The organism is Anaerococcus lactolyticus S7-1-13 (assembly GCF_000758765.1).
Lineage (GTDB): Bacteria > Bacillota > Clostridia > Tissierellales > Peptoniphilaceae > Anaerococcus > Anaerococcus lactolyticus.
Map to the genome: position 1 here is coordinate 1 of NZ_JRMW01000038.1, position 57,671 is coordinate 57,671.

General features: G+C 31.2%; 41 protein-coding genes and 5 pseudogenes (1 of these 46 running past the window's edge). All 46 read right to left on the reverse strand.

Features of this window, described 5'->3' with window-relative positions; all coding sequences use genetic code 11:
* Positions 1 to 673: 673 nt before the first annotated feature.
* A complete protein-coding gene (locus HMPREF1630_RS06375; RefSeq protein ID WP_231549522.1) occupies positions 674 to 2,110 on the reverse strand; it encodes a single-stranded DNA-binding protein in 1,437 nt (478 codons plus the stop codon).
* Positions 2,111 to 7,690, reverse strand: a pseudogene (locus HMPREF1630_RS09785) (helicase-related protein); the annotation flags it as partial.
* A gap of 4,445 nt (positions 7,691 to 12,135) precedes the next feature.
* Entirely contained in the window at positions 12,136 to 12,594 is a 459-nt protein-coding gene (locus HMPREF1630_RS09765) for a TnpV protein (RefSeq protein ID WP_197049876.1), read from the reverse strand.
* A gap of 946 nt (positions 12,595 to 13,540) precedes the next feature.
* A pseudogene (locus HMPREF1630_RS09770) lies at positions 13,541 to 14,425 on the reverse strand (phage NrS-1 polymerase family protein); the annotation flags it as partial.
* Positions 14,425 to 15,192, reverse strand: a complete 768-nt coding sequence (locus HMPREF1630_RS06385; protein WP_037328201.1) for a hypothetical protein — start codon at positions 15,190 to 15,192, stop codon at positions 14,425 to 14,427. The gene HMPREF1630_RS06385 and the pseudogene HMPREF1630_RS09770, both read right to left, overlap by 1 nt.
* Before the next feature lie 95 nt (positions 15,193 to 15,287).
* A pseudogene (locus HMPREF1630_RS09335) lies at positions 15,288 to 15,473 on the reverse strand (DNA topoisomerase 3); the annotation flags it as partial.
* Positions 15,474 to 16,182: 709 nt separating this feature from the next.
* Positions 16,183 to 17,850, reverse strand: a complete 1,668-nt coding sequence (locus HMPREF1630_RS06390) for an ATP-binding cassette domain-containing protein (protein WP_037328203.1) — start codon at positions 17,848 to 17,850, stop codon at positions 16,183 to 16,185.
* Positions 17,851 to 18,139: 289 nt separating this feature from the next.
* Complete coding sequence (locus HMPREF1630_RS06400; protein WP_037328207.1) at positions 18,140 to 19,678, reverse strand: radical SAM protein; 1,539 nt, start codon at positions 19,676 to 19,678, stop codon at positions 18,140 to 18,142.
* A gap of 83 nt (positions 19,679 to 19,761) precedes the next feature.
* Positions 19,762 to 20,172 carry a VanZ family protein gene (locus tag HMPREF1630_RS06405; protein ID WP_052039395.1) on the reverse strand — a complete coding sequence of 137 codons (411 nt, stop codon included), beginning with the start codon at positions 20,170 to 20,172 and terminating at the stop codon, positions 19,762 to 19,764.
* A gap of 10 nt (positions 20,173 to 20,182) precedes the next feature.
* Complete coding sequence (locus HMPREF1630_RS09775; RefSeq protein WP_204367744.1) at positions 20,183 to 20,401, reverse strand: helix-turn-helix domain-containing protein; 219 nt, start codon at positions 20,399 to 20,401, stop codon at positions 20,183 to 20,185.
* Positions 20,402 to 20,638: 237 nt separating this feature from the next.
* Positions 20,639 to 22,354, reverse strand: coding sequence for a DNA topoisomerase 3 (locus HMPREF1630_RS06415; RefSeq protein ID WP_037328208.1), 1,716 nt, complete (start codon positions 22,352 to 22,354; stop codon positions 20,639 to 20,641).
* An 87-nt stretch (positions 22,355 to 22,441) separates the two neighbouring features.
* Complete coding sequence (locus HMPREF1630_RS06420; RefSeq protein ID WP_037328209.1) at positions 22,442 to 23,845, reverse strand: AlbA family DNA-binding domain-containing protein; 1,404 nt, start codon at positions 23,843 to 23,845, stop codon at positions 22,442 to 22,444.
* Between the two features lie 304 nt (positions 23,846 to 24,149).
* Positions 24,150 to 25,745, reverse strand: a complete 1,596-nt coding sequence (locus HMPREF1630_RS06425) for a CD1107 family mobile element protein (RefSeq protein ID WP_231549524.1) — start codon at positions 25,743 to 25,745, stop codon at positions 24,150 to 24,152.
* A 67-nt stretch (positions 25,746 to 25,812) separates the two neighbouring features.
* Positions 25,813 to 26,085, reverse strand: a complete 273-nt coding sequence (locus tag HMPREF1630_RS06430; protein WP_037328211.1) for a hypothetical protein — start codon at positions 26,083 to 26,085, stop codon at positions 25,813 to 25,815.
* Positions 26,086 to 26,096: 11 nt separating this feature from the next.
* Positions 26,097 to 28,442: a C40 family peptidase gene (locus HMPREF1630_RS06435; protein WP_197049874.1), complete on the reverse strand. Its 2,346-nt coding sequence runs from the start codon at positions 28,440 to 28,442 to the stop codon at positions 26,097 to 26,099.
* Positions 28,411 to 29,433: a DNA-methyltransferase gene (locus tag HMPREF1630_RS06440; protein WP_037328213.1), complete on the reverse strand. Its 1,023-nt coding sequence runs from the start codon at positions 29,431 to 29,433 to the stop codon at positions 28,411 to 28,413. The genes HMPREF1630_RS06435 and HMPREF1630_RS06440 overlap by 32 nt, the downstream gene beginning before the upstream one ends.
* Positions 29,434 to 29,435: 2 nt before the next feature.
* Positions 29,436 to 31,913: a VirB4-like conjugal transfer ATPase, CD1110 family gene (locus HMPREF1630_RS06445; RefSeq protein ID WP_037328214.1), complete on the reverse strand. Its 2,478-nt coding sequence runs from the start codon at positions 31,911 to 31,913 to the stop codon at positions 29,436 to 29,438.
* Complete coding sequence (locus HMPREF1630_RS06450; protein WP_037328216.1) at positions 31,864 to 32,280, reverse strand: PrgI family protein; 417 nt, start codon at positions 32,278 to 32,280, stop codon at positions 31,864 to 31,866. The genes HMPREF1630_RS06445 and HMPREF1630_RS06450 overlap by 50 nt, the downstream gene beginning before the upstream one ends.
* Positions 32,281 to 32,283: 3 nt before the next feature.
* Positions 32,284 to 32,781: a hypothetical protein gene (locus tag HMPREF1630_RS06455; protein ID WP_037328218.1), complete on the reverse strand. Its 498-nt coding sequence runs from the start codon at positions 32,779 to 32,781 to the stop codon at positions 32,284 to 32,286.
* A gap of 68 nt (positions 32,782 to 32,849) precedes the next feature.
* Positions 32,850 to 33,713: a VirB6/TrbL-like conjugal transfer protein, CD1112 family gene (locus HMPREF1630_RS06460; RefSeq protein WP_037328219.1), complete on the reverse strand. Its 864-nt coding sequence runs from the start codon at positions 33,711 to 33,713 to the stop codon at positions 32,850 to 32,852.
* Complete coding sequence (locus HMPREF1630_RS06465) at positions 33,713 to 33,928, reverse strand: Maff2 family mobile element protein (protein WP_035915748.1); 216 nt, start codon at positions 33,926 to 33,928, stop codon at positions 33,713 to 33,715. Before HMPREF1630_RS06465 ends, HMPREF1630_RS06460 begins: the two co-directional genes overlap by 1 nt.
* 3 nt (positions 33,929 to 33,931) lie before the next feature.
* On the reverse strand, positions 33,932 to 34,276 hold the full coding sequence (locus tag HMPREF1630_RS06470) for a single-stranded DNA-binding protein (RefSeq protein WP_037328222.1): 345 nt from the start codon (positions 34,274 to 34,276) through the stop codon (positions 33,932 to 33,934).
* A gap of 108 nt (positions 34,277 to 34,384) precedes the next feature.
* Positions 34,385 to 35,506 carry a DNA cytosine methyltransferase gene (locus HMPREF1630_RS06475; RefSeq protein WP_197049877.1) on the reverse strand — a complete coding sequence of 374 codons (1,122 nt, stop codon included), beginning with the start codon at positions 35,504 to 35,506 and terminating at the stop codon, positions 34,385 to 34,387.
* Positions 35,507 to 35,676: 170 nt separating this feature from the next.
* Positions 35,677 to 36,498: pseudogene (locus HMPREF1630_RS06480) on the reverse strand (VirD4-like conjugal transfer protein, CD1115 family); the annotation flags it as partial.
* 11 nt (positions 36,499 to 36,509) lie between these two features.
* Positions 36,510 to 36,695 carry a transposon-encoded TnpW family protein gene (locus HMPREF1630_RS06485; RefSeq protein WP_037328226.1) on the reverse strand — a complete coding sequence of 62 codons (186 nt, stop codon included), beginning with the start codon at positions 36,693 to 36,695 and terminating at the stop codon, positions 36,510 to 36,512.
* Between the two features lie 109 nt (positions 36,696 to 36,804).
* Positions 36,805 to 37,812, reverse strand: a complete 1,008-nt coding sequence (locus tag HMPREF1630_RS06490) for an ORF6N domain-containing protein (RefSeq protein ID WP_000797009.1) — start codon at positions 37,810 to 37,812, stop codon at positions 36,805 to 36,807.
* Between the two features lie 21 nt (positions 37,813 to 37,833).
* Positions 37,834 to 38,157, reverse strand: a complete 324-nt coding sequence (locus HMPREF1630_RS06495) for a hypothetical protein (protein WP_004830093.1) — start codon at positions 38,155 to 38,157, stop codon at positions 37,834 to 37,836.
* A 173-nt stretch (positions 38,158 to 38,330) separates the two neighbouring features.
* Positions 38,331 to 39,083 carry a phage replisome organizer N-terminal domain-containing protein gene (locus HMPREF1630_RS06500; protein WP_037328232.1) on the reverse strand — a complete coding sequence of 251 codons (753 nt, stop codon included), beginning with the start codon at positions 39,081 to 39,083 and terminating at the stop codon, positions 38,331 to 38,333.
* Between the two features lie 2 nt (positions 39,084 to 39,085).
* Complete coding sequence (mobQ, locus tag HMPREF1630_RS06505; RefSeq protein ID WP_000852176.1) at positions 39,086 to 40,738, reverse strand: MobQ family relaxase; 1,653 nt, start codon at positions 40,736 to 40,738, stop codon at positions 39,086 to 39,088.
* A 244-nt stretch (positions 40,739 to 40,982) separates the two neighbouring features.
* A complete protein-coding gene (locus tag HMPREF1630_RS06510; RefSeq protein WP_009346081.1) occupies positions 40,983 to 41,312 on the reverse strand; it encodes a DUF3847 domain-containing protein in 330 nt (109 codons plus the stop codon).
* Positions 41,313 to 41,395: 83 nt separating this feature from the next.
* On the reverse strand, positions 41,396 to 41,812 hold the full coding sequence (locus tag HMPREF1630_RS06515; RefSeq protein WP_001074477.1) for a sigma factor-like helix-turn-helix DNA-binding protein: 417 nt from the start codon (positions 41,810 to 41,812) through the stop codon (positions 41,396 to 41,398).
* A 265-nt stretch (positions 41,813 to 42,077) separates the two neighbouring features.
* On the reverse strand, positions 42,078 to 42,662 hold the full coding sequence (locus HMPREF1630_RS06520; protein ID WP_000791747.1) for an MptD family putative ECF transporter S component: 585 nt from the start codon (positions 42,660 to 42,662) through the stop codon (positions 42,078 to 42,080).
* Positions 42,663 to 42,672: 10 nt separating this feature from the next.
* Positions 42,673 to 43,377: an energy-coupling factor transporter transmembrane component T gene (locus HMPREF1630_RS06525; protein ID WP_025194627.1), complete on the reverse strand. Its 705-nt coding sequence runs from the start codon at positions 43,375 to 43,377 to the stop codon at positions 42,673 to 42,675.
* 1 nt (position 43,378) lies between these two features.
* Positions 43,379 to 44,884 carry an ABC transporter ATP-binding protein gene (locus tag HMPREF1630_RS06530; RefSeq protein ID WP_037328239.1) on the reverse strand — a complete coding sequence of 502 codons (1,506 nt, stop codon included), beginning with the start codon at positions 44,882 to 44,884 and terminating at the stop codon, positions 43,379 to 43,381.
* Between the two features lie 2 nt (positions 44,885 to 44,886).
* Positions 44,887 to 46,596, reverse strand: coding sequence for an ABC transporter ATP-binding protein (locus tag HMPREF1630_RS06535; protein ID WP_037328240.1), 1,710 nt, complete (start codon positions 46,594 to 46,596; stop codon positions 44,887 to 44,889).
* Positions 46,589 to 48,328 (reverse strand): ABC transporter ATP-binding protein, encoded by a 1,740-nt coding sequence (locus HMPREF1630_RS06540; protein WP_037328242.1) that lies wholly within the window; start codon positions 48,326 to 48,328, stop codon positions 46,589 to 46,591. The genes HMPREF1630_RS06535 and HMPREF1630_RS06540 overlap by 8 nt, the downstream gene beginning before the upstream one ends.
* A gap of 103 nt (positions 48,329 to 48,431) precedes the next feature.
* Positions 48,432 to 49,004: a TetR/AcrR family transcriptional regulator gene (locus HMPREF1630_RS06545; RefSeq protein WP_000079886.1), complete on the reverse strand. Its 573-nt coding sequence runs from the start codon at positions 49,002 to 49,004 to the stop codon at positions 48,432 to 48,434.
* Positions 49,005 to 49,079: 75 nt separating this feature from the next.
* Positions 49,080 to 50,918 carry a recombinase family protein gene (locus HMPREF1630_RS06550; RefSeq protein ID WP_037328244.1) on the reverse strand — a complete coding sequence of 613 codons (1,839 nt, stop codon included), beginning with the start codon at positions 50,916 to 50,918 and terminating at the stop codon, positions 49,080 to 49,082.
* A gap of 96 nt (positions 50,919 to 51,014) precedes the next feature.
* Positions 51,015 to 52,016, reverse strand: a pseudogene (locus tag HMPREF1630_RS06555) (type IV secretory system conjugative DNA transfer family protein); the annotation flags it as partial.
* A 481-nt stretch (positions 52,017 to 52,497) separates the two neighbouring features.
* Positions 52,498 to 53,586 carry an aminotransferase class I/II-fold pyridoxal phosphate-dependent enzyme gene (locus HMPREF1630_RS06560; protein WP_037328247.1) on the reverse strand — a complete coding sequence of 363 codons (1,089 nt, stop codon included), beginning with the start codon at positions 53,584 to 53,586 and terminating at the stop codon, positions 52,498 to 52,500.
* 2 nt (positions 53,587 to 53,588) lie between these two features.
* Complete coding sequence (locus tag HMPREF1630_RS06565; protein WP_037328250.1) at positions 53,589 to 54,737, reverse strand: MFS transporter; 1,149 nt, start codon at positions 54,735 to 54,737, stop codon at positions 53,589 to 53,591.
* Positions 54,728 to 55,426 carry an HAD family hydrolase gene (locus tag HMPREF1630_RS06570; RefSeq protein ID WP_081931884.1) on the reverse strand — a complete coding sequence of 233 codons (699 nt, stop codon included), beginning with the start codon at positions 55,424 to 55,426 and terminating at the stop codon, positions 54,728 to 54,730. The genes HMPREF1630_RS06565 and HMPREF1630_RS06570 overlap by 10 nt, the downstream gene beginning before the upstream one ends.
* On the reverse strand, positions 55,416 to 55,829 hold the full coding sequence (locus HMPREF1630_RS06575) for an NUDIX hydrolase (protein ID WP_002841637.1): 414 nt from the start codon (positions 55,827 to 55,829) through the stop codon (positions 55,416 to 55,418). Before HMPREF1630_RS06575 ends, HMPREF1630_RS06570 begins: the two co-directional genes overlap by 11 nt.
* A 1-nt stretch (position 55,830) precedes the next feature.
* Positions 55,831 to 56,499, reverse strand: a complete 669-nt coding sequence (locus tag HMPREF1630_RS06580; RefSeq protein WP_037328251.1) for an adenine nucleotide alpha hydrolase family protein — start codon at positions 56,497 to 56,499, stop codon at positions 55,831 to 55,833.
* A 249-nt stretch (positions 56,500 to 56,748) separates the two neighbouring features.
* Entirely contained in the window at positions 56,749 to 57,234 is a 486-nt protein-coding gene (locus HMPREF1630_RS06585) for a PcfB family protein (RefSeq protein WP_037328252.1), read from the reverse strand.
* Positions 57,235 to 57,238: 4 nt separating this feature from the next.
* Positions 57,239 to 57,671: the 3' portion of an ATP-binding protein gene (locus tag HMPREF1630_RS06590; RefSeq protein ID WP_037328253.1), read on the reverse strand. The gene runs 422 nt beyond the window's last position; 433 of the gene's 855 nt are visible here — the last part of the coding sequence; its start codon lies off the right edge, out of view — the gene reads right to left on this strand; its stop codon occupies positions 57,239 to 57,241.

Consider the following 57,671-nt stretch of genomic DNA (forward strand, 5'->3'; position numbering starts at 1 on the left):
CTATTTCTTTTACACTTATGCCATCTATTCCTGATGCTCCTTTGTTGGAGATGACTTTTAGTTTGGCTTGGTGCATGTTTTCTGGGTTTAGGATTTGACTTATTATTTTATCTTCCATGTGTGCACTTGCTCCTTTCCGCTTACATAACTTTTTTCTTAGGTGTGAGATTTTGAGTTCATTTACGTTTCTTCTACTTTCTCTGTCAGATTTGTTATGCTACATACATTTTGCTTGTGCTTTTAAATTGTTCAGTCCTTCGGTGTTTCCACCTACTATGACTTCTGCTGACTTCTCACTATTCGTTGTTACTACTGTCTTCGCTAGTGAGACCTCACGGGATAAGCTCTAATACTTTCATCGTTTACTTGCAGAATTTACGCTTTGGGTTTACGGTTACCTTTTGGGTCTTTGCTATCTTACTGCTAGCTTGCCCACCTGTTACGCCTTGTATTCTGTTCCTGTTCGTCAAGCCACGATTTCGCTATTGCTTCTTCTCTCCTAGATGTCGCCATCTAAAACTTGCAAGTCGCTATCAGATTCGTCGACAACTACGCTCTTTAGGGATTTTCACCCCAGCATTAAAACATGCCCGTCATACCCAAAAAATCGGAGAGCAGCTTTCACTACCCTCCGAAATATCACATTGATTAAGTTTTACATACTACATAATATCTATATTTCCATGCCCTTATCTTTCTTTACATTTTCTCTCTCCTGATTGCTTGCTTTAGCCTTATATTTTTTGAGTTTTCCCATAGCAGACTGTTTATTTTCCGCTATTTCTTTCCTCTTTGCCTTATTTTGCTCTTTAGCTTTGAGAAGTTTTACTGAATATACTTTTAGACTTGTGTATTCCTTATTATCCTTTCCTATGCTTTTCTTTTCTTTCCCAAATACATGAACAAAATCTCCTTTTTTCAAGTTTTCCACACTACTTACCCTGTCATTATAAGCCAGACAGTTGATATATTTTACATTCCCTTCTTTATCATTTTCAGCAATCGAAAAACTTGCAACGGTGAAATCTTTACCATCTTTTGATGTTAAATTTTTAATGTCTACATCTGAAGCAATATTGCCATTGATATTTATAGTATCTGCTTTTTCCTTATTTTCACTTGACTTATCATTTCTCATAGTATTTTTGTCCTCCTTCTCATTTTCTTTGCCAGATAAAGTGTTATTCCTATCTTCTATTGCACTTTCTAAATTAGGTGCTTCAATCTCATTTTCGTCTATATAATCATAAAATTTTTCATCAACTAAACCCATAATCTTATCATTCATATAGTTATCATAGGCAGTATCAAGGGTATCTTCGTTTTGTATTCCCGTTTCCAATGATATAAGCCCTTTTACAAAATCCCTATGATTATATTCCTCTAAAAAAGATAATGTTTCTTTCATCTTATCCAAGTTATTATTTCGCATACTGGCTATTGTATTTATGTCATTTGAATATCGTCCATTGTCCCACTCAAACTTGCCTGATTTATCATTAAAATCAATTCCGCTTACTATTACAAATTGATTCTCTGAAAATAACACTGCTTTCTTATCTTCTACATCCAAAACAACTGTATTATCTGAAAGTGATGTTTTTATAATATCGCCTTTTTCTAATCTCATATTCTTTTCCTCCAATTCTTTTTCCAATTTTGTTTCTTCTAATGATTTAGCAACGATTTTACTAATATTTTCTTTTATCTCTTCTAAATATCCCTGCCTCTTTAATTTCTCATAAATATTATTAAGGGTATCGAAATCATCGATACCCTTAGCAATGGATAGTATTAACTTTATATCCATATCTTCATAGTTTGGATATTTCTTTTGATTAAATTCGTGAATCTTATTTTTCATTTCAACAAATTCATCTTCTATATACATAGGATTAATATTATCTTTTGTTTCTAATATTTTTTTGATTGTTCTTACAGACAAGGTTTTAGATTTTGGAAGCTCTATGCTTTCCGGTGTACGAATTACCATTTTAAATAAACCTTCATTTATTTTTTCAAAATATCGTACAGAGTAGTTGTACTCTTTATTTTCAAAAAGTTGTTCCATTTCTTTTGCTGTCGCTTTAATATTTTTATGATATTCCAACTATCTAACCTCCTCCTTACATTCTATTTTCCTATCTGTATTCTCATCTTGTAATTCTCCTTTTCCTACTTTCTCTTTGAAATAATCAAGCCTATCCATTACAGATGATTTTTCTTTTTTATCAAAATCTCCTATACTTTGTACTTTGCTATCTCTAAAGTCTGCATCATACCTGTCTGCTACTCCGTCTAAATCCATATCCATTGATAGTGGATCATAAAAATTGCCCTCATCATCAATTTCAAGATTAAGAACTTCTTTTAGCTTTTCTTCATCAATAGATACAAGTTCATTAAAATCCCAAAATGCAATATCATTTTTTAGTTGTATCAATTCTTTTTGACTGGCTGCATCATCCTTATCATAAATATATGGATAGCTCTCTATCAAAGTATTATCAACATAGGTATTTAGCTTATAGTTTATTAAATCTAAATTCGTCTGAATTTCATGTTTTTCATCAGGTGTTGTCGTATATGCTATTCCAACATTTGAAAGATCCGGAAATAAAGTATCAAAATCTTCTACTCTATTTTCTTCATCATACTCATGATTGATAAAGTTTATAATTTCTTCTTTGACTTCCTTTAAGAGAACTTCATCTGTATTTTCTTTTCCATCGCTTTTTCCCATATCAAGAAGATTATTGACCTCAGCAAGCCTCAAGTTCTTTTCTTTTAATAAATCAGCTTGCGGAAATTTTTTCTCCACTTCAAGTTTTGCAATTTCAAATTGCTTTTTTGTATCTTCAAGTTTACCTAAGGTCTGTTCCAATCTCTCAGGAAGTTTATCAAGTACATTATCCATTCTTGTGATATTTCCTATCTCATCTGTACCAAACTCACCATAATGACTTTCCTGTCCCTGTAGCTTAAATTTATATTGGCTTGCAAAACTATCATAAAAAGCATAGAGATTAAAATTTCTATATTGACCTATCAAAGTGTCCTTATTTTTATCTCCTAGCTCACTTCTTTTAATAGACTTTATCCTGTTTATCAAAAATTCTCCAGCTAATTTTTTATCTGTATATTTTCTTCCATCTAAAGTTAATGAAGTAAATTTAGATAGTTTTTCTTTGCCCGTTTCCATATCCTTTCCATTTAGCTCTTCCATTCCTACAAAAGCTCCTTGAACCATATTTATGGTTTGTTCCTGATTTTCTGTATCTTTATATGGTTCTACATGCTCTATATCTTTTTTAAGGTTTTCTATTTTTATCTCCAGTCGTTCTATCTCTTTTGGATAAAATTTAACTACCTTATCCTCTAGCTTATACAAGTTTGATTTAAAGTTGGACTCAAGCATTTTTAGTTTTGATACCTCTACATCCAGATCCATTTTCTCACGAATAAGAGGATTTCCTGTGGCAAGTGCCTTTATCTCCGCATAGTTTAATGTTGCCTCGTCTACATCTTCTGCAACTCTTACAGGTGTCTTACTTGTCATGATTTGAGAGATGTATTTCTGTTTATTCTCTAAGGTTTGGAAAAGATAGGCATCAAAGGTATTTTCTGTAACATAACGAAAGATATGAACATCTGTATTTTCATTACCTTGACGAACTATACGACCTGCTCTTTGGGCTAAATCCGCAGGTCTCCAAGGCACATCTAAATCGTGGATAGCAATTAGCTTATCTTGGGCATTCGTACCTGCTCCCATCTTCTGTGTTGAGCCAAGTAATACCCTTATCTCTCCACTTCTTACCTTATCGAATATAGCATCTTTTTCTTTGTTATTTTTTGCATTATGGATAAATTCAATCTCATTTTCAGGTACTCCCATTTTAATCAGTTTTTCCTTCATATCATCATAGATATTAAACTCATTACTTGGCGTTGACATATCGCAAAAGATTAACTGAGCTGATTTTTTATCCCTGTACTTATCCCATATACTAAATACATTGCTTACACAAGCATTTACTTTTGAATTTTCATCATCAGGAAGTAGCGGATTGATAAGCCTTTGGTCAAGTGCCATTTTCTTACCGTCGTTCGTTATTTTTAACATATTATCAACAGATGGATCCACTTCTTTATTTCTAACCTTATCCGCTCTTTCAGAAAAACTTTCAAGGATCTCTTTTTGTTCTTCAGTAGGCTTTGTTTTAATGGTTTCATACTGTGCATTCGGTACGGGCAAGTTTAATACATCGGATGTTTTAATATCCATAAACTGTTTAACTGTATTCATTAACTCCGGAAGGTTATAAAATTTTGCAAATCTTGTTTTACTTCGATAACCATTACCTTCAGGATTTAATTCAATAGCTGTAACCGTTTCTCCAAAGGTGCTTGCCCAAGAATCAAAGTGCTGCAGGTGCATATTCTTTAACTCGTCATATTGTAGATAACGCTGCATAGTATATAACTCCGCCATAGAATTACTTACAGGGGTCCCTGTGGCAAATACAATCCCCTTATTATTTGTAATCTCATCCATATATCGGCATTTCATCAACATATCACTTGACTTTTGTGAATCCGTTGTAGTAATTCCTGCCACATTTCGCATTTTTGTAAATAAATACAAATTTTTAAAACTATGTGCTTCATCCACAAAGAGCTTATCTATGCCAAGTTCCTCAAAAGTTACCACATCATCTTTCTTATAATCATCATTGAGCTTTTTAAGTTTTGCTTCCAAACCTTTTTTTGTTTTCTCTAATTGCTTTACTGTAAATTTCTGATCTCTGTCCCTTTTGTATTCGTCTATAAAATCCAAGATTTCATCAATTTGGCTTTGCAGTTCATACTCTTGCCTTTCTTTACTAATTGGAATTTTCTCAAATTGACTATGTCCGATAATAACCGCATCATACTCTCCTGTGGCAATCCTAGAGCAAAATCTCTTTCTCTTACTTGGTGTAAAGTCCTTCTCCGTTGCACAAAGAATATTGGCTCCCGGATAGAGTTCATTAAACTCACGTCCGAATTGCTCTATGATGTGGTTTGGAACGACAAACATTGATTTGGTACTCATACCAAGCCTTTTGGATTCCATGGCAATTCCTATCATCTCAAAGGTTTTGCCTGCTCCGACCTCATGTGCAAGCAAAGTGTTTCCTCCAAAAAGTCCTCTTGCTATGGCATCTTTTTGATGCATTCTAAGCTCTATTTCCGGATTCATACCCTCAAATGTAAGATTACTTCCATCGTATTCTCTTAATTTAATAGAATTAAACATCCTATTATATTTTTCTACAAGGTCGCTTCTTCTGTCTATATCATCAAATATCCAGTTTTTAAATTCTTCTTTTATAATCTCCTGCTTACTTCTTGCAAGCATGGTTTCTTTGTCGTTTAATACAGAACGCTTTTTCCCATCAGCATCAACAAAAGTATCAAATACTTTTGTATCCCTTAAATTTAAACTATCCTCAATTAACTTATAAGCATTTACTCTCGAAGTACCATAAGTAAGATTTGAAAGATCATTATTTCTATCGACGCTCTTTCCTTCAACTCTATATTCACCTGTAAAATTAGAATACTTAATATCAATATTCCACCTGTTATAGTTTGAGGTTTCTAAAAGATGAAACATAAAATCTTTATAATACTTTTCATCTACCCAAGTTGCCCCCATTCTTACAGTAATATCGCTGGCTTCCAATTCTTTTGGCATTACTTCGAGTAATTTTTGCTTTTGAAAACCTAAATAAGATAGCTCTGTTTTCAATATCTCATTTTCTTTTCGGATTTCTTCCTGTGGCTTATTTTCTGTTTCATTCTCGTTTTCTAGGTTAGTGTCTTTAGCTAAATACTCTTCATTTTTACTAATTTCATAATCTATATTCTTTATATAGGAGTCTATTATATGAATTTTATCTCTAATATTACCGGATAAATATTCATCTGCTGTAACATAAGGTCTTGAAAAATCTCCATTATTTATTACCGACCTAAAGGGAGTAGTATCGCTTGGGTCAAAATTATCAAGATTTAAAAATATTTCTCCCCTTAATTCCTCTATTAAGGTTTCTCTTGTTTTATCTGTAAGATTTTGCATATAATCAAAATCTACCCTACCTTTTTGAGATATAGATAATATCAAGGCATCATTTGCTTTATCCGTATGTTCCACTGCTACTGCTTTTCTAATTGTCCTTTTTGTAAATATATCTGATTTACCTATAAAATTCCCTTTTTTATCTAATCTTTCCAAACTTGACATAAGAGAGTAATTGGCATCTTCTTTGAAAAGTAGGCTGTTCTTCTTTGCATTTATAAGACTATACTTTTTAGAAAAATCATCATAAATTGCATTTAATTCAACTTGTGCTGCCTTTATTTCTTCATCTGTATAATCTTCCTTCTGAAGTTTGATTACTTGTCTAAGTGATTTTTCTAAATCTATATATGCTTTTACTTTTTCTGTATCCGCCTTATTTAAAGATACTTTTTGCATGATTGAGTTTTCTCTGAAATAAATCTTATCTTCAATAAGTGCATAAGAAAAATTTTTAACACTATCATCTGCCGGTATGGTTTCTGTTTCTAATTCTTCATTTAATTCTGCTTTTTCATAAGTACCTGAGATATTTTTAATTACTGAAGATAATTTTTCTTCTAGGCTTATATTTCCATCCTCTATGCAAGCCAAAGCTGTTCCAAACCTACTTGATATTTCTTTCATACTACCTAAGACTTGACTTGGGTTATCTGCAAAATATTTGTTGTAAGTTAAGCCTTTTTCATCCGTTGCAAGTTTTATCCAATCCTCATCTATTTTTAATAGTTTATCTCTTTTTTTAAGGAAAATTATATCTGAGGTAACTTCTGTTCCTGCTTCCCCTTTAAATACATTATTAGGTAACCTGATAGCTCCTAAAAACTCTGCTCGCTCTGAGATATATCTTCTAATATCTTCACTTTTCTTATCCATTGTTCCACTTGATGTAATAAATGCTATTACACCTCCTGAACGCACCTTATCCAAAGTTTTCGCAAAAAAATAATCGTGAATAAGAAAGTTATTTTTCTCATACTCACGATCGGCTACTTTATATTCTCCAAAAGGTACATTTCCTATTGCCACATCAAATAGGTTATTTGAAAATGTTGTTTCTTCAAAGCCTTTTATCTGTATGTTAGCATTAGGATATAGCTTACTTGCTATCCTACCACTAATACTGTCAAGTTCCACTCCATAAAATCTACTACCTTGCATACTCTCCGGTAGATTCCCAAGAAATCTACCTGTTCCCATACTAGGTTCTAAGATATTACCACTTTCATATCCCATATTGGATAGAGCCTTATAGATACTGTCAATTACTATATTTGGTGTATAAAAGGCTGTAAGTGTACTTCCTCTTGCTGCTTCATACTCTGATGATGATAGATTTTCTTTTAAAAATTCTCTTGCTTCTTTCCATTGCCCCTCTTTCGTTTCGTCAAATACATCAGAAAGTCCGCCCCAACCTACATATTTGCTTAAAATATCTTGTTCTTCTTTTGTAGCATAGCTTGATCTTGCTTCAATTTCTTTTAAAAGTTTTATTGCTGATATATTGTTTCTAAGTCGTTCAGATGGTGGCAAGATTTCATCCTCTTTTGTTATTTTATAATTTACAGGAGGAATACCACCCATATATTCATCATTCAAAATAGGTATATCTTCTTTTGTTGGTGTTTCTCTTTCTTTTGCCTCTAATCCACGATTTGCCCTCCAGTTGTCATAGGATTCCAATTTTTTATCAATTGTTTCTTTTTGATGTTTGGTAAGTTTTAAGTTATTTCCATCCCCATCTATTTTCCCAAGTCCATTTAAATAATCAAAAGAAAGTTTAAACTCTCTATAGTTATTCGGATTTTTTTCACTATATACTGTAAGCTCTCTATTTTGATTATCGACATCTACGATAAATTGGTTGGCAATCACAGTGCCTTGATCATTTACCACATCCAAACTATGGTGTAAAAGTTCTGCCCTATCTTTTTCTTGTAAAGTAGAGCTTTCTTCAAATTTTGAAATTTCATCATTTACATCCTTCAATTTTTTAAATTCCTCTAGAGATTCTTTTTTCGCATAAAGTTCAGTAACCGGTCTACTTTGAGTATATAAAATTTCTGTCATCAGTTTTTCTGTATTTGAAACAAGTTGTAGCCTGCTCATTCCAACGGGATTAAAATTATTTCCTGTAATTTCATACTCTTTATTTTGAAAGGTAACTGAAAGTCCTTTTTTGTTATAATCTTCAATATCCAACAGAATTAAATCTTCATTGTCTAAACTTTGCTCTTGTAGTTTTTCTCCTCTAGATACAATCTCTAAATCAAGTTCACTTTCATTTCTGAATGCAAGAATTTCACTGCCTGTAATAAATCCATTCATATAGCCTTCATTATCATCTAGTTTTATAGTCTTATAGGTATTATAATCTTGAATTTCTGCAATTACATATTCTTTGCCTTGATATTTTACCTGCATTCCTTCCTTGTATATAGGCTCTTTGGGTAAGTCTTGCTCTTTTTGTCGTTCTATTTCTAAATTTATAAAACCTGTCAAAAGTACATCTCTATGGTTATCATCCAGCAAATATGGTAAATTTCTTAGCATAGTATGATAGCTATCATACTTAATCGCCTTGTTGGTATTTACTACAAAGCCATTATATTTAAGGTTTTGCCTTAACTCCATATTTTTAAAATCAAGAATTAACTCTGCTTCATAGCCTTTCTTGAAATCTATGCTATCTGTTATATGTTCAATATCTTTTAAAGTCCCATCTTCAATCTTTTTAATTTTCAAAGTATATTCTTCTGATTGTGGATTAAAATAATACCCTTTACTTTCTGCTATATCCTTTTCAATTAGGTTTGATAAAATTTCTTTTTTATCTCTAATTTCATACACCTTATTTTTTTCATTTTCAGGAAGATTTACACTAAAGTTCAATTCATTGTCTTTGTTTATATATGCTACATTTTGCATTGCACCATCAATCTTTAGGTTTTTATTTGAAACATATATATCTTCATAGTAATTTGGAAATTGCTCACCAAAACTTGATATATCAAAATCATAGCCCTCTTTTTCTTCCGTTACTATATCTCTATCAATTTCATATAAGCCTTGATTATTTAAATAAAACAAATCGTTTAAATCTGTAAGGTTTGTTTCTTTCATATTCGCAGCTATTTCATCAAAGAGTTTATCTAATTTTTGACTTTCTTCAAAAGTTGTTCCCCTGTATAGAGGATAAACTCTTCCTTCAACATTATCTTTACTTGGATATACCTTAGTCCCTGTTTGTTCAAGAGAAATATCTACTACTTTTTCTTTATCCACTACTGTATAGTAATATCCTACTTTTACAGCTATTTTATTATCATCATATATATCTTTTGTTTCTAATACACTTTCTTTTTCTTTAGATAATTCACTTAAATATTCATTGTACCTATGTTCAAGTTCAATTCGCAGTTTTTTGACATCATCTAAACTTTTCATATCGTCAGGAAGATTGCCTTGTCTTTCGGCAACTTCTCTCATAACTCTTGCGTATTCTCTTTGAAAAACTCCTGAAAAGTCAGCAAGTGTATTATTCCCTAAAATTTCCCTTGCTTTAAGTACAGTTCTTTGTAAATCTTCATCATTTTTCAAAGTTTCATACAATGTATCTGAAATATCTTTAATAGAATTTATTTTTGGATACTTTAAATTAGCTATATCTTTTTCGCCTTCTATTGCTACATCTATCTTTCCTAAGAAATTATCTACTGTACTTGAATAAGTTAAGCTATCTGTATTTGTATATACTACTCTATATTCTCCATCATTGTTTTTAAAAAAAGTGAGACGAACTAAATCAGATGAGTTCTTATCATCTTCAAAAGGATTATATTCATTTAACTTAGATCCATCTGTATATGAAAAATCTTCAAAGTATGGAAATAACTTTTGGTAATCTTCTTTATTTGAAAATACCTGCATAGACTCTTTTTCTAAGATGTTTTTTATTGTAGTATCTACATTTTGCTTATTTTCTATGATGTTTTCTTTATCTACCTGCTCATATAGGTACTGAAAATCTCTCCCGTTTACTTCATTTCCATCGCCTATATCTACTCTTAAATGCTCTGTTACCTCTCCATTTTCAATATGGTCGAAATAGAATTTTGAATATCCTTCCCATTCATCCGATATCTCACCATATTTATCTACCTCAACAGTTTCATTGTGAAGTTTTATTTGTTTGTCTAATTCTTTAATTTCATCAATAAGCTCTTTATTTACTATCCTTCCTTTGTATGAAGTTTGTATAAGGTTTGAGTCCTCATTAAATTCTACTATCCAATAATCCTTTGAATTTAACGGTTTTTCTTCAATATTTTCTTTGAATTTAATCTCTTGCTTTTCTACATCACCATAAATTTTTCTGCCTGTGGAATTAAAATTATTTTGAATGCTATCATATATCTTTTCAGCTTCTTCATAAGAAATATCTTCTTGATCTTGCAAGATAAGTATTTCTTCTTCTCTTTTGTTATCAAAGGTAAGTTCTCCATTAAAGGCAACTTGTAATTCTTCTTCGGTCATTTGTTTTTTAAGTTCTGTATCCTTTAATTCTCTAAAAGTTGTTGGAAAATCTTCAAGGATTAACCTTTGTGCATTTAATTCCTTTAGTTCATTCACATTGAAATATCCCCATTCGACTTCATCTCCAAGCACAAGTCCAAAGGCTTCGCCTGTTTCTTTATCATACTCCGTCATATACCAGGTCCAATTTGACTTAAAAGGAATAATATATGCTGCATGTACTTCCTTGTCTGCTAAATCTACTTCTTCTTGATCATAAAGCTGTGGTACTCTTTCAAGCATTTCATTTGTTACAAGCTGATGCGGATCATCTTTTGGGTAAATTTTTGAATTACTATCTTCTTTTTTTATTGAATGAAGATTTTCCTGTTCTTCTTGCAATAAAGTCTGCTCTTCTTTGGTAAGATATTTATCATTTTTAACTAAATCTTCTATTCTTCTTGCTACCTGATTCCAATTAAAGAAAACATCTTTACAATCATTTTTTGTCAGCTTTATACCTTTGGCATCGTGGTTCTCGCCACTTCCTCTTGCACCTGATAGAGCGTGTGAGCTACCACCTGTTCCATACTCATTTTTAAGAAAATCTGCTTGTTCTTTTAAGGTGTAATTTTTTCCAAAAAATTCGTATATTCTTTTTTTACCTTCGGATACTCCACTACCTCTCATAAGATTTGTGTCAATTTCATCTTCTGTAATAAAGGATTTAATTGTAGGTAAGTCAGTAAGATTTGTAGTAAATTCTTTTCGTGGTAGTTCTAAATCATTCAATCTGTTTAATAGTTCATTAATATTATGATTATGAAATCTTAGTATATCTGAATTGCCTTGATACTCTTTTGAAAATGTTAAATACTCTGTTCTTAAATTCGCCCTAAAGTCTTTGTCTTGTAGCATTTTTGCAAGATATTCCGTTTTTTCAGGATAGCCTAACCTTTGTTTTTCATTCAGGATTGATAAATAAGTGTCTTTTACCTCATCATTAAAATCTCCTTTTAGATACCATAGTTTCTCTGCAAGCTCAGCTCTTTCATTACTCATGGCTTCAATCAGTTCTACATTCGTTGCATAGTTGCCTTCGTCTAAAAGCTCTCCCATTCTATTTGCTGCATCTTCCCAAGATAAAAGTTGCGTGTAGTTTTCTCTTGATGATATATCATTTGATAAATGAATCCCATCTTCTGAGTACCAAGCACAAACTTTGTCATTTCCTAAGTAAAAGCCATTACCACCTTGAAATGTATTTTTTAGAAAATCTGCTAATTCTCCCTTTGTTTTTCCTTTGCTAAATTCCGCTATGACATCTAATCTTAAATTATGCTCATTACCACCATAAATTAAAACAGTGTCTATCTGATTTTGGGTAAGTGGTATCTGAAAACCTATTTGTCCTGCATTTTGAGTAAAAGAAAAAGAAGTCTGTTCGACTTCTTTTTCAGCATTTTCTTTATTTATATTTTCATTTGAGTTTTCTATACCCAAACTATCTGTTCCATTGCCATTCTGTCTAACTCCATATCGAGGTTCTTCATTAGTCCTGCGTATTTCAGAAAGTCGTTGTTTTGAAGTTCCTCTGTCAAGCCCCAAGACTCTTTCATCTTCAGTTTCTCTCTCATTGTGAAGTCTATCGCTTGATCCTCTATCTTGTCCAGATGTTCTTGTAATGTCCCTTCCAGTAGCATCTGTTCGTAGTAGTCCTCCTTGTTCTCCTTGAGGAATTTCAGTCTTGCTTTGCTGAACTTTCTCAAATTCCTCTCGTCTACCTGCTTCGGTATCTTTATTTTCGGAATTAAGACTTGTTCTCCTCCTGTCATCTTCTCTATCATATATCCCCCTCCCATTTCCTCGAAGTGGTTCTCCTTGATTACCGGATAATATATCTCGTTCTCTACTATATACTCCTTGCCTGATAGTATCACTTTTTCTTCCATTTTCTATGCCTCCAATTCCTATTTTATTTTCATCTATTCCATTTTCTGTAAAATTATTATAACGCTCCTTATCCTCTTTTGTCTGCTCCTTTTTATGAAATTTCTCCATTTGTTCTTGTCTTTGCATCAAGGAGATTTCATTTCCAATATTTATAAGAAGACCTCTACTAATACCTGAGGTATAGATAAGTAATTTATCTAAGTCATTCATTTTAAGATTATTGGATAAAATTTTAAAACTATTGTTATCTGATGTATATTCTATTCCCATTCTTGCACATATTGAAACTTTTACGGATTCTTTTAAAAATGCCAAAATATCAAGTTTACTATGTTCTTTTAAAAAATCATCTGACAATTCATCTGTTATTTTATATAGATATTGCTTTGCATAGAGATTTGCCAATGTGTCTAACTTTTCATCCAATGAAAATAGTAGACCGGCATCTTTTTGTTTAAAATGATTTATTAGCTTATCCAGCACTTCAATATGTTTTTTATTGTCATATTCCCATAGTTTTACTTCTGAGATATTGTGATTTCTGCTCACTGTTTGACTTACATCAAACACATATTTTATTTTACCTGTTGTACTATCTAATAAAGGGATTCCTTTTTCATTTCTCTTTACAACTCTGCCTATGCTTTTCCAATAATCGTACTCTGCACAAGCGGTAGCTTCTTTGTTTACATTACAAATGCTAAGCTGATGTGTATATGGATATTTGTAGTTTTTTCCTGATACTTTCAAATATTCTTCATATTTTAAGGTATTGGTTTTAAATTCTCCTTTTAGATGATCTAATATATATTTTAGTTCATCTTGTGTATATCTTTTCATATCACTTTTGTCCTCCTTATTTGATTTTTGATGATTTGTTGTAGTTTTATTTCTATGTTCATTCCTCCTTTTATATCTATTTTCTCTGTCCCAATCATAAAATGTACCCATTCCGTTAAATGCTTTTTGAGCTATATATCCAAGATAGTTCGTGCCTGACCGTCTTTTATACCACTTCTCTCTGTTTAATCCACTTCTTTTCATCAGTGATATCGCTTCATTTATATTTCCTGTGTAATATAGTAACCTTTGTAGCATAAAAAAATCAGCCTCTGATTGGCTGTTAAAATAGGACCTATAGTTTCCATTATATATTTGTCTTAAATCTTCTCCGCTGTATGAAAAATATCCTTTATTAAATAGCTTTTCTAATATATCTCTATCTGCATTATACAAAGTTATGCTTGTCATTTTTCTGTTTTCTTTGCTTACAACTTTTGGTTTCGGCATATATTTTTCATATAAAGGTTTTAGCTCACTTTCAATCTCTATTACCTTACTTCTGTCTTTATCTTTTATCACATTGCCGGTTACGGTAAAAAATCTCCCTTCATCATAGATTTCAAGATTTTTATGTCTTTTTCGCTCTCCCGGTACATTTCCTTTTCCAATGAAATGTAGTCCTGTTCCTGATGGTGATATTTTTGCATAAGTTGATATATTTCTTAGAAAATCGGCTGTCATAGAATTTGCATTAGTATCCTTAAAATACGCATTCATATCCTCTGTTACTTTATCTATATCTATTCCTAAATATCCATCTCCTAAGAAAAATCCCAGTCCATCGCCAATATGTTGACTAAGTGCCTTCTTGCAATCTTCATAAGAATGCCAAGTGGATGTATCGTTGGATTTTGCAGGTTTTTCATTTGGCATAATGGGAAGTTTTGTGTTTTTTTCTTCTCTTTGAATGATTTTATATAAGCACCATCTATTCTCTCTCTTTAAGTCATTAGGTATATTACTATAGGCATACTTCTCACCATTCATTATATTTCCATTCCTTTATCTTTTTTAATGGTCTTTTCCTCCTTTGTTTTTTCACTGTCATTAATTTTTTGCTGATTCTCTTTGAGCATCTTTAGTACAGATGGTTTCTTTTCAACTTTTTGTGATTTAGATTTCTCCAACACTTTTTCTTTTTTAATAACTTCTTCTTTTTTAGTTCCTACTTCTACCTCTTTTTTATCTGTTTTATCCCTGTTCTTTTCGACAAAAAATTCTTTTTCATCCTTTTTTATTTCTTCAGATAAACTATCCAATTTTTCAAGGCAGACATTTAGCTTCTTTTGCTGGTCTTTGATAAAATCCTGCATTGAACTTACAAGATTTTTTACAATACTAATTTTTGCTTGTACTAACTTTTCCTGTGCTTTGGTTAAATTATATGAAAACTGATATTTCATATTGATATATAGACTTTTCATACTGTCTACTGCCTTGTTTTGCAAGGTTACCAGTGTATTGCCTATATTTTTTATATCTCTTAAAATAAGAGAACTAAATGTGATTCCCTCTAATTCATTTAATCTTTTTATCTCTGATTTTAATCCTAGTATCTCCTCTTTTAGTGATTTTAGCTCTTCTATATTGACATCAAAATCATTATTTTTGAGTTCTTTTTTTAGTTCTTCAGCAACCTTTAACTGTATATTGGTATTATCTTCAAGATTATCTATCCCTTTATCGTATTCATCTTTAATTTCTTTTAAAACTTCATTTGCCTTAACTTCTTGTTTTTCAACTTTATTATCCATAAATCCTCCTTACTATCTAATCTAAGTTATGTTTTCCCTAAATATCCTACCTCCCATACAAATTTACTAAATTTAATAAGCGTATCAAACATAAACTATTCCTTTTCATAACGAGAAATTACATTTCTTATCCCACTTTCTATTGCCTCCAAAAAATCTTTCTTTAGTGATTTTCCCTGTACAATATCCAATAGCTCCATTTCCCATTTTGATGTTGTTTCTGCGGATTTAAAAGTATCGGCTACAATCGTTACAATGTTGATTCCCTTATGTGTATTAACTTATCTGTTGATTTAGCCACCTTACCATTTATCTTTTTTAATTCCATCAGGCTTTTGATGTTGTAGTTGTTATTCATCCCGTATTTCTTTCATGTCTGTTTTTTCGTTTTCTGCCATTTAGTTCATCCTTTCGACTTCCACAAAAAAAAGATTTCCTGTACTTAGGAAACCTCTTTTTCTCTTGCTTATATTTTGTTTTTCGTTTTCGGTATTGATTTTAAGTTGTGGATTGTATCTTTTTTCTTGCTCTATATTCCCTTGCTTTTACTTTCTCATACTATCTAAATTTTTCAATATTTTTAGCTCAGTATTTTTTGGAATATTCTCTATGGTATGCTAGTGATTTTTCTTTCTTTGCTTCTTCAATTTCTTCTCCCATCTGTATCATTTCTTGTTCTGTTGGCTATATTTGTTTTGTGAGTTCATTCTCAAATCTGCTTATATAGTTAAAATAAACTTCTATACGCTGAACAACATATCTTGCTCTTTTGACATCTCGCTCATGCACTATAATTTTACTGATAATTTGAAAATTTATCAATTACTTTTTTACCCATGACATAAATATCCAACGTTCCACTATCTACTTATATATTTTGTTATTAGTCTATTCATTAAATTAATAATATTAAAATGTTTATCATACTGAAACAAAAAATAAAAGAAGTTTTGACACTATCCTATTTTTAATATTAAATATTTATTTAGTCTACTTTTTACAAATTTTGCCATCTTTTAATATAAAATAATTAACATCATATTTTTTTAACAGTTCTAAATTATGTGTAACTATTATAACAATTTTTTCACTTGCAATATCATTCATAATATCAATAACTTTTTTTTCCATATTAGGATCCAATGCTGATGTAGGCTCATCCATAATAATCACATCAGCTTCCTTTATGAGCATTTTTGCTAATCCTATTCTTTGCCACTGTCCTTTAGATAATTCTTCCCCACCAAACCATTTACCCATCTGCGTATCTAATTTATTGTCAAAGTTATCAACTTTATTTTTCAGCCCCAAAATTTCCAATATATTAAAAATTTTTGTATCATCATATCTATATTTATCTGACATTGAAATATTCTCTCTCAGTGTAAATTCATATTGATTATAGTCTTGAAATAAAATTGCTATTCTATCTCTAAAAGATTTCTTGTCTATATTTTTTAACTCTACATCATTAACAAATATTTCTCCTTCATATTCATTATAAAGACCAGCAATTAATTTTATCAATGTACTTTTTCCAGAACCATTTTCACCTATTATTACTATTGGTTTACCAGTCGTAAATTCCACATTAATTTTGTTAATAATTACTTTTTCTCCATAACTAAATGTTACATTTTTTAGGATAATTTCTTTTATGTTTTTCGAAATTTTTTTCCTTCCTAAATTATCCTCTTTAATATCAATAAATTCAAAATAATTTTCTGCATATAATTTATCTTTGTATATCTCAGATAGAGACTTAAATATGGACATAAAATTCAATTGTATATTTTCAATAGAGTAAATGAACCCCATTATGTTTCCCACTAACCCATTAGTAGCTAACGATTTCATAATATATAATGATATTAACAATATTTTTACTATTAACTCAAACAATTGAATTGCAACATTTACGATATTGTATATACATGATAACTTAATCATATATTTCATTGTTTTTTCTTTGTATTTTATGAATTTCTTTAATAAAACATCTATATACTGAAAAGTTATAATTTCCTTTATAGCTATATTATTTGTAAGCAAATATTTAATATAGTCACTTTTTCTTAATATTAAAACATTACTTTTTTCTACATTATATGCATATTCTCCCATTTTTCTATTAACAAAAAAAGAAAGTATTGGAACAACAAGTATAATCCACCAGTATTCATTTTTATAACTTATCAACAGTGATATTATAGACATTATCGATATAATATCTTGAATGAATTTCACAAAATGTATATAAATATTAACCACCTTGCCTTGCCCAAGAACTTGTGCTTTACTTATTAAATTATAAGTATGTTCTTCATCAAAGTGTTTTAAAGACAATATTTTTATTTTATTTATAAAATTCTTTTCTAATAAATATTCTATTTTTAAAGCAAAAACTTGATTTATATATCCCTGAATCTGAGTAATACATATAAAAAACAGATTTACAAAAAAGAATAATGTTATATACGTTATAATAGCACTCTTACTACTAAAATTTTGTATATTATTTATTAAATTTTGTAATATATATATTTTAATAGCTTCTCCAAATCCCAAAAAAATACTAAATATTAAATTTGCTATAAATAAAAATGGTGATGAAATATAACACTGTTTAAGAGATCTCAATAAAATACTCTTTTTCATACTCTTCTATCCTTCCATATAATAAAGAGGGATAGAATACACTATCCCTCTTTATAATTGTAATACTAGATACTTGATCTTGAAGTATTACTAGCAGTTGATGCATTAGCACCATGATTATGAGGCCAACAATTGCATCCACAATGAGAACAATTATCAGCATCACCCAAAGCAGAAGAGAAAGCTATTCCATTTCTGCACATGCATGCAAGTGGTTTTATTCCACCTTCGTCTCTTTTTAGGTCTCTGCCTAATGGATTCGTGATTTTCATAACTTCTACCTCCTTTTCTAAAATAACTGCATTTTATTCAAATCCTCTATTACAGAAGGATTAGAATACATCATTTCATGATATAGTTTTAAATAATTTTCTATACCAAAACGTTCGCTAATACATTTATACTTTTTAGTCAATATATTTAATCCATCCTTATCATAACAAATCGCATAACAAATACTACACAAATTTATTGCCCAACATCTTGAGCAATCATTTTTAGAACACTCACAATAATCATTTACATAGTATTTCTTTATCGAGTCTATGTCATATCCATCTATGTAATTCCCTATAGTTGGTGTTTCTCCCATACGCTCACATAAATTGTAATTACCATCAACTGTAACAAACAATTTCCTTCCACCTGGCATACAACAGCCATTCATTATATATTCATTCATAGGTTTCCCAGAAATTCGCCTACTATGAATTTTTTGGAGATTTTGCAAAATTCCATTCCACGTAAATGGATTTTCAGATGTTACATTATTTATAAAATTTTCAGCCCATTCCTGAACTGGATTATTATCTCTCATAAACTCTTTTGATGAATTATAAAATCGCCTACTCTTTATATCATTTTCATTTATCTTTCTTCCATAATCCACATAACTTGTAATTATAGAAGTTTTTTCGTTTATAAATGGACAAGTTTTGAAAAAATGCTGTATTCTAGATAACTTGTTTTCATCATATGGGGGAGTAATAACTGTACTCAATAATATTAAATCTTCTTTTCCTCTACTCTTTAGCTCATTATATAAAATTCCAAGACCTTTAGTTGTTCGATCAAAACTTCCATTGCCATTGATATCCACTCTATATTCATCATGTGTGATTTTATCCCCATCTATACTACAAACTACAGAAAAGTTTTCTGTAGTTGCAATAAACTCAGCAATTTCCTCATTCATAAGAGTTAAATTAGTTGTCATAGAAAAATACAACTTTGTATTTAATTTCAGTGATAATACATACTCAACAATTTTTTTAATCAGTTTAAAATTAACTAAAGGTTCACCACCATAAAAAGTCACATAAAACTCATCATCTACTCTATCAATAATATTGTTAATACTTTTTATTGCAATATCTAAAGGCATATCTTTAGTTTCAGAAAAATCTCTAAACTTGGAATTTTCATCACCATATATACAATATTTACACCTAAGATTACATTTCTGAGTTACCTCCAGTATTATCTGATTCAATTTTCTATTTAGATTTTCTTCTAAATTCAAGACTTGATCTCCAGTAAATTCCACAAAAGGACAGGCTTGAAGCAAACTCTCTTTATCTATTATATCAACTACTTTGCTAAATACCTCTATGTTCGTATTCTTAAATATTTCTTCTAATGATTCATTATTTTTTATAGAAAGAATTTGTTCAAATATTTGATACTCTTCAAATGTACATTCAAAAATCTTACCTGTCCCTAAATCATAGAAAAAATATTTATTTCTAGTTTGAAAAGTTTTTCCTAACCTCTCATAGTATATGTTCTTTGATAATATACTTTTTAACTTGCTTAACTCTTTACCCATATATATCAAACCTCCATATATTTTATATCACATTCAATAATATTCGATAATATTTTGCAAAAAGCTCAACTTGAAGTTGTATACTAATTATTTTTTCTCTTAGTGAAAATGTCTGCAACTAAAAAACCAATTACACCACCTAAAACATTTGTTATCACATCCGTTATATCTGATGCCCCAATAGACATAATATACTGCATTATTTCAAAAAATAAACTTACTACTAGAAAAATTAAAAATGCCTGGTTAATTTTAATACCACAACTTATTTTTTTTAATAAAATTCCAAAAGGAATAAATATTAATATATTAAAAATAGGTTCTAACCAAAACAGATCTCCTTCTATAATATTGTCATAATAGAAAGGAATAAAGTTTACGTCTCTAACCCTCCTCATATCACTAATAGAAAAGCCTAGCTTAAAAAGAACTAGCCAAGACAACAAAATCAAGTATATGAATAACAATATTTTTAATATATTTTTTTTCTTCATTATTATAACCTCAACCTTTTATGCATTTGTAAAAAATATTCCCATAACACTCTCCCAAAACTTCTGCCAACTGAATTGCTCTCTGTATTGTCGGAACTATTATACCTCTTTCCACACTACTTATATACTGCTGCGAAATACCAGTCAACTCCGATAATTGTATTTGGGTATATCCTTTACTTTTTCGTATTTTTGCTAGTGAATTACACACTTTTATTTTTTGCATCATTAATCCCTTCTCTTTTTTGTCTTCTATTATATATTAAATCTAAGATAAATACAAGTTTAAATTGTATTATATTTTTATTACCCGTTGTTCTTACCTTATAAATCTCACAAAAAAATTAGTTCTACTCTACAGACTCATTTTTATTTAGATGAATTGTCAAAAAATCTCTTATTATAAACTTGGCTTTAAAAAACCTAACATGCTTTAACCCATTTATTTAACTTTAGTAATCATAAGCTATTCCTTTTTATAACGAGAAATTACATTTCTTATCTCACTTTCTATTGCCTCCAAAAAATCTTTCTTTAGTGATTTTCCCTGTACAATATCAGATAGCTCCATTTCCCACTTTGCTGTTGTTTCTGCCGATTTAAAAGTATCTGCTACAATCGTTACAAGGCTGATTCCTTTGTGTGTGGCAATAAGGTTTTTTTTATCTCTTTCTACAAATCCCTTGAAAATCAGATTTTCAATGATTCCTGCTCTTGTTGCAGGTGTTCCAAGTCCTTTTCGCTCAACTTCCACACCTTTTTCCAATGCGTCATTTCCTGCAAGCTCCATAGCCTTTAGGAGAAGATCTTCCGTAAAATGTTTAGGCGATGATGTGTATTTTTCTTTTATCCCTTTATCTTTAATATCAAGACTATCACCAATCTTTACATCCGGAAGCACTGTATCTTCATTTTTCTTTTTTGCATATTCGTTTAGGTATTTGGTAAAGCCCTCATCTACAATCACCTTTCCACTACTTGTAAATTCAAATCCATCAAATTCAGCCACAATCTTCGTTGTATTCTCAATTAAAGGATAGCCTACACTTGCATGTAGCTTATTTAAAATAAGTTCATATACCTTCAATTCACTTTCCGGAAGAGAAGTTAAGTCCCCATTCATACTGCTTGCTGTCGGGATAATAGCATGATGATCTGTAACCTTTTTAGAGTTAAATACCGTCTTAATACGCCCCGTATCAAAGTCATTCTTTCCTAAGATATGATTGATGGTACTTGTAATCATATCTTCCGTTAAGCATCTGCTGTCTGTTCTCGGATAGGTAATCAGTTTTTTCTCATACAGACTTTGAGCATAATCAAGTGTTTGCTTGGCACTATATCCAAAATATTTATTGCACTCTCTTTGAAGTGTTGTAAGGTCAAAAGGCAAATCAGGTTTTGTTATCTTTTCCTTTTGAATAACATCGGTAATTCCTATCTTATTGCCAACTAAATTGATTAGCTGTTCAGCAATAACCTCATCATCAATTCTATCTGTTGATAGTGTAAAACCATTCATAGAAAGTTCGACTGTAAAATATTTTTCTTTCTTGAAATTTGCTATCTCATCATCTCTATTTACAATCATTGCAAGAGTTGGTGTTTGTACCCTCCCAACAGAATAACTCTGTTTATATAGGCACGAATACAGTCTGCTTAAATTCATTCCCACAAGCCAATCTGCTATTGCCCTTGCTTGTGATGATTCAAATAGATTATCGTAAGAACTTCCATCTTTTAGGTTATCAAAGCCATCTTTAATTGCACTATCTTCCATTGATGAAATCCAAAGGCGTTTCATCTTCTTTTTGCAATTTGCCTGATTGTAGACAAGCCTGAAGATTGCTTCTCCCTCACGCCCTGCATCACAAGCATTTATCACAATATCTATGTCCTTATCGTTCATCAGCTTTTTAAGAATCATAAATTGTTTCTTTGTAGACTTTGCAATCTCATACTTATATTCCTTTGGAATAATCGGCAAATCAGCCATATTCCACTTCGCATATTTTTCATCATAACTATCAGGATTTGCCATTTGAATTAAATGTCCAACACACCAGCTTACCTTGTATCCGTTTCCTTCATAATATCCATCTTTCTTCTTTGTTGCTCCAATCACTTTTGCAATAGAGATTGCAACACTTGGTTTCTCTGCTATCACCAAATTATGTTTCATAAATTCCTCCTTATTTTTGTACTAAAAAAGGCAATCAGAGTTTCAATTTTCTCCAATTGCCTATTAAAATTTCATATATTTAATTGTCTATTTTTTAATCCATTTTCCTGTTTTAGAACTACCTACATACTCTATCTTTCCTTCATCTTTCAATTTTAAAATATCTCTTCTGATGGTAGATTCTGCAACATTTAACATCTTTGATAATTCTAATCTCGTAATATTTGGTTTGTCTGAAATAATATCAATTATTTTATTCAATCTATCTTGTTTCGTCATTTTTTGGGGTTCATTTTGGGGTTCATTTTGGGGTTCATTTTGGGGTTCACCACTAACATTATAGTTTAAATTCTTTAAAATAGTAAAAAATGAACTTCTTGTAGATCTAAATTCCGGTTTTAAGTGTTCATTGTAGTTCTTCTCAAATTCATAACTCTCTATAATTTTTTTCAGTCCACTTCCCCGTCTTTCCATTAAGTCCATTCTTCCAAAAATATCTGCAAGAATTGGATTTCTTCTACTTGACGAAATAGTATATGGGTCTACATCTTGAATTAAGGTTCCGTCATACATTCCACCTGGAGAGTAAATTTCCATTCTATCATCATAAATATCCAAATGTACTTCACTTCCAATGACGCTATAATCTCTATGAATCAAAGCATTGACAATTGCTTCTTGAACCGCTCTTTCAGGATATTCAGGATATTCTTCACGATAGAGTGGTCCTTTTCTCCACATTTTCTTTGTGTTTACCTTTGTAAAATTCAGTGCATTTTCAAGCAAAAACAAGATATTTCCCTCAAATTCATTATCATCCAGTGCTTCCATCAAGCCACTAGCCTTTGTAAGTCCATTCCATCTTGTGCAAAATATCCTTGATTGATATACTAAATATCCGTCTGCAAACAAGGCTCCTGCATAAGTTAAAAGATTATCTTTTGTTGTTAAACCGAACGATAACAAATCTTTTTCTTCAAATTTTTTATTTGTCCTTTTTTCATATTCAATTCGCAATTTATTAAAGGTAGCATCTTTTGTCTGAATATCCGTTTGTATAGTATCAAATGTTTTATTCATTCCTTTCAAAACTAAATTTTTAAGGTCAATACTTGTAGCGGCAACACTCTGATTTCCAATCCTTATATAAGAAGACCTATTTCCTCCATCAATAACATAATATGGAGTCTCACTTCCTGCTTTTATATGAAGAACAATAAAATACTTACCATTTTCAGTATGGTTTTCAAGTTTTATTTTTGGAACCGGATCCATCTTAGCCTTAATTATTTCACTGATAGTTTCAGAATCTTTCTTATAATCTTTTAGTCCAATAAGTTCATCTGCATCAGAAATACCAAATATTAAAGCTCCACCATTTTCATTTGCAAATGCACTAATACTTTTTAACCAGCTCTTTGGTTTATTTATTTCAAGTTTTTCTTTTTTATCATAGGAAGTGGATTCTCCAATATATTTTGACAAATCCATTTTCTCTACACCTCCCTTATACCATAATGTAATATTATTACCTATTACAGATATTTATCGTCTATAATTTTATTTCTTTGATAAAAATAGCCCAGCCACAATCGGGCTTGGGCTTACCACATTCAAGTTTTTATTGCCAAAATTATACCATAAATTCACTGTAAGTACAATTCTATCCTTACTAATCATACATAATTTTTATGTCAACAATTTACTTCCTCATTGTTGTGTCTACACTTATTTTATGCTATTTTTTAAGTGTAAACACAACAAATCGAGTGGATAATTTCATTTATATCTAATTTTAGTCCTCATCTTCATCATCATAAGCATCAATTGCCAAATCTTCTATCTCTTGTTTTTCTTCTTCGTCTGGCACTTCACTTTCATCATCTTTTCTTTCATAGGAATCTTCAAACTCATCATACTCTTCTTCATCTTCCTCATCATCTTCCTGATTTTTCTTATAAATCTTGAAATAGTATCCTCCACCTATTACAGCGACAATGATTAAACCTAAAAATATATAAAGACCGTTTCCTTTATTTTCAGCTTTAGGGTCTTCTTTTTTAACTTCAGGTTTAGGCTCTTTATCTTCAATTTTTTTAATTTCTTCTTTTGACTTTTCCTTACCCTCTACCATATTAAGAAGATCATCTTCAGACACTTCCGTTAAAAGCATTACATTTTCACTTTGCTCATCATGGTTGATAATTAAATGAAATGTCTTACCTGATTTTGTCTGGAAGGTTACAAATTGTCTTGCATCAGCAGAATATTTGTCAGTTTCTTTATTGTCTTTACCATCATTATGATGAACCCTATAATCATTGTTAGCATTATCCTTATTCTCAGTAACAGAAGCTCTAGCCTTTGACGGTGCTGAGGCTACTCCTTTATTGGTATTGACATTCTTTTCTCCGCTATCCGTAGTCGAATTTTGACTGTTATTACTTGCTGCCTGTTTGGGTGTCAATTTATTAGGATAACGAACCTCTTTTTCTTTATTTTCTTTATTCTCTTTACTTTCTTTATTCTCATCACTTTTTGTATTTTTAGAGGTATCCGGTGCAGATGATTTTAAGGCACCCTTTTCTTTCTTTACACTATCTCCACTACCTACTGAAGCAGATGGTGCATTACCTTTTACAAATGAAGATGGATTTTGTGGTAATGCTTGTGGCAATGGATTTGTTATAGCCTTTGGATAGTCTTGTTTATTGATCTGATTTGATTTTTCCTGCAATTCTTTAATTTTCTTCTCCAGTTCTTCCACAGATTTTTTGATTTCTGTGTTTTCTTTAGAAGAATTCATCTTTTCTTTTTCCTTTTTCAGCCTTTTCTCCAAGGATTCTATTTCATCTTCCAAGTCTTTGATTTTATCCTTTTGCTTATCATTTAACTTGTCCTTATCCTTGACTTGTTCACTTAATTTATCTAATTTTTCTTTCAGCTCTTTCGATTCCTTTTCCATCTTAGATATGCTTTCTTTATCTATGTCTGTTTGAACTTTTTTATCTTCTGTTTTTGGATTTTCCGTTTGTGTACTTTGTTCATTTTTAGGATCTTCTTTTTCATTATTTTCCTCTGTCTGCGTTTTTTTATCCTTAACAGTAACTTTTTCCACTTTACGAATAATTTCGTCTGTCCCGTCTCCCTTTACTTTATAGAACAAAAATTCATCTATAAATTTCATATCATCAGGCAAGATAGGAATGTCTCCACTGTCAAGAATCTGTCCTTCCTTTGCTTTAATGCTTTCTTCTTTGTAAAGACTATCATCTTGAAATATATATTTTACCTTAACTTCTACCTCATCTTTTTTAATATCTTCCACTGGACTAATCAATGTTGGAAACAAATTCCCCTGTGCAAATACAATCTGTTTATTAAAAATCATAGTTCCGATTAACATGACAATAACAACAATTATTCCAAATAAGGTAGCTTTGGATTTCTTATTCATCTTAAATTTGGTTTTCATCATTTTCCTCCATATATTCTATATTTTCTGCTTTTTGCATACTCCTTTTTTCCTTCAATTCATCTTTCTTGTAACTTTTTATCATTTCCAAAAATTCATCAATGGAAATATCAATACTTCGATATTCTTTTAATATACAAGCACTTTCCATTTCTTCCTGCTCTTCTTTTAATATCTCTTTTTTTAACTTTAATTCTTCTATCTTTTCATCAATTTCTTTTTGTTTTTCAATATTTTTTCTATACTTGTTATTCAATGTACTCCCTCCTATTTAGGTCTACCAAATCCGTAAAAATGCTGTTTCCAGTACGGTGTATCAATCCTTGCATACTGAATCGGATCTCCTGCATGAATCATATAACCCCCACCTACATAGATGCCTACATGAGAAATTGGTGATCCTGAATTATATGTTCCCTTAAAGAAAATAATATCTCCCGCCTTTGCTTCACTTGGTGAAACGGGATTGCAATAGTCTGTATAAATTCTCCAAGCAGTAGTACGAGGCATATTTTTTATCCCTGAATGGGTATAGGTCCAACATACAAAACTTGAACAGTCAAAGTTACTAGGTCCATTAGCTCCAAACACATATCTTTTTCCGATATGTTTTTCCGCCTCATGCACAATAGCTTTTACACTTTCTCCATTAAATTCAAGTCCGGGATTTGAAAAATCGGGATTATTGATAATCTCTGATAAATCCCCATTGCCACTTCCAAAGGCAAGTTCCATATTTCCTTTACTTGCAAGGAGCGTTTCATAGTGGGATAAATTGTCAGGATAAGAGTGGAACACTTCTCGGATAATTATATCCATCTCTCTTTTTTCCAAGGTTACAATGAGCTTTTTATACTCATATGCTTCTTCATGACTTTCACCGTCCTCAGATGTAACAGTTCTATATCTGATTTCAATTTCTTCTTTGTAGGTTAAGGTATACATCTGATGAAACAAACTTTGAAGTTCGCTTTCTACTTCGGATACTTCTTTTACCACTCCAAAGCGGGCAGTGATGTAGGATAAGAGTTCATGAACATTATGACCAATATTCTCTTTTCCATTTATAATATATTCATCATAACCCGGATGATTTTCATGGACACTATCCATTTCTTCCTGTAATTCCTGTTCTAAGGAAGAAAATTCCTGATTAATTTCTTTTAGTGTATCTTCTGATGATAGATACGTAGTCGAGATTGTATTTCCTACCATACCTGTTCCCATGTTCATCAACATAGTTCCCGATTGAAAAAGCATAAAAAATATTCCTATAACAATAAGTAATAGGAATCCCATCTTTTTACCTCTGGCTCTTATAAACTCAGCAAATCTTTTACTACTCTCGATAAAGGATTTTTTTATTCTGTTTTTTACGCTATCTTTATACTTCTTTTGAATCTGCCTTTTATACTGCCTTCTTTTAAAAAACTGTTTTAATCTTGAAGTATTCTGATACTCACTACTCTTTTTTAGTTCTTCCATATTTTTTTGAAAGAAGAGTTTCTTTTCCTGTTTATGAATACTCTTGTCAAGTTTATTTATCTTCTTTTGTCTCTTTAATACCTTCTTCTTTCCACGATGATAAGCATGTCTTGAAATGGTTTCCATCTTCTCTACAGCCTTATGCGTTCCCTCAACTCCAGCATTATCTTCTTTTCCGCTTTCCAAATACCTCTTTACCATTCCCGTTGCCATTACAGCACTTTTTGCACTTTGACTTTTGCCATCAATTCCCTTATTTTTTAGTTTCTGCTCTTGTCTTTGCTTTTTTTGCTGTAACTTGGAAATTTTCTTTTCCTTATTTTCAAATTTCCCTTTTCTTTTTTGTGATGTGCTTTTATCACTGGTTTTTCCCTCATTCTTTACATCTTGAAATGACTTCTTTTTCGTATCTTTATCTCTTGTAAACTCCTGATTGTCAAAATTACTTTTAAAATATTTCTTTTGATTTTCCGATTTTGGACTTTCTTTGGAAAAGGTATCTTTTGCATAATGTTTGTATATCTTATTCTTGGATTTTGGATTTTTTACATATTCATCATAATTTTTTTCCTTATCATTTTGCCTATTATCATACTTTTCATCATCTGCAAGAGTTCGATATGATACTTTACTATCCCTAAAATCCACATCATACCTATCTATTACTCCATCGTTGTCCATGTCTTTAGATAATGGATCATAAACCTCTTTTTCTTTATGAAACTTATCTATCTGCTTTCGCATTTTTTTCTTCTGATTTTCTTTTCTTGAAAAAGTTTGACCTTTTTCTCCGTTATCACTTAATGGGTATAATTCATCGTTTCGTATATTTTTTTCGTATTGTCCACTCATAAAATGCTTTGATTGATTCTTAGATACCAGCTTATCTTTACTCAAATTCATACTTTCTTTCATGGAATTATCTTCTTGACTGTAAAAATTTTTATGCATCTTTTTACTACTTATGCCATTAGATTTTAATGTGGAATTTTCTTGTATATCTACCATAGAATTATTATCTGACAGATTATTGTCATATCTACTAACATTTTGATGACTTGAATCAAAAGAAGTATTCTTTTTAAAATTCTTTTCTCTACTCTTTTTGTATCTCATTTGCTTTTTCATTCAAAGAATTCACCTCCCTTTCGATTCTTTCCCTTGCAAGCCTGCAATACTCTTCATTTAATTCTATACCGATATATTTTCTATCTTGCATAAGTGCCACAAATCCGACTGTTCCACTTCCAATAAAAGGATCAAGGATTATTCCACCTTTAGGGCAACCCGCTATCATACAAATTTCAGCTAACTTAGGTGGAAAAGTAGCATAATGTTCCCCTCTAAAAGATACGGTATTTATAGTCCAAATATCTCTTTTATTACGAAACTGAGGAATATTATCTCCCATATACTCTCCATATCTTCTTGCTTTATTGATTTTTTGTATCTTTGCTCCGGAATTTTCTTTTAAATATTTATTATCTGCCTTTCTTCCTCTCATATATCTTTTTTTGCTAACTTCTTTCATCGGCTCTGCCATTTGTTCATAATCATAATAATATTTTGGTGATTTAGAAAGTAAAAAAATATGCTCATAAGAACGAGTAGGTCTGTCCTTACAAGACTCAGGCATGGCATTTTCCTTATGCCAAATAATATCAGAACGTAAATACCACCCATCCTCTCTTAAAGCAAAAGCCAATCTCCAAGGTATACCCATTAAATCCTTTGACTTATATCCTGAAACCTTTTGTGTAATTGATGGATTTTGTCCATTTCTTCCTTTTGGATATTTAGGATCAATATATTTTCCCTTTCCACCTCCTGAACCGGCATAAGAATCCCCAATCACGACAAAGCAGGTGCCGTCTTTTTTTAATACTCTTCTCACCTCATGAAATACTGCTACCAATTTGTCAAGATATTCTTCTACCGTAGTTTCTCTTCCGATTTGATCTTCCTTGTGGTAATCTCTCAGTCCATAGTAGGGCGGGGAGGTAATCACACAATGTATACTTTCATCTGGAAATTTTCTTAAAGTTTCAAGTGCATTCCCACAAATAATTTCATTTGTATTTTCTTTTATGAATGCTTCTTTACTCCTGTCTACACTCATCCCTATTCACCTGCCTTTTTTACTTCTTCAGGTTTCGTTGTGATTAGTGAATAGAGTTTTGTATTTTTCGGAAACTGGTCTATAAAAGGAACAATCGTATTTCCATAAAAGATAAGTCCCTCTCCTTCACCCGAATTGGTTACATAGGAAAGCTGATGTTTGGAGATGTTGAGTTTTTTAGCTAGAATATCTCTATCCGTTCCTGCTTGGTTAAGCATCAAAATAAAGTCGGTATTGTCAAATATATTTTCAATTTCAGGACTTGCAAGTAAGTCCTTTATATTTTGAGTTAAGCCTGTCGGCATACCGCCCCATTTTCTAAAACGCTTCCAAATTTCAATGGAATAATTGGCTGTTTGCGGTTCTTTCAACAAAAGATGAAATTCATCAACATAGTATCTTGTCGCTTTTTTGCTTGCTCTGTTTATGGTTACTCTGTTCCATACCTGATCCTGCACCACGAGCATCCCTATCTTTTTAAGCTGTTTTCCAAGCTCTTTGATGTCATAACAAACCACTCTGTTACTTGTATCTACATTCGTTCTATGATTAAAGACATTTAAACTTCCCTTTACATAAATCTCCATCTCTACTGCAAGTTTCTTTCCTACGGTTTCTTCCTGTTTTTGAAGAAGATTATATAAATCTTCCAATATCGGCATATTTTCAGGAATTGGATTTTCAAAGTAGGCTTTATATAAAATTGGCAAACAACGGTCAATAACGGAGATTTCTTCCGCACTTAACTTTTTTTCTCCTACAACGAGTTCAAATAGAGATAGTATGAAGTCTGATTTTAAGGACAAAGGATTATCTTCATCCGCATAGTCAATATTGATGTCCAGCGGATTGACATAGTCTTTTGAAATCGGAGATATTTTAATAACCTGTCCTTTTAGAGCCTCTACGAGTGGTGCATATTCAGCTTCCGGGTCTGCTATGATAATGTCATCATCCGTAATTAAAAAGGCATTGGTGATTTCCCTTTTGGCTGCAAAAGATTTACCAGAACCCGGTGTTCCTAAAATTAGACCATTTGGATTTTTTAGTTTCTTTCGATCTGCCATAATGATATTTCTGCTCAGTGCATTTAGTCCGTAATATAAGCTCTCTCCCTTGATAAAGAGTTCTTCCGTTGTAAATGGAATAAATATAGCTGCTGCACTTGTGGTAAGTCCTCTTTCGATTTCCACTTCATTTATCCCAAGAGGTAAACTTGCAACAAGTCCCTGTTCCTGTCTGTAATTTAGATTTTTCAAACTGCAATTATGTCTATTTGCAATTGACTTTAATGCAAATACCGTATTATCTAGTTTCCCCTTACTTTTGTTGGTGTTCATAAAAAGTATAGTTACCAAAAACATCTTTTCATCATGATTTTGTAGTTCCGATAAGAGATTCTTTGCTTCTGCCCCATAAGTTACAAGGTCGCTTGGTAAGATGTCGATATCATAGCCACTACGAATTGCTTTCTTATTTTCTTCTAATTTCATCTTGTCTAAATCCGTAATTTTTCTTTTCACATTTTTAATAGCTTCCATCTGATCAATCGCCTTAATATGAAATGTTACAATCATATTCTCTTCCATCTCTAAAAACTCGGATAACATCTCATCTTTAATATCCGATGCCAAAAGTTGTAAGAAATTTACTTCAGCAAAGACCTCTCCGGTTTTAAAATAGGTTGGCTTGGAAAAATTAAAAGATGGAGGAACAATGTACTCTTTGGTTGTCAGTCCGCTATATTTTAAATCTTCAAAGGAAAAGACCAGTTTGTCATTCGGATTTAAAATATCATGAATTGTTTTAAGTCTTTCCTCACCGTCAAGTACATAGGCTTTTACTCCCATCTGCTTAAAATTATTTAGCACATCCATCTCCATTCTCTCTAACCTACTCTTTGCCTGCTTTAAATCCTCCGCCTCTATGGTAAAGGTAAGATACATACTTTTAGAAAGCCCATTGTTTCCTTTGGAACTTTGACTTAAGAGCATTTGTCTATATTCATTTCTAATTTCATTAAAATCATCCATATTTTCTTTAATATCAATCAGTCTACTGATTTCCTCATTTTCACCGATACTATTGATATAACTAAATTCTACTTCCACAGAGGAATCAAAGAAATTTAGAAAAGAAGAAAACTCCGAAAATATTCCCTCTTGGTCTGCTTCTTCCATAAGTCTATAGTTAATGTCCAAAAATCGAATGGTTTTGTTATAACTATTCTTATCAATTTGACAAATTCCGTCTTTTAGCATTCGTTTGTAGGGAATTGTATCTTGTACCGTTTCTTTCTTTTCTTGTTTCATCAAAAAAGGAAACCACCTATCTTTCTTTGATGATTTCCCATTTGTTTTTGACTTTGTTTTTTTCTTCCCTGATTTTTTAAGTTCAGATAACTCTTTTTTATTTTTCTTTAGCTCTATCTCATCTTTTCTTAGTCGTTGCTCTTGCTTTTTTCGATTGTTTTTGTTCACTCTTTTTCCTCCTTCCATTTGTTTTGTTTTTACTTCCTATATGCTGTTTTTTCTTATCCGTATGGTAGATACTTTTCGCCTTGTATAGCCTGATTTTTTTGCTCTTGTGAAATCTTAAGATATATGCCAAATGTTTTTCAAAAGGCAAATTATCTTTTTCATATAGTGTTGCAAAAAGAACCGGAAGCACCGCTATACTCATAACTATCATTGATATATCTACACTGAAAAATTTTTTACAAAGCATATACACAGGAAATCCGATAAGTCCTGCTATACTAAAGCCTATAAGCTGTCTTTTGGTAAGATTAAGAGCGACTTTAGTTTTTACTTTCGTCAAATCCTTTGGTACTTTTACATATGCCATAGCCTACCCTCTATCTACTTTTTCTTTGATATTTGAAAGTGCTTCTATATGCTCCCAAAGTGCAATAATTTCTTCTTTACAATTTTCTAATTCTTTAACCAATGCTTTAGCTTCACCTATTCTGTCAATATCTTTTTTTACTGCATTCACGTTTTCACTCATTAAAATCACTTCTTTTAAAACAAGATTCATTACCTCTACTGATAAACCTCTAAATTCATCTTGTTTTTCTTCTTCTGTCTTTAATTCATATTCTAAATACTCATCCTCTAAAGAGCCTCTCTCTTCTTTTTTTACATTATCTTTTGTATTTTCTGTATCAAATTCATCCATAATACAAGACTCTTTTTCTGTCTCATCAAAATCAAAGTAAAAATCATCTTCTTCAAAATCGGATAACTTTTTCGCTCTATTTTCTATTAGTACTTTCATCATTGTCCCCATAGAAAGAATCAAACCTGTTCCTATCAATATTCCTATTTTCTTATTCACTTTTTTCATTTATTACCTCCAATAATTATATTTTTTAACTATCTTATTCACTTTTGCTCATTTTGAACTGAAGTTATTTAGTGGCTATTTAAAATCGCCTTTGCGATACTTCCCGATTTCATCATCATGACTCCAAGAATCACTCCATATGCCAATACCTGTAAAATACTTGCGTGAATATCCGTAAAGTTTACCGTTTTGACCAGAACTGCATAAATTCCAAAAAAGATTAGGATAAAGAGTCCTTGAAGTCCAAGTGCAAATAAAGATTTAATATAGTTTGTTCCAATATTTGACCATTCCTTATTTCCCATTGTAGAAAATGGTATTGCACAAACAGAACAGTAAATATATATTTCAATCATTCTTCCATATAGAATTACAGTGATTAAAATAGAAATAACAGTTAAAGAAAATTTAACTAATCCCGTCTCCAGTGCAATTCCAATGAGTGTTCCAAGTTCCTTTGTTTTTAGGGCATCAACCATAGCATCAAAATTACCAGGTGTGATGTTGGCACTTGTTCCCACAACACCTGCCGCCTTTCCTATCATGGACTGTGCAACATCAAAGACTGCCATTGAAAAATCAAAAGCGTGAGAAACAAACCATATAGCTATCCACATCTTGATGATATACTTAAAAAATTCAAAGGTATCCGTATCTTGCATAGAATTTTTTCTCAGCACCACTTGAATCAGCTCTATACAAAGTATTGCGGCTAGAATTATGGCTGCTATGGGCAAAACAACATTTGTGTTGATTGATTTGATGAAGGTAAAGACCTCCGAGTTCCAAGAACCCGGAGTCTTTCCTACTTCTCCTGCAACTGTTCCTACTTTGTCATTAATATCCACAAGCATTGCAGAAAGATTATCTTTAATAATATCAATCATAATATCCTTGAAAAACTCTTCTATCTTTCCAAATAAGTCAAACATTATTTCAAGACGTTAGCAAGTAGTGGAATGAGTTTTAGCCCTATCAAAACAATTCCTCCACCGCTCATCAATTGCTTGATGCCTTGCGATTTTGCCCCGGGATTATCCGATCCATATCCTTCGAGTAAGTTGATAACTCCCCATGCACCAAGTCCTGCTCCGATTGCCATAACCAAAATTTTAAGCACATTTACTGCTTGTACAAAAAAATCCATAATTTATTCCTCCTTGTTTTCTTCCTGTTCTTTTTTCTTTTCCATTTCTTTGTCGATTTTATTGACATGCCTTACAATAAAGTTTTTGTAGGTTTTATCCTCTTTTTGAACTTCTTTGTAATATCCGTATACATGGATAAAATCTCCTTTTTCAAATTCCTTTGTAAGTTCCGTCTTTTCTCCGTAAACATTACAATTGATATATTCTTTCTTTTTTTCTCCTTCCTTGCCCATTTTTCTAAAGAGCGTAAAGTTTGCAACTGTTACTTCTTTGTCTTTTCCCTGAATGGTTTTCATCTCTACTTCATTAATTAAATTTCCATTGATATTAAGCATTTCTTTTTGCATATAAATCCTCCATTTTCATTTCTTTTAATTTAACAAAAAAAGACCACAACTTTTCTATATTGTCATGGTCTTATCTATATTTTTCTCATTTTAAATTTTGTCTTTTATTTATTCTAACTTCTGTTCATTTTGGGCAAAAGTTAGAAGTTCTTCTTTTATCCCTGCCATAATATACTCTACACAAGGTAAGGCAATCGCATTTCCAAGTGCTTTATACCTCGCACTGTCTAATATAATTTTTCCGTCTTCTCCATATTTTGTGTAGTTATCCGGCAGTCCCATCAGCCTTTCACACTCTATCGGTGTTAAATATCTAATAAATCCCTCTTCTTCTTTTCCGTCTATCCAATACGCAAACATCGTTGGATTGGATGCTAATAGAGTTGGAAAAGGTTCATTTGGCTTTCCGAAGCTGTTTCTAAAAAGAGTTTCATTTCTTCCTTTTGCACCTCCTCGCATTTTTCTATCTTGAAAGGGTCTGATGTTTGGTATTTCCCTCCCTGTTTTATCAGAATTTCTTCGATTGGACTTGGTATCCTTATCTTCGATATTTCCGATAGTTTTAATATCTTTGAGCAAGTTTTCGGGCTTATATAGTATTTTATGGGAACGAAATCCTCCAAAATCACAGACAATAAATATTCTCTTTCTTCTTTGAAGGAGCTTAGGCTCTCCGAAATATTGGGCGTCCAAGACTCGTAGGCTATGCTCAAATTCTCTCCCTCGCACCATTCCTGCATTTGCCCATTTAAGTGTAGGCATTGGAATTTTGGTGCTACTGAAGGATTCAAGGACGGCTCTAAAATCCAACCGATCTCCTGATACAAAAGCTCCCATGACGTTCTCCCAAATAGCGAAAGTTAGATAACTCCCATTTGTTACACACCTCATTTCTCTTATCAAGCGTATCGCTTGATAGAAAAGAGATGATTTCTCTCCACTAAGTCCTGTTAAATCCCCAACTGTTGAAAAATTTTGACAGGGAGAACCAAAGGTTATTATATCCACCGACTCTATATCTCTTGCCTTTAATTTTGTTATATCTCCTAAATGCTCTACATCAGGAAAGTGTCTTTTAGATATAGATATTGCATTTTTATCAATTTCACTTGCCCATACTGTTTTTATCCCTACATTTTCTGCTGCTAAAGGAAATACTCCTATTCCATCAAATAAACTTCCAAGTGTTATTTCTCTTACTTTGCACCACCCCTTTTCTATTTTTACAATGCCATATTGTTGGCATCATCACTATAAAATTACATCTTTTACCTCCAATCTATACATAACAATTGGAGGACTTCTACTCTTTTTGAAATTTCTCATATTTCAAGGACTCCTTTTTTGTAATAAACTAAAAATAACTTCTGCTCATTTTGAACAAAAGTCACTAAGAAGATTTACACATCAGCTTCCAACACTGTTACCACCATATTTTCTTTTAAATTTACTTCATCTTTTCTCTTTAAGTATCTTTCTATATCAAAGGTATTTTTATCATTGTAGTCGGATAAAAGTCTATAATTCTTGTGCTTGGTAATGTCAAATTTATCAGAATAAAAAGGTCTTGCCCCTCTTATTTCCAAGATACACTTTCCACCATCCATTATTTTAAGTTCATCTCTACTCATCAGTTCTTTGCCGAGTTTTTGATAGTTTAGTCCAAAAGATTTTTGATTAGACCTTGTTTCTGATGTATTGTAAAGGTCTATGGTTTCTTTTCCCAAGTTCTCCGACAGCTCCTTTATTGTTGTTCCTTCTTTTCCACCTAAAAATAACTCACTATCACAATTCCCCTGAATCGTTTCAGCATGGTCTTTGTAAATGGCTTTAAGTTGTGATTTAGCTTGAAGGATAATACTTGCGGATATTTCTCTAGAACGAATGGTTGCAATGAGTTTTTCAAATTTTGGTATCTGCCCGATGTTGCTAAATTCATCAAGTAAACATCTTACATGAACGGGTAATCTTCCTCCATATTCGTCATCTGCTTTATCACAAAGCAAATTGAAAAGCTGGGTATACATCATTGCCACCACAAAGTTAAAGGTATCATCAGTGTCTGATATGATGATAAAAAGTGCTGTCTTTTTATCTCCTATGGTATCTAGGCCCATTTCATCATATTCCATTAAATTTCTTAGCTCCCCAATATCAAAGGGAGCAAGTCTTGCTCCGCATGATATAAGAATAGATTTTGCTGTTTTTCCTGTAACAACTTGTCAAGGACTTTCTAATCATTTTTATGAGGTTTTTTATCTTTTTCTCGCTCCATTTCTCTAAGCATTATCCTTTTCAATTTATCTTGCATGGTTTCAGTCGCATTTTCATTAAAATGGACAATAACCTCATAAGTTACTTTTCCAATCTTCTTTATAGTCTTTGTTCCTGTATTATGTTCATTTCTGTTTTTATTCATATTATTTTCCTCCTATTAGTTGCAATTAAAAAAGACGATAGAGTTTTATTTCTACCGCCTTTCGCAAGTCTTATAGCTATTCATTGAATAACGCTTTAGCATTTACATATTAAAGTTTCAAATCCTTATTGTTCAGCATTCCGCCAAACATCATATGATACATATCCTTGGAAGATTCCTCTATCTTTGTAATGCTTGATATTTTATTTCCTGCATCTTTTGATGAAGCTCCGCAAAGATAAAAGGCTTCATTTTCTGTTCCATAGTCAATAGCAATATACCTATCGTGATATTTTTTCCCTGCAACTTTCATCTTAAGATTGATATTAGGGTAATCTTTTCTAAAATCGTTTAGGATATTTTTTGTAAGCATATCCTTGTTTTTCACATTGTCGCTAAATACTATAACCTCAATATTGTCTTTTGCAGCCCTTAATAATTCCAAGGTTTTCAAACCTATATAGTTATCTATAACATAAATGCTTTCCTTTGCAGACTTATATATTTTTGTATAAGCAACATCTGCTTCAATCTTATCTCCATTCATTAAAAGGAAATGCTTGTAAGTGTCTGGATCTATAAAATTATCCATAACCTTTTTCAAATCTTCTTTTGTAGCCATTTGCAATTTTATTTCAGCTATATCCTTTGTATTTTGATTTGTCTGTACTGCTATTTGAACTAATTCTTTTGAACCGATAAAATCTTGGTTTTCAATGATAAAATCTTTCATTTGCTTAAATGTTCTAACTAAAGCTCTGCTTTGCTTAACAGCAAGTTCACCTCTTAATACAGTCATCAGCATATAAATACCTTGTTCTGTAAAGGCATAAGGATTGTATTTAATATTACTTCCTCTACCAGTACCTCTGTTCAAGGTGAAATTTTTGCACCTTGAAAGTTCTACCATTTCTTCGTCCGTTAATTGGAACATGAAGTCTTCACCTTCAAATTTTTCTGCGTTGTTTTTCACCTGTCTATTAAAGTTTTTAGTTTCATACCCATATATTTCGGCTAAATCTGAATCAAGCATTACTTTTTGCCCACGAATAAGATATATTTTTTCTTGTATAGTTTTATTATCCACAATAACTATCTCTTTATTTTCTTCTGCCATGAAATGCACCTCCAACATTATCTAAATTCTTTTATATTTTTCTACTCCACCTTCAGCTTTTCCGATGTGTTCCACATTTTTTACAAGTCCCTTATTTACATTTTCATAAAACCATCTACCAATCAATGCCGGAGGTGTTGCGATTAACTCTCTTAAAACAAATTCTTTGCCCTTCGGTAAAGAGCTAATTTTGTTTAATAAGGTAGTATATAGGTCAGCATAGCTTGTATTTTCTTGTAAACTGCTACACTTACAATATTCAGTAACGCTTGGGAAACCTCCCTCTATTGCTTTTTTAGTTAAGATTTCAAGTTCTTCATCGGTTACAGTAAATTGAATTCGCATTTATATATCCTCTCCTTATAACTGAGTTTATTACCATATCATTATCATTTTATCATAAATACGATATTTTTTCCATACTGCAATTTTGAGCCCTATTTTACACTTAGCTATAGTCTGATACCTATTTTATCATTAACGCTCTAAAAACACCTTTCCACCGTCTTATACGAGGCCTACAAGTGTTCCCCCTTGTCATAATCTTCAAAGGTATATACTTTTGATTTACTGCTCTCCTTTAATTTCCCTTTGTCTTGTTCGTACCAATGAACTAAGGTCGCATAATGATCTTTATAGTTTCTTCCCGTGCTTTGCAAATAGGTTGACAGCTTCTCTATCATTTCTTCCCTATGACCTTGCATTTTATCCTTTAACTTCCCATATTCTTCATCGGTTAAGGAAACATTTTTATATTCTCCATAAAGGTTGGGGGATATTTTTTCTATCTCCCCCTCTTTTTCTAACTCTATATCTATCTCTTTATCTATCTCTATATCTCCGTTGCAGTTTTGTTGCAAAAGGTTGCAAGGTGTTGCACCAGTGTTGCATTGCAACGCTTTTTGTCCTCTCGATTTTCTTGAACGCCTTGTAGAAGCTGTTTCTGAACCTATAAGACTTGGAATTTCTGTTAAAAAATACTCGTCATTTTCTGTAATTATCTCCATCAATCCTTGTGCTACAAGATAATTTACTATAACCATTACATCATCTTCCGTTTCATCAATCGTTAAGGCAAGCTCTTTGATAAAGTCTGTTTCTACTCCATCATAATACAGCTTCCCACTATCTTTTAAGCTAAGTAAAAGCAATTTAAGATAAATGATTGTATAGGTATCTCCTCCTGATATTTTTCTTAGCCTTTTGATTCTCTTATCTGTAAAAAAATCTTCTTTCAATTTTAACCAATAGTATCTTCTGTTGTCTGCCATTTTTATCTTTCCTCCCCTTTATTTTTATAATTTTCTTTAGCCTTTTCTTTTGCTTTTTGTTTGTACTGACCCTTTCTTTCCTCTTGCTCTTGAAATTTTTTCAGTTGTGCAATTACACTTGGTTTATCTCCCCTCTTAATTGCCTTGTCTATCTCTATAGATAAATCTATTCCATACTCGTCACCCACAATCTTTACTGCATATTTGATATGATCTATCTGCTTAAATTCGTCTTGAACTTTAGCTTTATCTTCAGTTAAGTCTTGTATCTCTTTTTCAAGGCTTGATATTTCTTTCTGCCAATCACTCGACTTTATAGCTGATGTTCCAGTAAATTTTTCTATAGTCTTTCTTGCTTTTTTGTAGTTTTCAATTTCATCTTTATGTGAATTGTAAAATTTATCTTTAAGAAAAGTTTTATCTTTATATTCCTGATATACCGCCTTATTTTCTTTGATGATGTCTGCACAAATAAAGCAACGATTTAACTCCTTTATTCTTTGGGTTTTGCTTTGAATATCTTCACTTATCTTTTTACTTTGCTTTGCCAGTTCAAAAACTTTTTCTTGTAGGTCTGCTATGGTTTGAAGATGATTATCTTTTAGATAGTAGATTGCTTTTACAAATCTCTTTAGGTCTGCATTTCCCTTTTTTATCTGTCCATAGTAGGATAGATTTTTTGTTTTTTCTCCCTGTATTTCGTTGTAGATAGAAATATATTCATAAAGGTTAAAGAGTTCTGCTTTGTTCTCCAGTTCATCTTTCTTGGTCTGTTTATACCCATCGTATTTTGCTTGCAGATTTCCAAGTAAAGAGTCTATCCAAGAAGTGATTTCTTTTATCTTGTTCTTGATAGCTTTTACTAAAGAGTTATGTTTTTTTATTTCTCTGTTGATGTTTCCTTTGTCGGTTTCGATTCCTTTTTTCTCTAAGGCACTGGCACTTGCTCCCATGTGAATGGTTGGGATTTCTTCTATCCCTTGCCTTTTGTAGGAACGATGATCCACTCTCTTTTCTTGATGATTTTTTTCTAAATACTGATTACAAAGTCTTGCAAAATTCTCTCTCCATTTCTCTGCGTTTCCTTTATTGTTCCAGTCTGTCAGCTCTACTTTTCTTGTTTTGTAGTTCCCGCTTTTTAGTTTTATCTTTTCTCCATTTTCATCAATTACATATTCTTTTTTGCTTTTTGCCTGCCACTCTCCTTTTTCATTGATTGGTCTAAGGGTAGTCATAATATGAGCATGTATATTGTTGTTATCTTCACTTGTTCTATCATGGATTGCAAGGTCTGCTATCATTCCTTTTGATACAAAATTTTCCTGTATAAAGTCGGTAATGAGTTTCTTGTTTTCTTCAAAAGATAATTCTTTTGGTAAAGCGATAATGAAGTTTCTTGCAAGCTGTGCGTTGCTTGCTTTCTCATTTAGTTCAACGCTGTTCCATAAGGTAGTTCTATCTTTTAATGCTATGGGGACATTCTCCGGCAAGAAAATTTCTGAATGTAAAAGTCCTTTTTTATTGTGATAGTCATGAACTTCTCCGTCCCATTCATTTTTGATTTTCTCGCAAGAGATATATGCTGCACTTGCAACTGCCGATTTACTTTTTCCTCTGCTTATCATTGAAATATTAAAGTGAAATGTTTCTGCCACTTTTAAACTCCTTTCATTTTTTTATTTGTTTTCAGGTAAAGAAAAAAGCAGACGGGTTATTTTTTGTATCTTTTCCTATCTGCTTTATCCGTATGTTTTTATTAGGTTTTGGATTTTCAAAGACTTGCTAAAATCCCTTAGTTTACTAAGGGCGCAATTATACACCCTAAAGGGTGCTTTGCGTCCTGCGGAGCTTTTTGCCCTTGCAGGGAGCTTCTGAAAAAACTAAGGTCTTTTATTTTATCTACTCTATGTCTGTTTCATCTTCCATATCTTTCCCATTTATCATTTCTTCATAGGCTTGTCTGTATTCTTCTGTGTGAGTAGAGATATTTAACAGTTTTTCTATCTCCTCATTGGTAAATATTAGAGGATTTTTAATGACCCTTTCTACTATCAATCCCCTTTGTATGAGCCTGTGATTTCTTCTTTTTCGTTCCTTTTCATTTGCCAGTTTTTCTAATTTTTTGCCTTGATTTTGTAATTGTTTCAGCTTTACATCGCACTTTTCTCTTTCTTCCTGAAGTTCAGAAATTTGTTCCTGTACTTCCTGTAATGTTTTTTCTTTCTTCATTTTTAATTCCTCCGTTTTGGTATCTGCTTGTTTCCATAAAGAAAGGTTAAGCACCTTTTTTGACACTTAACCTTTCCAAGTTTTTAGATTTTATCTTCTAAAATCTTTCTCAGTTTTTCTAAAATCCTATCCCTCCTCCCACTGATTGCTTGATGTGTAACTTTCTCTCTTCTGCTGATTGACCTTAGACTTTCTTCTTTGTAGAAGATGGCTTCCATTAGTTCTCGTTCTTCTTTTGTAAGAGTATTTAATGCTTTATGAAGTTCTTCAATTCGCATTTTTACTTCTACAATTTTTTCTAAGTCTATCTTTTCATCTATGATGTTATCTACAAAGTGTCCATCATGATCCAGTGCCGAAAATGGTATTACATTATGCTTCCAATCTTTTCTTTGGAGATACTTTTCATGCTCTGTTATCTTCCAATAGGCTTTGTAGACTTCTTCACTTACAGGTACGGCTTTGCCTTTTACATAAAGGTAATATTCTTTCTTTGCCACTTAGTCATCCTCCTTTTTAAGTTCTCTGTTTTGGTTTTGAGAATAAAAAAGGAGGACTTCTACACTTTGGCGTAAAAAGTCCTCTCGGCTTAAAAACTAATGTTTTATATAATTTTCTATTTGGTCGTTTCTGGTAAAGTATTATTGCTATGTGTAAGCAATTCCAAGAATAAAAAAGGATAATTATATCGTTCTGTGAAAACCGAAACTATAAGTTTTGACATAATTATCCCTCCATTATTTTCCCTCCTAAGTAAATTTATTATTAAATCACTCCTGCTTTTTCAAAATGCTTTTTGAGTATCTTTGTTGCAACGAATGCTCCTATGCAAGCAAGAACAAATGTTATCAAGGCAAAGCCTACTGCCCATGAAACTTTGAAATAAGATAATGCTTCATTTATTTGTGCTTCACTCATTTTCCATTTTGATGCTCTTTCCACAAAAGAAGCTGTTCCGAATAAAATCACAGGAATTACTGTCCCTAAAAAATCCGCTAATGCAAATATCCCATATCCAATAATCATTCGTCCCTTGCTCTCATAATTTCCTATAATCAAATCACATATAATTCCACCGATTACAGCAAAGACTGCATGAGGCAAATGTCCTCCTGACAATGCAATTAAACCAAGAAGCGTTCCTGATATTGTAAATACGCCCTTCTTTTTAACTTTCAAAGCCATAAGGATATAAACGGTAGCAGCTACCATAAAGCTAACTCCTGAAGCAATAAATCCTCCAATCACTGTTGTTGCCATAGCAAATGCAACCGCCATGTATATGACAATTCCAATTGCATTAAAGATTCCGATTGTAATAAAATCACGACCATTTAATTTGTTTTTCATAAAAGTCCTCCTAATAAATTTTCTGTATTACTATCACAAGAGCAATCATCAAAGCTCCTAATAGTCCAATCAACAAATCCGTTGTTCTAAACCTCAATTTTGTTAATGTAACCCTGTTCTCATCACTATCAAGTCCTCTAATGAGTGCTGAAGCTGACAGTTCATCTGAAATCTTAATCATTCTCATTAAAAGCGGAACAAGCGTATATTCAATATATTTAATTGGATGTAGCAAGGGGAAAAATCTACTTGTTACGATTCCTCGAATCTTCATATTCTCTTTTAATGCCTTGAGTTCTATTTTTATAGTTGGTACAAACCTAAGCAAAACACTAAAAGGTATACCAATGCTTCTTGGTACTTTCATTCTATTTAATGCTTCAAGCATTTCACTTACACTTGTAGTCTTTGTTATATATCCACCAAACATAGCAATTAAGGTCATCCTTGATGCAAAGTAAATAAACATATATATTGCAAATACGATACTTGCTTCACAAAACTTTCCAAGCCATAACTCTATGCAGTATAAAATCACAAAAAACAAAATAAAGCGTAATGCTCTTTTCCACATACTGCTGTATACATACAGAAAAAAGGCAAAGAGAATCAGTCCGAAAAGTAGAATTGTATCGCTTATAAAAAAGCTCGTAAATCCAACAATTGGAAGTAGAGTAAGTTTTATTCTCGGATCGACTGTTTTTCTATCCATCAAGTTATCTACCTCCTCTCATCTTGTCCAATATGAGAATTTTATTACTTTCACTCATATTCAAAACACTTTCTATTTTTCCATCTCCCATTACCCAGAGCTTACTCACTGTGTTCGCTAAAAACTCAAAATCATGACTTATCACCAAAACTGTTGTTCCATTTTTTAATTGTTCTTCAATTAATTTTGCCACTGAAAGCATTGAGTCTTTATCACAACCTGATGTTGGTTCATCATAGATAAAAACTTTTGCCTGTTTCATCATTCCACAAGCTATTGTGAGTCTTTGTTTTTCTCCTCTTGATAAAGCAAACGGATGCTTATCAATGTATTTATCTAAGCCAAGTACATTCAAAATAGACTTTGCCTTTTGTGTATTTTCTTTTTTATCTTTACTTGAAATACCAAGTAGCATTTCATCAAGTACACTTTCCGAAAACAACTGATAATCTGAATCTTGAAAGACAAAATATGACATATCCATTAAATCTTTATGATTAAGCGACTTATCTTCTCCCGCCCATATTGTTCCATCTTTTATCTTCTCAAGTCCTGAAATCACTCTTGCAAAGGTAGTTTTCCCGGTACCATTTAAGCCGATAAGACCAATGGCTTTTCCACACTCCATATTGAAATCAAGATGATTTAAGATGTACTGTTTTTTCTTCTTTCCATCCTTAGCTACATTCGGATAGCAAAATCTCAAGCCTTTTCCGTTGATACTTTCATCATTTAATTGATATGAATCTTTCTTCTCACTTATCCTGTATTCTTCTAATTCAAGAATTCTTAGTCCATTTTCATCCCAAAACTCCCCTTCAAGATGGATAACTTCTTCCCGACTCAAGTCCTGTGCAATCTCTCCATCTTTCACCAAAAGAAAACGGTCAAATAAAGATTTTACATAGTACAAACGATGCTCAATTAGAACAACTGTTGTTCCTTTTTTCTTTAATTTCTCCAAAATTAAAAACAGGTCAAATGTTGCTTTCATATCCAAATTTGCTGAAGGTTCATCTAAAATTAAAACTTTCGGATTCATCGCATAGATGCTTGCAATAGCTATCTTTTGTTTCTGTCCGCTTGATAATTCAAAAACAGATTTTCCTTTCAGTTCCTCAATATCCAGTTCTGCATATACTTCTTCTACTCTCTGTTTGATTTCCTTTCTTGATTTACAAATCGTTTGAAGACCAAAAGCTATTTCTTCATCTGTAGTTGTCGTAAAAAACTGACTTCTTGGATCTTGAAATACAGTCCCTACAATATGCCCTATTTCATGAAGTAATAATTTGCTTATATCTTTTCCTGACACAAAGGCTTTTCCTTGCATTTTGCCTTTGTAATAATGCGGAATAAGACCATTCATTACACTTCCAAGAGTACTTTTACCGCTTCCACTTTTCCCTGAAATCAAAACAAATTCACCTTTTTTAATTTCAAGATTGATATTTTTTAAAGCAATTCGCCCATCTTCCCATTCATAAGAAACATCTTTTAACAAAATCATGATTATACCTCGTACTGAGCTTTCCATAATTTTGTGTAGTAACCATTTTTATCAAGAAGTTCCCCATGCTTTCCTTTTTCAAGTAAATTGCCTTTTTGAAACACGAGAATTTGGTCAGCTTTTTGAATTGTTTTTAAATGATGAGCCACTACAAGTACAGTTCTATTCTTTGCGAGTTCTGTAATGGCATCTTGTATCAAGGATTCATTTACAGGATCAACATTACTTGTCATTTCATCAAGAATTAAAATAGGTGCATCCTTTAGAAAAGCTCTTGCCATAGATATTCTTTGTCTTTGTCCACCTGATAAAATCCCACCATTTTCTCCAATATCAGTTTCATAACCTTTTGGTAAACTCATAATGAAATCATGTATCCTTGCTTTCTTTGCAGCTTCAATGATTTCTTCTTTCGTTGCTTCTTTTTTACCTACCCTGATATTTTCTTCAATCGTGTTATCAAACAGTTGAACATTTTGCATGACAATACTAATGCGATCTAAAAGCTCATCATAAGGAATATCCCTTATATCAATTCCTCCGAGGGTAATTTTCCCTTTATGCACATCATAAAATCTTAAAAGCAAGTTGGTTATCGTAGTCTTTCCACTTCCTGATTCTCCAACTAAGGCTGTCATTGTCTTTTCAGCAATAGAAAAGTTCAAGTTTTCCATTTTAAATTCGTCTTTTTCGTAGGAAAAATCTATGTTTTCAAAAGCTATATCATTGTCTTTCGGAATAATTCCATTCACTTTATCCGGGATTACATCGGCATATAAAATTTTTGAAAGTCTTTCGTAACTATCTACCGCCGAAACATAGTACATATAGTGTTGTTCCATAGAAGCGAATGGCTTATAAAACTCTTTTGAAATTACTGCAAAGATAATAAAATTAAGTACATCAAGACTTCCCTTTATAACAAGTATTGCTCCTGCAATTAAAAGAACTAAATATCCAATATCCAGTAAAAACCCAAATATAGATAGCTGTTTTGCCTTGAATCTTGAAGCTACTTTGCTTGTTTCTCCAAATTTTTTTGTCTTGTTCATAAGCTCATTATCCAAGCTTTTATTGTTTGAAAAACTCTTTAGTACAGGTATTCCTCTAACATATTCAACAAATAAGCTAACCATATCAAGAAGTGCTGAATTATTCTGATTCTCTATTCTTTCAGATTGCTTAATTGTCAGATATAGAAAGACAAGTGCAATCGGAACAGATACAGCCATTAGAATAGCAAGTTTGAAATCAATACTTGCAAGACCGATAAATACGACTGCACCTATCAAAAAATCGCCAAACATTCTCGACCACATGTGTCCTACAACAAGAGACATATTATCAACATCTTTGTGTAAAATTGTATTGATCTCTCCCAGTCTTTCATTGGTATAAAATCCCAAACTGAATTTTTTCAATTTAATAATCATGCGTTCTCTGATTTGCTGAACAATATCAAAACCTGCACTATGCTTTTTCATATCTGCAACCATATTACAAATGCCTTTGAATACTACAAGTAACCCAATTGCAATAAAACCTTTATATAAACTTGCTAAACTCGTCCCATCAAATATCTGAAACAGTATAGAAAATACAATAACAATCATGGCTATGGAGCTTAGTCCATAAAGGGCAAAGAATACACTTGATATAATCAAATCTCTCTTGCCGGTTTTTGTAAGCAGCTTTAACATTTCTCTAAACATTTTCTGTTACCACCTCTTTCAAATTCCATCTATCTACCTTGTTCTGTGCTTCAACCATATCCTTATAGAACTCACATCTTTTCATCAACTCTTCATGGCTTCCTGCATCAAGAACAACACCCTTATCCATAACTATAATTTGGTCTGAATCTCTAATTGTGTTTAGATGATGAGCAATTGTAATGATGGTTTTATCCTTGCTTAAATCGTCAATTGCTTCGCCGATAAGTCTTTCATTTTCACTATCAACAGCCGCCATTGCTTCATCTAATATTAAAATCGGTGCATTTTTCAGTATCATTCTTGCTATAGAGATTCTTTGTTTTTCTCCACCGGATAACTTAACTCCCATTTCACCTACTCGTGTTTCATATCCATTTGGCAATGCTGAAATAAAATTATGGCATCTTGCTTTTTTAGCAGCTTCTATGACTTCTTCTTTTGTTGCATTTAGTTTTCCAATTGCTATATTTTCAAAAATACTTAAGTCAAAAAGGATAACTTCTTGTTGCACACTACCAATCAGCATTGAGATATTTTCTTGACTATATTCTTTTATATCTTTTCCATTTATCAGTATTTGTCCTTCATCTGCATCCCAAAATCCCATAAGCAAATTAGATACCGTACTCTTTCCACAACCGCTTGCTCCTACAAAGGCGTTCAAACTATTTTTCTTAAAATTCAAATTGATATTTTTAAGCTCAAAGCTATCTTTTCCGTATGCAAAATTCACATCTTTAAATTCTATGTTTCCAAATTCTAAACCTTGTTCTGTCTTTTTGTTTGGAAGTGGAACTGTTAATACTTTCCCTATCGCCTTTAACGCTTCCTTAAACACAATAGAAAAATGTTGCAATGTAGCTGTCTTACTTATAGAAGCAGTAAAAGCAGACGATAAAATAATGGCAAGGATAAAATTAGGCGTTGTAATATTTCCATGATAAAGAAATATGCTTCCCAAAATCATGACAATAACCACTCCAATTTCCATAAATATGTCAATGAGTCCCATTGGAATTGTAACCATCCCCATGCTCTTTTTAACCCAGTAAATATATTCTCTTGCCGTTTTTAATGTTCTTTCACTAATTTCCTCTTCTTTAGCAAAAGCCTTAATCACAGAAATATTTTTTACATATTCCATTAGCTCTTCTCTCATTCTGTTTTCATGATTGAAGTAAATCGCAAAGTTTTTATCCATTGTTTTCTGTGAAAGAACTTTTACCAAATACATGAGTGGAACTCCGGCAATCATCCCAAGAGCAAGACGCCAATCCACAAAAATCATAGCTACAAAAATAATGGTAGGCAGAAGTGTAACTGACATTATTTCAGGGAGACCATGAGCAAGATATACTTCCACTTGTTCTACATCATGTTGGACAATGTTGGTAAGCTCTCCTGTATTATGTTCTTTAAAGAATCCCAAACTTAGTTTTTTCAGATGACCGATAATATCTAACCTAAGTTCTGTTAATTTTTCGTATGCTTTCTCATGGGCAACCTTTGTTGCAAAATAATAAAATACTCCTTTTAATACAAACGATATAAAGATTCCCAAAAATATATACTTTAAATTACCTTCGTTAATATTGTTTGTAATTAAAGAACTAATCAAATATACGAGTAAGATTTGTGGTATCAAATCAAATACTATTTTTAAAGCAAGAAGTGAATTGGATAAACCGTTTTTCCCAATCACTTTTTTTCTTAATTCTTTTTCCGGCATGAACAACTCTCCTTTCAAAATTGAATAATATTGAATTTTAATTCAGTATTAAGGTTTAAAGTAAGACTTTGCTGATTACGCAAAGTCTATTTTTTTGTGCTGATTATAGGGATTCCACTCCCTTGTAATAACACCTTGCAATAAGTTTTAGCATATCTTTTGCCCACTTTTCACTTTGATAATGCCTTGCTATTTCAAGAAGTCCCTCTGTAAAGTTACTGGCTAAAATATGGGCAAGCATTGGATCATATTCCTGTTTCGATTGTCTTTTTAAACTTACTTCAATATGAACCTGCATTTGTGATATGAGTTTTTGTTTTGCTTCTGTATGCTTTGTACCTGAGCTTTTATCCATTAAAATAATTAACTTCTTACGATCTTTTAAAAGTTCATGAATATAATTTTCTCCAACCTCATCAAACCTTTCAGAAGCAGAACCTTTTTCCAAAGATTCTTCCTCATTAAAAGCTGACTCGAAGTTTATATAAACAGAACTTACTACTGCATCAAACAAAACTTCCTTATTTTTGAAATAGGTATAAATGAGTGCCACAGGAATATCTGCTTCTTTTGCAATTTCTGTTAATTTGGCACCTCTATAATCCTTTTTATAAAATACTTTTTCTGCTGCTTCGAGTATTCTATTTCTAACTTCTTCTTTTAATACTTGTGCCATAGCACACCTCTTTCTATTCCAATACTGAATATATATTTAATAATAAATCAAAATTCAATATTTGTCAAGATAGGTTTAAATATTTGTTTTTATATACTCACTCACCGGTATCCCCACTCTTTTCAAAACCTTTATTTTCTCCTGTTTCTTCTGTTCTCTCCTTGCCTTATATTTATCTTCATACTCTTTCTGTTTTCCGCTTGCTTTTCGTTTCAGGTAATTTTGATGTAGCTTGTCTTTTCTTTTCTTTATTTTTCTTTCTTCTTCCTCAAGTTTTTGTTTTTCTTCATCACTTAACTCCGCCTGTGGCAGTTCATAATTGCCTATGAAATTAAAGTAAATTTCTATCTTTTGCTTTGATGTCTGACTTCCTTTTCTATCTCTTTCATGTACGACAATCTTTTCTACAAACTCATTTATCATTGTGGTTGTAAGTTCATCAAAGTTTTCATAACGACTGATAAGAGATATAAATTTTTTAGCTCTGTCTGTTTCTTTTTCATATCTTGATACCTGCTGCTCCAAATCCTTAATTTCTTTACTTAAAGTTATCTGCTCCGTTTCATATTGGTTATTTAGTATTTCATATCTGCTATTTGGTATTTTGTTAAGGATCATATCTTCATAGATACGACACATCAGTCTTTCTAATTCCTGTAATCTTCCTTTGCTGTCAATAAGCCTTGTGCGTTTCTTTTCTATCTCTATTTTTTCCTTTTCTTCCATTTCATTTTGAATGGAACGGATAAAGGCTTCATTATCTTCATTAAGGTATTTTTTAATATCTTTTAGTGTTTCCCTAATAAGGTTTAAGACCGCTTCTGCTTTTATTCTGTGTGCTGATGGACAAAGTGTGCCACAAGGTGTTTTGGTATAGGCACTGCAAGTGTAATAGGGAATATTCTTATAATTGCTTGTTCTATGAACATACATCTTGCTCCCACAATCTGCACAATGCATTAGTCCTGTGAGTGGGTGATATTCTCCCCAACCGTCAGGATACCTTTTTACATTTCCTCTTATCCTTTGCACATTATCAAAGGTTTCTTGGTCTATGATTGGCTCGTGTGTATTTTCAAAAATAAGCCAGTTATCCTCGGATACATATTTGCTTTTCTTGTCCTTGAAGTGCTTTCTTGTTTTGAAATTGACTGTATGCCCCAAGTATTCCTGTTTCTTTAAAATGCTTGCTATTGTTGAGCTGCACCAACGATAGGGATGTTCAAAGTTTTTGCTTTGATATAGTCCATAGCCTAATTTCTGTTGATGATAGGCGGGTATATCTACTTTTTCACTCTCCAATATCTTTGCTATTCGATACGGACCATTGCCTTGCATGGTCAGGTTAAATATTCGCCTTACTATCTCTGCTGCTTTTTCATCTACTATCCATTTGTTTTTATCTTTTTCATCTTTGATATAGCCATAAGGCGGTGTGCTTGCAGTATGTTTCCCACTTTCGCCTTTTGACCTGAAAGTCGATTGTATTTTTCTTGATGTATCTCTTGCATACCATTCATTCATGATATTTCTAAAGGGAGTAAAATCATCTTCTCTGTAAAAGCTATCTACATTGTCATTGATAGCGATTAGTCTTACTCCCTTTTGTCTTAAAATCTCCATACATTGACCGACTTTGAGATAATCTCTACCAAGTCTACTCATATCTTTTACGATGATACAACCGATATTTCCACTGTTTACTCCGTTCATCATTGCCATAAAGCCCGGTCTGTCAAACTGGGTTCCACTTATTCCATCATCTGTAAAATGTATGATGTTGGATAAATTATTCTTACTTGCATATTCTTCAAGGATTTTCTTTTGATTGACGATTGAGTTACTTTCTCCTTGAAGCTCATCATCACGACTTAATCTCTCATAGAGTGCCGTTACCTTTTCAAAATTCCTCATTTTTACCCCCTTTCCCTTAATTTCTCAAATAAAAAAGAATTAAGAAGTACATATTTCACTAAAACAGTGATTAAGTGTTCTCCTTAATTCTATTACTCCCGCAGCTAATTTGTACTTTTTATATTGCTTGACTGCAAAATGGTTCGGTTTTTCTTTTTCTAATGCTTCAAAAATATAATCTACTGCATTTTTGAAATTCTCATCTTCTTCTCTAACCTCACTAGCATCAATAAAAGCAAGAAGTGTTGCAAAATTTTGTTCTTCAATCGGTGCTTCATAATATAAATAACCTATTAAGGCTGTGTAATACAATCGCTCGGCTTTCGTCCAAAAATCCTCACTGGATTTTTCTCCTTCTCCCTTAGTATTCACCATTATTGTCTGCACGAGTTTCAATATATCTTTTTCACTTCTTAAGTAAGCAAAGGGATTGTAATGCATTGATTTTTTGAAGTTTATTGTATTTAATACCTTAATTTCATATCCATTTTTCTCAAGCATCTTCCCACACTCAACAAGGACAGTTCCTTTAGGGTCGGTAACAACATAAGATGAATGCATTTGCATAAGGTTCGGTTTTACAAAAAATCTGGTTTTACCACTTCCGGATCCTCCTACTACAAGCACATTTTTATTCCTCGCATATTTAGGAATTTTCGGTCTGCTGTTCATCGTAAGCCGTTCTGTATTGGTAAGTAAGATGTTGTTTTCAAACTTTTCATCTACATAAGGCTCAATATCTTTACAACTCCCCCATCTTGCAGAGCCATATTCTCTCCCTTGACGAAATTTTTTGGCATTTTTCTTTTTGTTATAAACTATAAACCATATAACTGCTGAAAATATTATACCTGTAAGTAGGTCATTTACTCTAAAAGAGGGCAAATAAGACATATTTTCAATATCTGATAAAGCAACGATACTTCTATCTATAAAATCTCCACCTGTGTAGCTGTTTACCTGTCTTGAGAATATATTGCCTATATAAAAGAAAAAGAGATAAGGTAAGTTTAATAATACAAACTTTTTCTTATCTCTTATATGAAACACATTCTTTATGTCTTTTATTACTTCATTTAATATTTTTATACTACTCACTTCCTTTCTTTGGAAAAAATTATAAGTTTTTTAATATCTTCGCCTTTTATCAATTGAATAATAGGAAATCTTAACCCCTCTTCTCTCAAAGCAATGTGTATATCATTCGGTATTGATAATTCAACATTTTATTATATTATGTTCTTTATCAAGCGTGGGCGCATAAATTTATTCTTTTATTATTCAAACACTAAAAATAAAATAAGACATGATCATTCTCTCTTATTTTTGTCAGAGGATTTATGAATTAAAATTATAATTACCTTCGGGAGTTTATTATCTTGAACTAACTTACTAGCTTAATAAGACTATATCTTATTTCTGCTCATCTATCTACAAATTTGCTGTTTTTCTCTCTACCATACCTCATTACGTAAAATTTGCAAGTCTCTATAGGTTTTTTAATAACTTTTTTCTTTCCAAATTTTAATTGTAGATACAAAAAAAGAAATAACAATTTGTTATCTCTTTTAATAATATTTCAACTTATATTATTTATAATTTTTTCCAATTCAAAAATAAATTTATCAATCTTTTCTATTTTACAAGCTAAATTAACTCTAAAATATTTTTCAAATAGTTTATATTTAGATGAAAATACAACTTTTATTTTATTCTCTTTTAAAATTTTTTCAAATAATTCTTCAGATATCCCTAACGCATCATAATTAACCCAAGCTAAATAAGAACCGTATGTTAATTCATAATTTAACTTATTTCTAAATTTGCTATCTAATTCTTGCTTAAAATACTGCTTATTTTTTAGTATTATATCATTGATATCATCTAACCAAAATTTCCCTTCCATAGAATATAAGCATTCTGTTAAATAATATGAAAAAATATTTGGAGACATTAATCCATCAGATTTAATTTCATGTACTATTTCATCACAAATCTTTTTATTATAAGCTATTAAATATGCTCCTCCAACACCCGAAATATTAAATGTTTTTCCAATTGTTTTCACAACAATACAATTATCATATTCTATATTTACAGCACTAAAGAACTCATTTTGCACTATATCTCCATATGCTTCATCAACAACTAAATATATATTGTGTTTTGAGCATATATCAACTATTTCTTCTAATTTTTCTTTGCCTATGATTTTCCCTGTAGGATTATGTGGATTTGAGATTATTATACAATTAATTTTGTTTTTAATTATAAATGTTTCTAAATGTTCTTTAAAACATTCTTCAAATAAATTCAAATAATTATAATCAAAAACTCTATATAAATTTAAAATATCATTATAACCATTATAACAAGGTATAAAATTAAGTATATTTACCTTATTACAAGAATCAATTATTTTCTTTATAGCATACTTTATCGAATGGGTATATACAAAATATCTATCATCAATAATTTGTCCATATTGAATATAAAACCATCTTTTTATAGACTCTGAGTATTGTTGTGAATCAGGATTACCATATCCCAATTTATTTATATTTTCCAGATACTTTCTAATAGGAAATTCAAAATCCATTTCTGCTATTCCAAAATCCAATTTGTATTTGGTTCTAATAACATCTTTTAAATAAAAATCATTTCTCATTTTTATTCCTTTTTATTCCTTATACACATATTTGTTAAAATTGGTAATACAGCCATACTCATCGCAAATAAGGGAAGCTTTTGAATACTATATTTTATAGCTACTCCACCAAGAATACCTCCCAATGAAATACCAAAATTTATAAACGACATATTTAAACTTAGTAATTTTTCAGACTCTCTATTATTTCTTGATTTATTAATTAACATTTTTTGTATCATAGGTCCACTTGCCCACTGTATAACACTCCATAAAAATATTAAAAAAGATAATATGTAAATATTTTTAAAAATATAGATTATAGGTAGCAACAAAGTATATACAATTAATATAATCTTTAAACCTTTTTTTTCTGAACATTTATTTGATATTTTAGAACTAATATAACTTCCTAAAATGCCTCCAACTCCAAATATAAAAAGCACTATAGAAACGCTATTATTTCCATTATTTTTTAAAAATGGATCAATATATCCCATAAATATCATATTAGAACCTAATATACAAATTGTAGTAAATAGTAACATGATAACTTCAATATTTCTATACCATTCTATTTTACTGTAATCATCACAACAATCAATTTTATTTTTTATAAAAAAATCATCAAATTCAATACAATAAACAGTTAATATTACAACAAATATAAAACTTGCTGATAACAACTGAGGAACTACTCTCCATCCAAAATTATTAGATATATGTGAATATGTTGGAATTAAAAATGTATTAGCAGCTGCAAATGCACTATATAAGATACCTAAATTTTTGCCAACTTTTTTTAAGCTTGAAAACTCTGTTATATATCCAAAACATTTTGTAATTAAAAATGATGCTATACCTGCTGAAATTATTCTTATTATAAAAAAAACTTTTATATCATGTATATAAGCTATTAACAAATTAGAAAATAATAAGAATATAACCGAGGTTAAGATAGATATTTTATAACTAAATTTACCAAATACTTTTATTAATCCTGGTCCTAAAATCGCAAAAGATAATGCATATACCGATGAAATTTGTCCTGATAAAGACAGTGATATACTAAAATCTTTAGATATATCATCTATTGACCCTAAAAAACACAAAGCCATGCTAGCTGAAAAAAACACAGTAATCCATAAAACAATTATTTTTTTCAACTCCATACTATATTATCCTTAAATTGTTCTAATATATCTTCATTAAAATTGTAGTCTAATGTAACCAATTTCTCATAATCTATGTGAAGTGTATTAAATCCCAATTTAATTGATGGCTCTATATCATTTATATATGAATCACCAATCATAATAGTATAGTGTGGTGTTATATCAAATTTATTAATTAAATAATAAAATGCTTTTAAATCTGGCTTCTCATAACCTATAGACTCAGAAATAATTATATTTTCAAAATATTTACTTATTCCTAACTTATTTATTTTCATTTCTTGTTCTTTCTTTAAACCATTAGTTAGAATATAAAGTTTATAATTATCTTTCAAATTAGATAATATATTATTTATTTTTGATTCAATGAACATTTCATTAATCAAAATATCAAACATTCTTAAATAAAACTCTTTACAAAATTTTCTAGATTTATCTATTCCTAGTTTTTTAAAAGTTATATATGGCCTAATAATCCTAAGTTCATTCAAATCTATTTTTCCTGCTACTATATCATTCCACAATACTTTGTCTTGAATTAAATACTCCTTCATAAAGGTATTATAATCAACCTCTTTTATATTTAAATCTTTATACAATTCATAATGGGCTTTTTCCCAAAAATATTTAAAATTATATAAAGTATTGTCTAAGTCAAATATTATAGTTTCAATTTTATTCATCATTTTTATTTCCTATTTTTAATGCCTCCTTTATAGCAAATTCTGTTATACCTGATGATAAATCACTTCTTTGACCATCATCTAATGATATCCACTCATATGAACCAATTTCTCTTCCAATAATTATTTCTCCATTTATTTTTTTATTATTTAAATGAAATAAATACGTTTCTAATTGACTATTTTCAAATTGAGAGTTTGTATAAAAAATACCCAAAAAATCAAAATCATTGTCTACAGTATTCAAATTTATTTCTTCATTCAATTCTCTTTTTAATGCATCTAATGGTGTTTCTGAGTTTTCTATCTTCCCACCAGGTAAAATATAATGAGTTGGATTTTTTTTCTTTTTAACAACTAGCATTTTGTTATTGTTTATAATTAATGCTGAAGATTTTCTTATCATTTTATTTATACTCCTTATTTCCCAACAATAAATCAATATGTTCTCTGCAATAATGAATTTTATCTTCTATATATTCTTTTATTACTGAATCATCTGGTTCTGTAAATGAATCACCAAAAATAGACACTCCTTCCAAGGATTTATTAGATATTCCAAATTCAAGTAATGCATATTTAACAGCTTTCTTATCTCCAAATTCATATATAGGAGATTCATATGTTATATTATATTCCTTTTCAAAATTTTTTAACATTTCCATAGCAATAATTTTTTGTTCCACTAATTCATCTTGGTATTTAACAACTCCATCTAATAATTTAGTAATTCCATTTTGAATACAATAGGCTGTCGCAGCAGCGTGTATTGCCATTTTATCACCTAACAAAACTAAATTACATTTCCACTTCAATATATCTTTTTCTATATCTTTTATTGCTATTTTCCTTAATAATGCGCTTGTAGAAAGAAAGTGTCTTTCTATGACAACATTAGGAAATCTTTCAATCAATTCTTTAACTCTTATTTCAGATAATTCACTTTTTATTCCTATACCACTAACTCCAGTAAGTAAATGAACATTATTTCCCTTACTCGCTTCTAAACAAGCTACTAATGATGAATCTTTTCCACCAGTAAAAAGCACTGCAACGGTTTCTCTTTCTTTATTCATTCCCAAATACCTCACTTCAATATTCAATATACAACATACACACTTATTTTAATATACACACTTATTTTAACATATAAGCTACATTATTTCAATACTTACATTTCTTAATTGAATTTCCATAAAATCATAAAATTAATTATATATTACTTGATTTTATAAAAATATATAAAAAGAAAAATCTTTCTAAATTTTATAATGTTAAATTTTTTTGAAAATTTTATTTTCTTATTTGTTTTATTTATAGATAATCTATAAACTTTGCTCATGATGTTTTTCTTTTATCTTATCTTTTTGAGGTGCATTTCTAACTTTTTCTTTAAAGTGATTTAATTTATCCATTACAGATTCTCTCTTTTTATTCTTACCGGCAAATTTTGAAACAGTATCTTTAAAAGCCTGTTCCATAACTTTTTCATCTTTTGCCTGAAAAAACACTATCTTATTTCCTGTAATTAAATCTTTTTTTATACTGAATTTCACGCCACTCTTCTTTAATTCTCTTTTTAGATTTTTTAAATCAACATCATTTAACTCTAGGGTTTCAACTTTTCCTTTTTTCACTAAATCCTTTACTGTAGTCGGTTTTTGTTTGTCAATCAGACCTTTCAACCCGTTTTTTTCTTTTTCCGCCTTATTCAGTATCATCTTCATTAGTTTTACAATTTCTTTCGAAGTCAAATGAAGTGCTTTTTTATTTACAGCAATTACCTGTCTTGTTACTTCTTCATTGATCAAAATATCACCTACTTTCTGTCAAAATTAAATTGGCTGCCATTGCCTTCTCCCTCATTGTTTTTAATCTATGATTTTCCCCATTGAAGATAAGAGGTGTTGCCATTTCAAGAAGTCTGGAATATATTCTCTTTTCTTTTAAATCTGTTGTATTCATCAAGTGGGCAATTGACAAATTTGTTGTAACAATAATGGGCTTGTTCGCCCTATATCTGCTATCTATGATGTTAAAAATATGTTCTAGGGCAAAAGAGGTATCTCTTTGTATTCCAAAATCATCTATAATCAAAAGCCTATTGCTGTTTAGATTTTTGATATACTTATTTTTATCTATCTGTAGATTCATCATATCGTTTAATATCACTCCAAAGTTTGTCATTCTAACTGTGATTCCTTTTTCTATCAAAGCATTTGCAATAGAGGATGCCAGATATGTTTTT

Bases quoted from the DNA above. Each gene is read 5' to 3' on its own strand.
- HMPREF1630_RS09765 (WP_197049876.1), bottom strand. From the start codon at position 12,594: ATGGAAGAAAAAGTGATACTATCAGGCAAGGAGTATATAGTAGAGAAC.
- HMPREF1630_RS06385 (WP_037328201.1), bottom strand. From the start codon at position 15,192: ATGGATAATAAAGTTGAAAAACAAGAAGTTAAGGCAAATGAAGTTTTA.
- HMPREF1630_RS06390 (WP_037328203.1), bottom strand. From the start codon at position 17,850: ATGAAAAAGAGTATTTTATTGAGATCTCTTAAACAGTGTTATATTTCA.
- HMPREF1630_RS06400 (WP_037328207.1), bottom strand. From the start codon at position 19,678: ATGGGTAAAGAGTTAAGCAAGTTAAAAAGTATATTATCAAAGAACATA.
- HMPREF1630_RS06405 (WP_052039395.1), bottom strand. From the start codon at position 20,172: ATGAAGAAAAAAAATATATTAAAAATATTGTTATTCATATACTTGATT.
- HMPREF1630_RS09775 (WP_204367744.1), bottom strand. From the start codon at position 20,401: ATGATGCAAAAAATAAAAGTGTGTAATTCACTAGCAAAAATACGAAAA.
- HMPREF1630_RS06415 (WP_037328208.1), bottom strand. From the start codon at position 22,354: ATGAAACATAATTTGGTGATAGCAGAGAAACCAAGTGTTGCAATCTCT.
- HMPREF1630_RS06420 (WP_037328209.1), bottom strand. From the start codon at position 23,845: ATGGATTTGTCAAAATATATTGGAGAATCCACTTCCTATGATAAAAAA.
- HMPREF1630_RS06425 (WP_231549524.1), bottom strand. From the start codon at position 25,745: ATGATTTTTAATAAACAGATTGTATTTGCACAGGGGAATTTGTTTCCA.
- HMPREF1630_RS06435 (WP_197049874.1), bottom strand. From the start codon at position 28,442: ATGAAAAAGCAAATGAGATACAAAAAGAGTAGAGAAAAGAATTTTAAA.
- HMPREF1630_RS06440 (WP_037328213.1), bottom strand. From the start codon at position 29,433: ATGAGTGTAGACAGGAGTAAAGAAGCATTCATAAAAGAAAATACAAAT.
- HMPREF1630_RS06450 (WP_037328216.1), bottom strand. From the start codon at position 32,280: ATGGCATATGTAAAAGTACCAAAGGATTTGACGAAAGTAAAAACTAAA.
- HMPREF1630_RS06455 (WP_037328218.1), bottom strand. From the start codon at position 32,781: ATGAAAAAAGTGAATAAGAAAATAGGAATATTGATAGGAACAGGTTTG.
- HMPREF1630_RS06460 (WP_037328219.1), bottom strand. From the start codon at position 33,713: ATGTTTGACTTATTTGGAAAGATAGAAGAGTTTTTCAAGGATATTATG.
- HMPREF1630_RS06465 (WP_035915748.1), bottom strand. From the start codon at position 33,928: ATGGATTTTTTTGTACAAGCAGTAAATGTGCTTAAAATTTTGGTTATG.
- HMPREF1630_RS06470 (WP_037328222.1), bottom strand. From the start codon at position 34,276: ATGCAAAAAGAAATGCTTAATATCAATGGAAATTTAATTAATGAAGTA.
- HMPREF1630_RS06485 (WP_037328226.1), bottom strand. From the start codon at position 36,695: ATGAATAAAAACAGAAATGAACATAATACAGGAACAAAGACTATAAAG.
- HMPREF1630_RS06490 (WP_000797009.1), bottom strand. From the start codon at position 37,812: ATGGCAGAAGAAAATAAAGAGATAGTTATTGTGGATAATAAAACTATA.
- HMPREF1630_RS06495 (WP_004830093.1), bottom strand. From the start codon at position 38,157: ATGCGAATTCAATTTACTGTAACCGATGAAGAACTTGAAATCTTAACT.
- HMPREF1630_RS06500 (WP_037328232.1), bottom strand. From the start codon at position 39,083: ATGGCAGACAACAGAAGATACTATTGGTTAAAATTGAAAGAAGATTTT.
- HMPREF1630_RS06510 (WP_009346081.1), bottom strand. From the start codon at position 41,312: ATGAAGAAAGAAAAAACATTACAGGAAGTACAGGAACAAATTTCTGAA.
- HMPREF1630_RS06520 (WP_000791747.1), bottom strand. From the start codon at position 42,662: ATGAAAAACAAATTAAATGGTCGTGATTTTATTACAATCGGAATCTTT.
- HMPREF1630_RS06530 (WP_037328239.1), bottom strand. From the start codon at position 44,884: ATGATTTTGTTAAAAGATGTTTCTTATGAATGGGAAGATGGGCGAATT.
- HMPREF1630_RS06535 (WP_037328240.1), bottom strand. From the start codon at position 46,596: ATGTTTAGAGAAATGTTAAAGCTGCTTACAAAAACCGGCAAGAGAGAT.
- HMPREF1630_RS06540 (WP_037328242.1), bottom strand. From the start codon at position 48,328: ATGCCGGAAAAAGAATTAAGAAAAAAAGTGATTGGGAAAAACGGTTTA.
- HMPREF1630_RS06545 (WP_000079886.1), bottom strand. From the start codon at position 49,004: ATGGCACAAGTATTAAAAGAAGAAGTTAGAAATAGAATACTCGAAGCA.
- HMPREF1630_RS06550 (WP_037328244.1), bottom strand. From the start codon at position 50,918: ATGAGGAATTTTGAAAAGGTAACGGCACTCTATGAGAGATTAAGTCGT.
- HMPREF1630_RS06560 (WP_037328247.1), bottom strand. From the start codon at position 53,586: ATGAGAAATGATTTTTATTTAAAAGATGTTATTAGAACCAAATACAAA.
- HMPREF1630_RS06565 (WP_037328250.1), bottom strand. From the start codon at position 54,737: ATGGAGTTGAAAAAAATAATTGTTTTATGGATTACTGTGTTTTTTTCA.
- HMPREF1630_RS06570 (WP_081931884.1), bottom strand. From the start codon at position 55,426: ATGATGAATAAAATTGAAACTATAATATTTGACTTAGACAATACTTTA.
- HMPREF1630_RS06575 (WP_002841637.1), bottom strand. From the start codon at position 55,829: ATGATAAGAAAATCTTCAGCATTAATTATAAACAATAACAAAATGCTA.
- HMPREF1630_RS06580 (WP_037328251.1), bottom strand. From the start codon at position 56,499: ATGAATAAAGAAAGAGAAACCGTTGCAGTGCTTTTTACTGGTGGAAAA.